Genomic DNA, 57,671 nt, shown 5'->3' with positions numbered 1-57,671 from the left:
CGTCGAGCGCACTGTCAAGAACGAGAAGCTCGGTCTTTCGGCATCCTATCCGATCTTGCTGAACAACCAGCGCAGCCTGCTCGGTACGGTGTCGGGCTACGCAGCGCACAACGAAGACCGTTACCAGAGCAAGCTCAATGGCAACAGCATCGATACGCGTTCGCAAGTCCGCGTGCTGCAGATGCAGCTCGACTACACGAGCGTCCAGCCGAAACAGGTACAGAAGCTGAGCGTCAACGTCGCGAAGGGCTTCAACATCCTCGGCGCGTCGAAAGCGCAGGACATCACCGTCGGCACGACGACGACGTCGGTGGACAGCCCGATCTCGCTGACCTTCGTTCGCACCGGCGCGACCTTCACGCAGACGAACGAATGGCCGTTCCGGATCGGCACGTCGGTGTCGCTGACAGGGCAATACAGTCCCGACTCGCTGCCGACGTCCGAACAGATCTCGTTCGGCTCGACCCGTTACGCGCTCGGCTACCAACCGGGCGAAACGTCGGGCGACTCGGGCTGGGGGATGTCCCTCGAAGTGAACCGCAGCTTCACGCCGGGCTGGACGTATCTGAAATCGATCACGCCGTACATCGCATACGACATGGCGCGCGTGTACCTGCACGCGGGCACGCCATCGCCGAACCGCATGTCGTCGGTCGGCATCGGCGTACGGCTCACCGACAGCCGCTTCTACAGCCTCGACCTGAACGTCGCGAAACCGGTGGGTGACGCACCCGTCGAAAGCGCGTCACGCAGCCCGCGCATCAACGCCGCATTCTCATATCAGCTCAACTGATCGGTCACCAAACAGCCCGCGCCACGCGGGCTGTTTCGATTAGAGTCCCCTCTATCAAACGTGGCGCACGGTTTCACGTATTCTGGCGAAGCTCGCAACATGCCCGCCCCATGCAGACGGTCGTGCGAGCGAATCGAACAGACATGCAAAACAAGGAGGAAGACAATGATTCAACTGACCCGCCCGTTGCGTGCTATCGCCATCGCCGGTGCCCTGCTCGCATGCGCAGCTCCCACGTTCGCACAAGCTGACAGCCCCATCGGCATGTGGCAGACGATCGACGACAACACGCATCAGCCGAAGGCACTCGTGCAGATCGCCGAGGACGGTGACGGTGCGCTGACCGGCAAGGTCGTGAAAGGCCTCGGCGCGAACGATACGCCTGATCGCCGCTGCACCGCCTGCACGGACGAGCGCAAGGATCAGCTCATCAAGGGCATGACGATCATCAAGGCCATGAAAAAGGAAGGCGACCACTGGGACGGCGGCAACATTCTCGACCCGGAGAACGGCAAGGTCTACAAGTGCAAGATGACGCTTGAAGACGGCGGCCAGAAACTCGTCGTGCGCGGTTACATCGGCGTGTCGCTGCTCGGCCGTTCGCAGACCTGGGTTCGCCAGCAATAACGCGGCTCGCGCTTGAATGCGCGGCTCTATGAAAAATCGGCCTGCGACGAAGTCGTCAGGCCGATTTTGTTTTGGTGCGTGCGTGGGTGGAACTGACGAACATCACGCTGCGTGCTTCAGCGCGTCCGACGCATAGCTGCCAGGTGCACGATACGCGGGCGTCGCATTGCTGCGTGCTTCCGCCGCCTTCGATTGCGTGTGCTTGCGCATGCGCGTGGACAACTCGTTGCACAGATTCACGCCTGCGTCGCCATAGAGTTCACGCATGACACTCATCAACGTGCCCGTCTCATGCCAGACCTTGAAGCGACGATGGCAGGTTTGATACGACGGGTAACGACGCGGCATGGCCGACCACGTTGCGCCGCTGTAGATTACCCAAAGCACGCCGTTCAGGACGGCACGCGTATTGGCCAACGGCCGGCCGCGCAACTCGGTGCGCGGCTGCATTTCGGGCAGAAGCGACGCAACGCAGCGCCACTGTTGGTCGGTGAGATCGCGATACGGTGTCATGGACATCTCCAGCCTTAGTAACCATGACACAACGATATCGGCTCACCTCAACCATGAATATAAGACAAATCCGAAAATACCCTGAGATTGCGTTAATTTGACCGGAATTGACGTTTGAATCCCGTCAATTGCCGGAAATCGCACTCAGGTGAGCGACGTATCGACGATGCGGCGCGGCGTTTCGATGTATTCCTTCGACTGCATCTCGACGATTCGCGAGACCGTACGCGCAAACTCGTTGGCCATCGGGCCTTCGATATACAACTGCTCCGCCGGCACTGCCGCGGACATCAGCAGCTTGACCTTGTGGTCGTACAGCACGTCGATGAGCCACGTGAAGCGCCGCGCCTCGGACGCCATCCGCGGCGACATCTGCGGCACCTCGGACAGCACGATCGCGTGGAAGCGGCTCGCCAGCTCGAGGTAGTCGTTCTGCGAACGCGGGCCGCCGCACAGTGTCGCGAAATCGAACCATACGACGCCGTCCGCCTTGCGCAGCGCCTTCAGCTCGCGCTTCTCGATATGCAGGAGCGGGCTTTCGTCGGGCACGGCAGCGAGCTTCTGGAAGGCATGCCGCAATTCGCGATCGGCATCCGCGCCGAGCGGCGTGTGATACATCTTCACCTGCGCGAGCGTGCGCTGGCGATAATCGACGCCCGCGTCGACGTTGAGCACGTCGAGCTTGGACTTGATCAGCGCGATCGCCGGCAGCATGCGGTCGCGATGCAGGCCGTCCGGATACAGGTCGTCGGGATCGTAGTTGGACGTCATCACGAACTGCACGCCGTTGTTGAACAGGCGGTCGAGCAGACGGTACAGGATCATCGCATCGGCAATGTCCGACACATGGAACTCGTCGAAGCAGATCAACCGGTAGCGCTTCGCGATGCGCCGTGCGAGTTCGTCGAGCGGATCGGCCTGCCCTTTCAGCTCCTCGAGCTCACGATGCACTTCACGCATGAATTCATGGAAATGCAGGCGCGTCTTGCGCTGCACGGGCACGACCGCGAAGAAGCTGTCCATCAGGAAGCTCTTGCCGCGACCGACGCCGCCCCACATGTAGACGCCGCGCGGGAGGTCGGGATGATTGATGAGCTTCTTGAATGCGTTCGAGCGGCGCGCCTTGTACTCGACCCACTCGTCGAAACATTGCTGCAGGCGATCGACGGCCGCGCGCTGTGCGGGATCGGACTGATAGCCGCGCGTGGTCAGTTCGCGCGTGTAGTATTCGGTGACGTTCATCGGGCAAACCGGAAAAAACGAAGGCGGACGGGAAAACCCGCCCGCCCTCGTCATGAGACGGCTGCGCCGGCCGATGGCCGGCCGGCGCTACACCGCGCTCAGCTGTTCAGCGAGCGCTTGTCGACGGCGAGCGCCGCTTCGCGCATCACTTCCGACATCGACGGGTGCGGATGGCAGATACGGGCGATGTCTTCCGACGCCGCCTTGAATTCCATCGCCACCACGGCTTCCGCGATCAGGTCCGACGCGTTCGCCGCGATCACGTGCACGCCGAGCAGTTCGTCGGTCTTCGCGTCAGCGATCATCTTCACGAAGCCGTCCGGCGCGTTCATGCCGAGCGCGCGGCCGTTGATCGAGAACGGGAACTTGCCCGACTTGATCTCGCGGCCTTCCGCCTTCAGCTGCTGCTCCGTCTTGCCGACCCATGCGATTTCCGGGTACGTGTAGATCACCCACGGAATGCAGTTGTAGTCGATGTGCGGCTTCTGGCCGTCGATCACTTCCGCGACCAGCACGCCTTCGTCTTCCGCCTTGTGCGCGAGCATCGGGCCACGCACCACGTCGCCGATCGCGTACACGTTCGGCACCGCCGTGCGGCAGTGGTCGTCCACGTCGATGAAGCCGCGCTCGTTCGCCTTCAGGCCGATTGCCTCGAGCCCGAGGTTGTCGGTGTTCGGCACGCGGCCGACCGACACGATCAGGCGGTCGGCGTCGAGCGTCTGCGCGTTGCCGTCCTTGTCCGTGTAGGCGATCGACACGCCGTTCGCGGTCGTCTTCACTTCGCCGATCTTCACGCCGAGATGGATGTCGAGGCCCTGCTTCTTGAACAGCTTGGCTGCTTCCTTCGCGAGCGCTTCGTCAGCTGCGCCGAGGAAGGCCGGCAGCGCTTCGAGCACCGTCACTTCGGCACCCAGGCGACGCCACACCGAGCCGAGCTCGAGGCCGATCACGCCTGCGCCGATCACGGCAAGCTTCTTCGGCACCGAGTCGAACGTCAGCGCACCTTCGTTGTCCGACACGATCTTGTTGTCGACCGGAATGCCCGGCAGGTGACGCGCCTTCGAGCCCGTCGCGATGATCACGTTCTTCGCGGTGACGACTTCGGTTTCACCCTCGCCGCTCACTTCGATCTGCACGCCGGCGTCGGTCTTGCCGGTGAACTTGCCATGGCCCTTCAGCCAGGTGATCTTGTTCTTCTTGAACAGGAACTCGATCCCGCTCGTCATCTTCTCGACGATCGCGTCCTTGCGGCCGAGCATCTTCGCGACATCGATCTTCACGCCGTCGACCGTGATGCCGTGGTCGGCCAGATGGTGCGACGTGTTCTCGAACTCTTCCGACGATGCGAGCAGCGCCTTCGACGGGATGCAGCCGACGTTCAGGCACGTGCCGCCGAGCTTCAGCGCGCCGGCCGGATTCTTCCACTTCTCGATACACGCAACCGTCTTGCCGAGCTGCGCAGCGCGGATCGCGGCGATATAACCGCCGGGGCCGGCGCCGATCACGACGACGTCAAATTCCTTGGACATGACAATCCTTTCTTCTTGTGCAACCGCACGGGCCGCGCGTGTCGCGCGCCCGTGCGGTGCGGGTCAATGCGGTGAAACTCGGCTTACAGGTCGAGCAGCAGGCGTGCCGGATCTTCCAGCGCATCCTTCATCGCGACGAGCGACAGCACGGCTTCGCGGCCGTCGATGATGCGGTGGTCGTAAGACAGCGCGAGGTAGTTGATCGGACGGATCACGATCTGGCCGTTTTCGACGACCGGGCGCTCCTTCGTCGCGTGCACGCCGAGGATTGCCGACTGCGGCGGGTTGATGATCGGGGTCGACAACATCGAACCGAACACGCCGCCGTTCGAGATCGAGAACGTACCGCCCGTCATTTCCTCGATCGACAGCTTGCCGTCCTTCGCCTTCTGGCCGAATTCGGCGATCTTCTTTTCGATCTCGGCGAGGCTCAGCTGATCCGCGTTGCGCAGGATCGGCACGACGAGGCCGCGCGGCGAACCGACCGCGATACCGATGTCGAAGTAGCCGTGGTAGACGATGTCGTTACCGTCGATCGACGCGTTCACGAGCGGGAATTTCTTCAGCGCGTGCACGGCCGCCTTCACGAAGAACGACATGAAGCCGAGCTTCACGCCATGTTCCTTCTCGAACTTGTCCTTGTACTTGTTGCGCAGTTCCATGACCGGAGCCATGTTCACTTCGTTGAACGTCGTCAGGATCGCGTTGGTCTGCTGCGACTCGAGCAGACGCTCGGCGATACGCGCACGCAGGCGCGACATCGGCACGCGCTGTTCCGGACGGTCGTTCAGCCAGGTCGCGGCCGATGCCGGCACCTTCACTTCCGGCAGCGACGGCTTCGCAGCGGCCGTCTTGGCCGGTGCGGCGGCCGGAGCGGCCTTCGGTGCGCTGCCTGCTGCCAGCGCGTCGCCCTTCGTGACGCGGCCGTCGCGGCCCGAACCTGCGACGTCGCCTGCCGACAGGCCCTTCTCGGCCAGCAGCTTCGATGCGGCCGGCGATGCGGTGGTCGACGATGCAGCTGCGGCTGCGGCGACCGGCTGTGCTGCCGGTGCGGCTGCAGCAGGCGCGGCTGCCGGCTTGACTTCGGCGGCGCCTGCCGCGGCTTCGGCTGCACCTGCCTTCGCTTCGGTGTCGATCGTTGCGATCAGCTGATCGGCAACGACGGTGTCACCGTCGTTCTGCAGCACTTGCGCGAGCACGCCCGCGGCCGGTGCCGGCACTTCGAGCACGACCTTGTCGGTCTCGAGTTCGATCAGGATTTCGTCTTGAGCAACTGCTTCGCCCGGCTTCTTCTTCCACTGCAGCATGGTGGCTTCCGAAACCGACTCCGAAAGCTGGGGGACTTTGACTTCTACGATAGCCATGTGATTTTCCTGGATGCTTAATCTGGGTAATGACGAGGTTCGTGCGATTCCTTCGGCCGGTGCGGCGCGCAACGCGCCCGGCGGCCCAAAAGAGACGGGAAAGCGCATGGCGCCTTCCCGTTTCGCTTCCGTCGGTTATTTCGCGATCGACGTGCTCTTCAGGCGGCCGAAAGCACCTTCGATGAGGGCCTTCTGCTGCTCGTAGTGCTTCGCGTAGTAGCCAACCGCCGGCGAGGCCGAAGCCGGACGGCCGCTGTATGCCAGCTTCTGCCCTTCCTTCATGCCTTCCTTCAGATGGTGCTCGACGTAGAACCAGGGGCCCTGATTCTGCGGCTCGTCCTGCACCCAGACCACTTCAGTCGCGTTCTCGTACTTCTTCATTTCGGCTTCGAACTGCTTGTGCGCGAACGGGTACAGCTGCTCGATACGGATGATCGCGACGTCGTTCGCCTTCGCTTCGCGGCGATGTGCGACGAGGTCGTAATACACGCGGCCCGAGCATGCCAGCACGCGCTTGACCTTCTTCGCGTCGATGCCGCCGTCGGTTTCGCCCAGCACCGGCTGGAACGAACCCTTCGCGAGTTCCGACAGATCCGACACCGCTTCCTTGTGACGCAGCAGCGACTTCGGCGTAGCGACGATCAGCGGCTTGCGGAACAGGCGGATCATCTGGCGACGCAGCAGGTGGAAAATCTGTGCCGGCGTCGTCGGTTGAACGACCTGCATGTTGTGATCGGCACACAGCTGCAGGAAACGCTCGATACGCGTCGACGAGTGTTCCGGGCCTTGGCCTTCGTAGCCGTGCGGCAGCAGCATCGTCAGACCCGACACGCGGCCCCACTTCACTTCGCCCGACGAGATGAACTGGTCGATCACCACCTGCGCGCCGTTGACGAAGTCGCCGAACTGCGCTTCCCACAGCACGAGCGTGTTCGGCTCGGCGGTCGAGTAACCGTATTCGAAGCCCAGCACCGCCTCTTCCGACAGCACCGAGTCGATCACCGTGAACTTCGCCTGGCCTTCGGCGATGTTCTGCAGCGGCACGTACGTGCCGTCGTTCCAGCGCTCGCGGTTCTGGTCGTGCAGCACCGCATGACGGTGCGTGAACGTGCCGCGGCCCGAGTCCTGGCCCGTCAGGCGCACCGAGTAACCCGATGCGACGAGCGACGCGAACGCGAGGTGTTCGCCCATGCCCCAGTCGAGCGGCTGGTCGCCACGCGCCATGTTGCGGCGGTCGTTGATCACGCGCTCGACGAGCGGGTGGACCTTGAAGTTTTCCGGGACCGTCGTGATGCGTTCGCCGAGGCGCTTCAGTTCTGCGAGCGGCACGGCCGTGTCGGCTGCATCCGTCCACTTGCGGTTCAGGAACGGAACCCAGTCGACCGCGTACTTGCTCTTGTAGTTCGACAGGACCGGGTCGACCGTGTGGTGACCGTCATCCATCGCCTTGCGGTACGCCTTGACGAAGTTGTCGGCGTCTTCCGCGGTGATCACGCCCTGCTGCACGAGCTTCTCGGCGTACAGCGCACGGGTGCCCGGGTGCTGCGCGATCTTCTTGTACATCAGCGGCTGCGTCACCGCCGGCGTGTCCTGCTCGTTGTGGCCCAACTTGCGGAAGCAGACGATGTCGATCACGACATCCTTGTGGAACTGCATCCGGTAGTCGATCGCGATCTGGATCGCGAGCACGACAGCTTCCGGATCGTCGCCGTTCACGTGCAGCACCGGCGCTTCGATCATCTTGACGACATCGGTACAGTACAGCGTCGAGCGCGCATCGCGCGGGTCGGACGTCGTGAAGCCGATCTGGTTGTTGATGACGATGTGCAGCGTGCCGTGCGTGCCGTAGCCGCGCGTCTGCGCGAGGTTCAGCGTTTCCATCACGACGCCCTGGCCAGCGAAGGCCGCGTCACCGTGGATCTGCACCGGCAGCACTTGCAGGCCGTCTTCGTCGCCGCGACGGTCCATCCGCGCCTTCGCGGAACCTTCGACCACCGGGTTCACGATCTCGAGGTGCGACGGGTTGAACGCGAGCGACAGGTGGACCGGGCCGCCTTCCGTCGACACGTCCGATGAGAAGCCCTTGTGGTACTTCACGTCACCGGCCGGCAGGTCGTCGACGTGCTTGCCTTCGAATTCGGCGAACAGGTCGGCCGGCATCTTGCCCAGCGTGTTGACCAGCACGTTCAGACGGCCACGGTGAGCCATGCCGATGATGATTTCCTGCACGCCGCGCTTGCCCGCGTGCTGGACGACTTCGTCCATTGCCGCGATGAAGCTTTCGCCGCCTTCGAGCGAGAAGCGCTTCTGGCCGACGTACTTGGTATGCAGGTAGCGCTCGAGGCCTTCAGCAGCCGTCAGGCGATTCAGGATGTGCTTCTTCTCGTCTGCCGAGAAGTTCGGCGTCGCGCGGGTCGACTCCAGGCGCTCCTGCCACCAGCGCTTCTGTTCCGGGTCGCTGATGTACATGTATTCGGCGCCGATCGTGCCGCAATACGTGTCGCGCAGGCCCTTGACGATGTCACGCAGCGAAGCCTGGTCGAAACCGAAGTACAGGTTGCTTGCGCTGTACGTCTGGTCGAGGTCGCCTTCGGAGAAATCGTAGAACGCGGGTTCGAGCTCGGGAATGGCGGGACGTTCGCGACGCTTCAGCGGATCCAGATTGGCCCATTGCGAGCCGAGGAAGCGGTAGGCGCTGATGAGGGACTGGACGTGCACTTGCTTGCGTGCCGCAGCCAGATTGGTGGTGCTTTCGCGCGGGATAAAGGCATTGGCCTTCGCGCGCTCGGCGAACGATTCGACGATCGGAAAATGGGCGACGTCATTGGCATTCGAACCGTCCGTTGCAGGCACATTCTGCAGCGCGTCGAAATACTCTCGCCAGTTCTCCGGCACCGATGCCGGATTGTTGAGGTATGCATCGTACAGTTCTTCAACGTACGAAGCATTGCCGCCGAACAGATAGGAGTTCAGCTGAAACTGCTTCATTACATCTGACATTTTACGCTCACCTTTCTTCGAGCTTCTCGAGAAATAGCGGGTTACTCAACCTTCCGCGACACGGCCTGACCGTTTAGCGGATTGCGAATCAAGTCTTGCTTGGAAGGACCTAAAACTTGCGTGCGCGCAGCATATCACAGAACCGATACCGGAGTTCACGGCGAAATGTGCCTGAAAGCACCGCGCGACGGGGTTTTGCCGGATTGCCACGACCCGCGGGAACAGTGTTTTGCAGGCAACCCGATTGCATATCGCGCAGATGCAAAAAAGGCTGCCCGCAGGCAGCCTTTTCCGTGATGCAGCAAACGGCCGGAACGCTTAGTCGACCGCGCCTTCGCGGCTCGCGCGGCGACGCTCGTGCTCCTTCAGGAAGCGCTTGCGCAGGCGGATCGATTGCGGCGTCACTTCGACGAGTTCGTCGTCGTCGATGAATTCGACCGCGTATTCCAGCGACATCTGGACCGGCGGCACGAGGCGCACCGCTTCGTCGGTACCCGACGCACGCACGTTGGTCAGCTGCTTGCCCTTGATCGGGTTCACGACGAGGTCGTTGTCGCGGCTGTGGATACCGATGATCATGCCCTCGTAGAGCGCATCACCCGGCTTCACGAACATGCGGCCGCGATCCTGCAGCTTCCACAGTGCGTAGGCCACGGCCGCGCCGTCGTCCTGCGAGATCAGCACGCCGTTGCGGCGCTCGAACACCGAGCCGTCCTTGACCGGTGCGTACGAGTCGAAGATGTGGCTCATCAGGCCCGTGCCGCGCGTGAGCGTCAGGAATTCGCTCTGGAAGCCGATCAGGCCCCGCGCCGAGATCTTGTACTCCAGACGCGTGCGGCCGCGGCCGTCCGACGCCATGTCGAGCATCTCGCCCTTGCGGCGGCCGAGCTCTTCCATCACGCCACCCTGATGCTCGTCCTCGACGTCGACGGTCAGCAGCTCGTACGGCTCGTGACGCACGCCGTCGATTTCCTGCATCACGACGCGCGGACGCGACACGGCCAGCTCGTAGCCTTCACGACGCATGTTCTCGACGAGAATCGTCAGGTGCAGCTCACCACGACCCGACACTTCGAACACCGTTTCGTCGCCGGTGTCCTTCACGCGCAGCGCGACGTTGTGGTTCAGCTCCTTCATCAGACGGTCGCGGATCTGGCGGCTCGTGACGAACTTGCCTTCGCGGCCGGCTAGCGGCGACGAGTTGACGAGGAAGTTCATCGTCAGCGTCGGCTCGTCGACGGTGATCATCGGCAGCGCTTCCGGCGTATCCACCGCGCAGATCGTTGCGCCGATGCCGACGTCTTCAATACCGTTGATCAGCACGATGTCACCCGCTTCGGCCGACTCGACCTGAACGCGCTCGAGACCCGTGAACGACAGCACCTGGTTGATCTTGCGGTTCAGCACGTCGCCTTCCGGCCCGAAGCGCATCGCGACCGGCTGGCCCGGCTTGATGCGACCGCGCGTGATGCGGCCGACGCCGATCCGGCCGACGTACGTCGAATAGTCGAGCGACGTGATCTGAAGTTGCAGCGGCGCGTCCGGATCCGCCGGGCGGACCGGCACGTGCTCGAGGACTGCCTCGAACAGCGGGCGCATGTCGCCTTCGCGCGCGGCCGGGTCGAGCGACGCATAGCCGTTCAGGCCCGATGCATAGACGATCGGGAAGTCGAGCTGCTCTTCGGTTGCGCCGAGCTTGTCGAACAGGTCGAAGGTCTGGTTGATGACCCAGTCGATCCGCGCGCCCGGACGGTCGATCTTGTTGACGATGACGATCGGCTTCAGGCCGAGTGCGAGCGCCTTCTTCGTGACGAAGCGCGTCTGCGGCATCGGGCCCTCGACCGCATCGACGAGCAGCAGCACCGAGTCGACCATCGACAGCACGCGCTCCACCTCGCCACCGAAGTCCGCGTGCCCCGGCGTGTCGACGATGTTGATGTGCGTGCCTTCGTATTCGACCGCGCAGTTCTTCGCGAGAATCGTGATCCCGCGCTCTTTTTCGATGTCGTTCGAGTCCATCACCCGCTCCGCAATCTGCTGGTTCTCGCGGAAGGTGCCGGACTGGCGAAGCAGTTGGTCGACGAGCGTAGTCTTGCCGTGGTCGACGTGGGCGATGATGGCGATATTGCGAAGGGCGCGGGTCATAGAAACCTGGAAATCGTTTGAACGCGCAAAAGCGCCCGCTCGTTTTTCACGGGCGCGCGCATTGCAGCTTGGAAAGCCACAAATTATAGCACGTGCGGATGTCGGGAGCCGACGGGCACGTTGCGACGCAACACTGGACGGCCGGCGCGCCCTCCCCTCGAACCCGCCAGTCGGCTGAAGCCCGCATCATCGGCAATCCCCAAAAACCTTATTGGGATAGTGGATTTGTGGGACACAAAGCGCGCCCTTTGCCGTTCGATTAACATTTGCCGCGGCAAGCAACTGTGCCTATACTGCTGCCTAGTCAACTATTGCAGCTTCAGGGTTTTATGTCGGATTCTTCTACCCAACCACCCGTCTCGCCGCTGTCCTCGTATCAGATGAACGACAGCGTCGGTTATCTGATGTCGCGCGTGAAGTCGGTGATGACCAACCTCGTCACGCAACGCACGCAGGAAGAGCTCGGCATCACGGGCACGCAGGCGAGCATGCTGTTCATGATCGCGGTCGGCAAATGCTCGACGGCCGCCGAGCTCGCGCGCGAGTACGGCATCGACGCGAGCGCGGTCACGCGCCTGCTCGACCGGGTCGAGAAACGCGGCCTGCTGTCCCGCGTGCGCAGCATCGAGGATCGGCGTGTCGTGCGCCTCGAGTTGACCGACGAAGGCCGTGCGCTCGCCGAACGGCTGCCGCCGATTTTCCGGAGCGTGCTCGACCAGGTGCTGGACGGGTTCACGCCGGAAGAAGTCGGGTTCCTGAAGAGCATGCTGCGCCGCATTCTCAGCAACTACTGCGAGACCGCCGGCGGCAGCATCACGTAATAGTTGCCATAACAATTACTTTTGACAGATTAATGTAAGGAAATCCTTGCAGTGTCCATCATTCATTCCGAGTCAGGGATCAGCGCGATGAAATCCTCCCCGTTGTCCGTGCGCGCCGGGTCGTGCCGCGCCGCCGTCGCTGCCGCGGTCGCCGCACTGGCGCTGGCGGGTTGCGCAAACTACATCGGCATCAAGAGCGACAAGCAGATCGCCCCCGTGTCGCAATTCGAGTCCGCCCAGAGCCTGCCGGCCCAGGGCGGCCAGTGGCCGGCGCTCGACTGGGCCAGCCAGTTCGGCGACCCGCAGTTGCCGAAGCTGATCGACGAAGCCCTGCAGGGCAATCCGTCGATCGCACAGGCGCAGGCGCGCATCGCTAAGGCGTCGTCATACATCGAATCGTCGCGCTCGAACCTGATGCCGAAGGCGGAAGCCAGCTATTCGTGGACGCGCGAGCTGTATTCGTCGAATGCGCTGTTCCCGCCCCCGTACGGCGGCCAGTGGTACAGCGAGAACAACGCGCTCGCGAGTGCGTCGTGGGAACTCGACCTGTGGGGCAAGAATCGCGAACGCCTGCACACCGCCGTGTCGCAGGAAAAGGCGGCCGAAGCCGACATGCAGCAGGCGCGCATCACGCTCGCGTCGTCGGTCGCACGCACCTACAACTCGCTCGCGCAGCTCTATGCGCTGCGCGACATCGCCCAACGCGAGATCACCAACCGCGAGACGGTCGGCAAGATCACCGACGGCCGCGTATCGGCCGGCCTCGACACCAACGTCGAACGCCAGACGGCCCGCGGCAACATCGCGACGACCCAGGCTTCGCTGTCCGATCTCGATGGCCAGATCACGACGGCGCGCTACCAGCTCGCCGCACTGCTCGGCAAGGGCCCGGATCGCGGGTTGCAGATCGCGGCGCCCGTGCTGAACCCGAGCGGCGAAGTCGCGCTGCCCGGCAACCTGCCGGCCGATCTCGTCTCGCGCCGCCCCGACATCGTCGCCGCGCGCTGGCAGGTCGAAGCCGCGATGCACGACGTGAAGGAAGCGAAGGCCGAGTTCTATCCCGACGTGAACCTCGCGGCCGGCTTCGGCTTCGATGCGTTCGGCTGGGGCAAATTCCTCAACTTCGCGAGCCGTCAGGCGCAGTTCGGCCCGGCGATCCACCTGCCGATTTTCGACGCCGGCGCGCTGCGCGCGCAGCTCAAGGGCCGCTACGCGGACTTCGACCTGTCGGTGGCGAACTACAACCAGACACTGATCAGCGCGTTGAACGACGTCGCGACCCAGGTCGCGTCGATCCGCGCCGTAGATCGCCAGATGGGCGATGCGCAACGCGCGCTCGACGCGTCGACGCGCGCCTACGACCTCGCGGTTATCCGCTACAAGGCCGGCCTGTCGCCGCAGCTGCAAGTGCTGACCGCGGACAGCAACCGCCTCGCATCGGAACAGACGGTGACCAACCTGAAGATGCGCCGCCGCGACATGCAGCTCGCGCTGATCAAGGCGCTGGGTGGCGGGTTCGACGCGACCGGCACGCCGCTCGCCGCCCCCGATGCCGACAAGCCGACAAAACAGGCCGCCAACTGAACCGGCGCCACCACTACGCAGACACTCGAAATAACGGACGGAGAAAATCGCCATGAGCGACCAACAAAACGCCGCCGGCGCGCAGCCGCAGAACAACGGCAAGCGCAAACGGATGATGACGCTGCTCGTCGCGGTCATCGTGATCGCGGCCATCGCGTATGGCCTGTACTACTTCCTCGTCGCCCGGTTCCATGAAGGGACCGACGACGCGTACGTGAACGGCAACGTCGTGCAGATCACGCCGCAGGTCACCGGTACCGTGATCGCGGTGAAGGCCGACGACACGCAGACGGTCAAGGCCGGCGACCCGCTCGTCGTGCTCGACCCGGCCGACTCGCAGGTCGCGCTGCAGCAGGCCGAAGCCAATCTCGCGCAAACGGTGCGCCAGGTGCGTGGCCTGTTCGTCAACGACGACCAGTACCGCGCGCAAGTCGCGCTGCGCCAGTCCGACCTGTCGAAGGCGCAGGACGACCTGCGTCGCCGCCTCGCCGTCGCGCAGACGGGCGCCGTGTCGCAGGAAGAGATCTCGCATGCCCGCGACGCGGTGAAGGCCGCGCAGGCGTCGGTCGACGCCGCGCAGCAGCAGCTCGCATCGAATCGCGCATTGACCGCGAACACGACGATCGCATCGCACCCGAACGTGATGGCCGCCGCCGCGAAGGTGCGCGACGCGTATCTCGCGAACGCGCGTAACGTGCTGCCCGCGCCGGTTACCGGCTACGTCGCGAAGCGCTCGGTGCAGGTCGGCCAGCGCGTGTCGCCGGGCAACCCGCTGATGTCGGTGGTGCCGCTCAATGCCGTGTGGGTCGACGCGAACTTCAAGGAAGTCCAGTTGAAGCACATGCGCATCGGCCAGCCGGTCGAGATGACGGCCGACATCTACGGCTCGTCGGTCACGTACCACGGCAAGGTCGTCGGCTTCTCGGCCGGCACGGGCTCGGCGTTCTCGCTGCTGCCGGCGCAGAACGCGACGGGTAACTGGATCAAGGTCGTGCAACGCCTGCCGGTGCGTATCGAACTCGATCCGAAGGATCTCGACAAGCACCCGCTGCGCATCGGTTTGTCGATGCAGGTCGACGTGGACATCAAGGACGAACGCGGCGACCAGCTCGTGAACGCGCCGAACACCGTCTACGAGACCAACGTGTTCGCGAAGTACGGCGACGAAGCCGATGCCGAAATCGCCCGCATCGTCGCCGAGAACGCAGGCGGCAACGCATCGGCGCCGGCCGCGTCGAAGTCGAATGCCGTCGCGAAGATGATGTAACCGTTCCGACTCCGGAAAAACAACCGACATGGCACAGGCTCCTGTCTCTCACCCGCCCTTGCAGGGCGGGCAACTCGTGATCGGGACGATCGCGGTATCGCTCGCGGTGTTCATGAACGTGCTCGACACGTCCATCGCGAACGTCGCGATCCCGACCATCTCGGGCGACCTCGGCGTGTCGTCCGACCAGGGCACGTGGGTCATCACGTCGTTCGCGGTCGCGAACGCGATCTCGGTGCCGCTGACCGGCTGGCTGACCGACCGCTTCGGGCAGGTGCGCCTGTTCCTCGCATCGATCATCCTGTTCGTGATTTCGTCGTGGATGTGCGGTCTTTCGCCCAACCTGCCGTTCCTGCTTGGATCGCGCGTGCTGCAAGGCGCGGTGGCCGGCCCGATGATTCCGCTGTCGCAGGCGCTCCTGCTGTCGAGCTATCCGCGCGCCAAGGCACCGATGGCGCTCGCGCTATGGGCGATGACGACGCTGATCGCGCCCGTTGCCGGCCCGATTCTCGGCGGCTGGATCTCGGACAACTACTCGTGGCCGTGGATCTTCTACGTCAACATCCCGGTCGGCATCGCCGCCGCCGCCGCGACGTGGGCGATCTACCGCAACCGAGAGTCGGCCGTGCGCCGCGCGCCGATCGACGGCGTAGGCCTCGCGCTGCTGGTCGTCTGGGTCGGGTCGCTGCAGATCATGCTCGACAAGGGCAAGGATCTCGACTGGTTCGCGTCGACGACCATCATCGTGCTCGCGCTGACCGCCGTCATTGCGTTCGCGTTCTTCGTCATCTGGGAGCTGACCGCAGAGCACCCGGTTGTCGACCTGTCGCTGTTCCGCATGCGGAACTTCACCGGTGGCACGGTTGCGCTGTCGATCGGCTACGGCCTGTACTTCGGCAACCTCGTGCTGTTGCCGCTGTGGCTGCAGACGCAGATCGGCTACACCGCGACCGACGCCGGTCTCGTGATGGCGCCGGTCGGCCTGTTCGCGATCCTGCTGTCTCCGCTCACCGGGAAGTATCTGCCGCGCACCGATCCGCGCTTCATCTCGACGGCGTCGTTCCTGACGTTTGCGCTGTGCTTCTGGATGCGGTCGCGCTACACGACGGGCGTCGACGAATGGTCGCTGACGCTGCCGACGCTCGTGCAGGGCATCGCGATGGCCGGCTTCTTCATCCCGCTGGTGTCGATCACGCTGTCCGGCCTGCCCGGCCACCGCATCCCCGCGGCATCGGGCCTGTCGAACTTCGTGCGGATCATGTGCGGCGGTATCGGCACGTCGATCTTCCAGACGGCCTGGGACCATCGCAACAACTTCCATCACGCGCAACTGGTCGAGCAGGCGAACGTCTACAACCCGACGTTCAACCAGGCCGTCACGCAGATGGGCAACCTCGGGCTGACGCAGGACCAGGCGCACGGGCTGATCAACAACATGGCTACACAGCAGGCCGCGCAGCTCGGCGTGAACGACCTGTTCTACATCTCGGCGGCGATCTTCGTGCTGCTGATCGGGCTGATCTGGATCACGAAGCCCGAACGCTCGGGTGGCGGCGATGCAGGTGCCGCGGCATCGGCTGCACACTGAACACGCAGCCTGAACGCAAACAAAAAGCCCGGTCGACATCGACCGGGCTTTTTTATTCGAACGGGGCGTTCGCGCGGTTGCATCAGGCCGCCGTGACGACGAGCCGATCCGGCGCGAGTACGCCGTTCGCCTTGCGCGCCACACCGAGCAGCCGAGTGGCGTCATAGACGCGCACACGCTCACCTTCGGCCGCATCGATCGGATCGAGCGCCGACAGTGGCAGACGCTGGCCGTGCAGGAACCGTTTCGCGCTGGTTTCATCGAGACGAACCAGCGGAAACGTCGACAGCAACGCGTCGACCGGCTGGAGCCACGAATCGCGCGACGCTTCGTCCGCATCGGACAGCGCATCGAGCGTCACCGCATGCTCGAGCGTCAGCGCACCGACGCCCGTGCGGCGCAGCATCGTCAGATGCGCACCGCAACCGAGTGCCTCGCCGATATCCTCCGCCAGCGTGCGCACGTACGTGCCCTTGCTGCAGGTCACGCGAAACGTCACGTCGGGCAGGTCGCACGCGAGCAGCTCGAGTGCGAGAATCGTCACGTTGCGGCCCTCGCGCTCGACGGTTTGCCCCGCGCGCGCATATTCGTACAGCGGCTTGCCATCTCGCTTGAGCGCCGAATACATCGGCGGCACCTGCACGATCTCGCCGGTGAAGCGCACGAGCGCGGCCTCCACCGCCGCGCGATCGCACTCGACCGGCCGCGTGTCGATCACTTCGCCTTCCGCGTCGCCGGTGGCCGTACGCTGGCCGAGACGCATCGTTGCTTCGTAGGTCTTGTCCGCTTCGAGCAGATCCTGCGAGAACTTCGTCGCCTCGCCGAAGCACAGCGGCAGCAGGCCCGAAGCCAGCGGATCGAGCGTGCCGGTGTGACCGGCTTTCTTCGCGAGCAGCAGGCGCTTCGCGCGAATCAGTGCGTCGTTGCTCGACAGGCCGACGGGCTTGTCGAGCAGGAGGACGCCATCCAGCACGCGCCGGGGCACGCGCGGACGTTGGGATGCTGCAGTCGTCATAGGTCGAACTCAGTCGTCCTTGGCGGCCGCGTCGGCCTCGTCGTCATCCTTCGCGCGCGTCGAGTTCGCCTCCTTGATCAGGCGCGACATTTCCACGGCCTTCTCGATCGTCTGGTCGTAGTGGAAATGCAGCATCGGCACCGTATGGATGTGCAGGCGCTTGAACAACAGGTTGTGCAGGTGACCCGACGCGTGGTTCAGCGCTTCCTGCGTCTTGTCCGGATCGCCGGTCAACGCAGTGAAGTAGACCTTCGCATGTGCGTAATCCGGCGTGAGCTCCACGCTCTGGATGGTCACGATGCCGATGCGCGGGTCTTTGACCTCGCGCATGATGAGTTCGGACAGATCGCGCTGAATCTGGTCAGCGATCTGCACGTTGCGATTGGGGGAAGTACGTTTCCTGGACATGATCGATCCGTGATCCGTTTATCAGGATAAAGCGGCGGCCAGTGTTGGCACGCCACCATGAAAATGGGCGGGACAGGCCCAAGCCTGCCCCGCCCATGAGCCGATGCGCGAGGGTTACAGCGTACGCGCGACTTCGGTCACTTCGAAGACTTCGAACTGGTCGCCTTCGACGATATCGTTGAAGTTCTTCACCGACATACCGCACTCGAAGCCTTGCTTCACTTCCTTCACGTCGTCCTTGAAGCGCTTCAGCGATTCGAGTTCGCCCGTGAAGATCACGACGTTGTTGCGCAGCACGCGCACCGACGACGAGCGCTTGACGACACCGTCCGTCACCATACAGCCGGCGACTGCACCGATCTTCGGTACCTTGAAGACCTGGCGCACCTCGACCATGCCGGTGATGACTTCGCGCTTCTCCGGCGCCAGCATGCCCGACATCGCCGCCTTCACCTCATCCACTGCGTCATAGATGATGTTGTAGTAACGGATGTCGATGCCATTCGATTCGGCCAGCTTGCGCGCCTGTGCATCCGCACGCGTGTTGAAGCCGATGATGACAGCCTTCGATGCCGTTGCGAGGTTGACGTCGTTTTCGCTGATGCCGCCCACCGCGCTGTGCACGATCTGCACGCGCACTTCGTCGGTCGACAGCTTGAGCAGCGATTGAACGAGTGCTTCCTGCGAGCCCTGCACGTCCGCCTTGATGATGAGCGGCAGGTTCTGCACTTCGCCTTCGCCCATCTGCTCGAGCATGCTTTCCAGCTTCGCGGCCTGCTGCTTCGCAAGCTTGACGTCGCGGAACTTGCCCTGACGGAACAGTGCGATTTCTCGCGCCTTGCGCTCGTCCGGCAGCACGATCACTTCTTCGCCCGCGCCCGGCACTTCCGACAGACCCTGGATTTCGACCGGGATCGACGGGCCAGCTTCCTTCGTCGGCTTGCCGTTCTCGTCGAGCATCGCGCGCACGCGGCCGTAGGCCGTACCCGCCAGCACGACGTCGCCTCGGTTCAGCGTACCGGACTGCACCAGGATCGTCGCGACCGGGCCCTTGCCCTTGTCGAGCTTCGCTTCGATCACGATGCCCTTGGCCGGCGCCTCGACCGGCGCCTTCAGTTCCAGCACTTCGGCTTGCAGCAGCACGTTCTCGAGCAGATCGTCGATACCCGCGCCCGTCTTCGCCGAAACCGGCACGAACGGCGAATCGCCGCCGTACTCTTCCGGCACGACGCCTTCCGCGACCAGTTCCTGCTTGACGCGATCGAGATTCGCGTCCGGCTTGTCGATCTTGTTGATCGCGACGACGATCGGCACGCCGCCTGCCTTCGCGTGGGCGATGGCTTCCTTCGTCTGCGGCATCACACCGTCGTCGGCTGCCACCACCAGCACCACGATGTCGGTCGCCTTCGCGCCGCGTGCACGCATTGCCGTGAACGCTTCGTGACCCGGCGTATCGAGGAACGTGATGACGCCGCGCGGCGTTTCGACGTGGTATGCGCCGATGTGCTGCGTAATGCCGCCCGCTTCGCCAGCGGCAACCTTCGCGCGGCGGATGTGGTCGAGCAGCGAGGTCTTGCCATGGTCGACGTGACCCATGACCGTGACGACCGGCGGACGCGGCAGTTGCTCCGCATCGGTACCCGTTTCGCCTTCGACGAGCAGCGCTTCCGGATCGTCCAGCTTCGCGGCAACCGCGCGGTGGCCCAGTTCCTCGACGATGATCATCGCCGTTTCCTGGTCCAGCACCTGGTTGATCGTGACCATCTGGCCCATCTTCATCATCACCTTGATGACTTCGGAGGCCTTGACCGACATCTTGTGCGCGAGATCGGCAACCGACACGGTTTCCGGCACGTGCACTTCACGGACGATCGGCTCGGTCGGCGCCTGGAACGTGGAGCTGTCCTGGTGACGGCCGCGACCCTTCGGGCCGCCGCGCCAGCCGCGGTCGACGCCGCCGCTCGAATCGCCGCGCGTCTTGATGCCGCGACGCTTCGACGCGTCGTCCTGCCAGCCGCCCTTGCCTGCGCCCGGCTTCTTGTTGCGGTCGCCCGCGCCTGCCGGCGCAGTCGTAGCCGGCGCTGCAGCACCGGCCGGCTTCTTCACGGCCGGACGCGCCTGCGCACCTTCCGGCTTCGCCGGCTTGTGCAGCGTGCCCTTCGCTTCGGCCGGCTTCGGCGGCTCGACCGGCTTCGGCGGCTCGACTGCCTTGACCACGGCCTTGCGCGGCGTGTTCATCATTTCGCGAATCGCACGTGCTTCGGCTTCTGCCGCCGCACGACGCTTGCTGATCTCTTCCTGCTCGGCGCGCGCCTTGTCCGCCGCCTCGCGGGCAGCATCTTCAGCCTTCTTCGCCGCTTCACGCTGAGCCGCACGTTCGGCGGCTGCGCGTGCTTCGTCCTGCGCGGACTGCGTGCTCGCCGCTTCCTGCTGCTCGGCTGCGGCAGCCTGCTGTGCGGCTGCCTGCTGCTGTGCGGCCGCAGCTTCGGCCGCAGCACGCTTCGCCGCTGCCTCTTCCTCGGCGCGACGACGCTCGGCTTCGGCCGCTTCCTCGCGGGCGCGGCGCTCTGCTTCCTCGCGCTCGAGACGTTCCTGACGCTCGCGAAGCTCCTGCGCCTGCTTCTCGAGCAGCTCGGCCTCGCGGCGCGCTTCTTCTTCGCGACGCTTCAGATCCGCATCGTCGTCCGCTTCGGCGACCTGCGCCTGACCCTGTTCCGCACCCTCGCTCACGTCGTCGCGCTTGACGAACGTACGCTTCTTGCGGACCTCGACCTGAATGGTGCGAGCCTTGCCCGTCGCGTCAGATTGCTTGATCTCCGACGTATGCTTGCGGGTCAGCGTGATCTTGCGCTTGTCGCCGTCGGTTGCGCCGTGCGACTTGCGCAAATGATCGAGCAGACGCGCCTTGTCCGTTTCGGACAGCGCATCGTCTTCACTCGCTTTCTGGACGCCCGCCGCCTGCAGCTGTTCGAGCAGCACACCAGCAGGCATTTTCAGTTCCGCGGCAAATTGGGCTACGTTGTTACTCGCCATTCATTCCTCTTAGTGCAAGGACCGATTCCTTGCGGTTAGCATCGGGTCAGGCCATACGGCCGCCATCAAATCAGTGCGCCATGGTCATTTCTCACTGGAACCAGTGTTCACGTGCTTTCATGATCAACGCCTTAGCGGCATCCTCTTCCATCCCGGTCATGTCGACCAGTTCATCTACAGCCAGCTCGGCGAGATCGTCGCGCGTCTGCACGCCGTGTTCGGCCAGCTTCGCGAGCAGCTCCGGCGTGATGCCGTCGAGGCTCTTGAGATCCAGCGCTGCGTTCTCGACCTTTTCTTCGTTCGCGATGGCCATCGTCAACAGCGCGTCGCGTGCGCGGTTGCGCAGTTCGTGCACGGTGTCCTCGTCGAACGCCTCGATTTCGAGCATTTCGTTGAGCGGCACGTACGCGATCTCTTCCAGGCTCGTGAAGCCTTCGTCGATCAGGATGTCGGCAACTTCTTCGTCGACGTCGAGACGCGCCATGAACAGTGCACGCAGCCGGTCGCGCTCTTCACCCTGCTTCAGGGCGGATTCGTCCGGCGTCATGATGTTGATCTGCCAGCCGGTCAGTTCGCCTGCAAGACGAACGTTCTGACCGCTGCGGCCAATCGCGACAGCCAGCTCGTTCTCGTCGACGACGACGTCCATCGAGTGCTTTTCTTCATCGACGACAATCGACTGGACAGCTGCCGGCGCGAGCGCGCCGATCACGAACTGGGCGGGATCCTCCGACCATAGCACGATGTCGATGTTTTCGCCACCGAGCTCGTTGCGTACGGCCTGCACGCGGGAACCGCGGATGCCGACGCAGGTGCCGATCGGATCGATCCGCTTGTCGTATGCGATGACGCCGATCTTCGCGCGCACGCCCGGGTCGCGGGCAGCCGCCTTGATCTCGAGCAGGCCCTGCTCGATTTCCGGCACTTCCATCTCGAACAGCTTCATCAGGAATTCGGGCGCCGTACGCGACAGCTCGATCTGCGGGCCGCGCGCGGTGCGGTCGACCTTAGCGATGTAAGCGCGCACGCGGTCGCCCACGCGCAGGTTTTCCTTCGGGATCAGCTGATCGCGGCGCAGCAGCGCCTCGACACGGCCCGATTCGACGATGAAGTTGCCCTTGTCGAGGCGCTTCACCGTACCCGTCATGATCTTTTCACCACGCTCGAGGTAGTCGTTCAGGATCTGTTCGCGCTCGGCGTCGCGCACCTTCTGCAGGATCACCTGCTTGGCGGCCTGCGCGCCGATGCGACCGAATTCGATCGACGGAACGGGCTCCTCGACATACTCGCCGACTTCGACGTCGGGCTTCTGCTCACGTGCTTCGAACAGCAGGATCTCGCGATCCGGCTCCTGCAAGCCTGCCTCGTCGGGCACGACGAGCCAGCGACGGAAGGTTTCGTGCTCGCCGCTTTCGCGATCGATATGGACGCGGATTTCGGCGCCTTCGTCGAACAGCTTCTTGGAAGCGGACGCGAGCGCAGCCTCGAGGGCGCCCAGCACCACATCCTTGTCGACGTTTTTCTCGCGCGCCAGCGCATCCACCAGCATCAACACTTCGCGACTCATTATTTGCGGCTCCTAAAGTCAACTTGCGGAATCAGGCGGGCTTTGTCGATATCGGCCAGCGTGAAATCCAGCATGGCTGCCTCGCCCTTCTTCCCCTCAAATTCCAAACCGATCGTTTCGCCATTCGGCGCGTGCAGAATGCCCCGGTACGTCTTGCGCCCGTCCAGCGGCTTTTTCAAGGTCACGGAAACTTCGCTGCCGGCGAAGCGCTCGAAGTCGGCCAGCTTCTTCAACGGGCGGTCGAGCCCCGGGGACGAGACTTCGAGCCGTTCGTAATCGATATTTTCGACCGTCAAGACGTGCTGGAGCTGACGCGTAACCTTTTCGCAATCTTCGAGCGAGATGCCGGCAGGCTGATCGATGTAGATGCAAAGCATGCCGCGCCCGGTGCGCTCGAGTTCCACCAGCTCGTAGCCGAGCCCGGTGACCGTGGTTTCTATCAGTTCCGTCAGTTGCACAGTGTCCTCTCAGGTGTTCGCGCCCGCCGCTCGCGATTACACCCGCGGGCGCGCGCCTTAGCCGGCGCAGGAAGCGCTACCCGAGATGCCTAACCGTTTCAGCAAAAAAAAATGGGCGGAACGCCCATCTTCTTACTGGTGGTCGCACCTGAGCCGCACATTGAATCCGTACGCCCAGCGACTCCGCGATTATAGCGATTTTTGGCGCAAACGCCAAGCCAGCCGGTAAAAGCAGCGCGTCGGCTGCCTTTACGGGCCCAAAAATGCGAAATCGGGCTGCATGATCAACCGGCGCCATCGTGGCATGCCGGTGATCCGTTATGCCGGCGGCCATCCCGCACCGCGTGACATATATACAGTCGAAGGCACCAAACGCAATGCCTCGCGCCGACAAGACCGGCCGGATGCCGATCCGGCCGGCACACCGGCGGCCTTGCGCCGCATGCCCGAATGCTCAGCGGCTGCGCGTGCGGCTGCGCTGCGGACGCTGACCGCCACGCGGGCCGCCGCCGTTGCCGGCACCCTCGGCGCGATTGCCGTTCGGGTTGCGGTTACCGCCCTTGCTGCCGCCACGCTTGGGGCCCGCGCCGTCGCGCTTGGGGCCCGCGCCATACGACGCGCGGTTGCCGTCGACATCGCGACCACCACCGGCGCGGTTGCCGTCACGGCCGCCACCCGCTCGGTTGCCATCGCGGCCACCGCCCGTGCGGTTGCCGTAGCCCGACGGCGCAACCGGCAGGCTGCCGTAGCCGCTCAGGCCCGGCAGACCCGGCCCGCCGCGCCGACCACCGCCGCGACGCGGCTGGTCGAGTTGCCCATGCGTCGTCAACACGGGCTCGCGATTGATGAAGCCCATCGACGTCTGCATCGGATCGGGCTGGCGACGCTCGGCCGGAGCGGCACTGCCGCGCTTGCCCTTCTCCTCGGACGGCGCCTTCAGGCCGACAGTCGCCATCAGCTTGCGCACCTGCGCGTCGTCGAGCTCTTCCCAACGGCCGCGCTTCAGGCCGCGCGGCAGCGGAATCGGGCCGTGACGCGTACGGATCAGCCGGCTCACCATCAGGCCGACCGCCTCGAACATCCGGCGCACTTCGCGGTTGCGGCCTTCGGCCAGCGCGACGTGATACCAGTGGTTCGTGCCCTCGCCGCCGCCATCACGGATGCGCAGGAAATTCGCCGGACCGTCGTCGAGCTCGACGCCGTGCAGCAGCTTCTGCCGCATGCCTTCAGCCAGTTCGCCGACGACGCGCACCGCATACTCGCGCTCGACGCTGTAACGCGGATGCATGAAGCGGTTTGCGAGGTCGCCGGAGGTCGTCAGCATCAGCAGACCTTCGGTATTGAAGTCGAGGCGGCCCACCGCGAGCCATTTCGCCGTCTTCATCGGCGGCAGGCGGTCGAACACCGACGGACGGCCTTCCGGATCCGCGTGGCTGACGATCTCGCCCGTGGGCTTGTGGTACAGCAGCACGCGCGGCGGTTTGTTCGGCAGCTTGCGCTTGACCGGCTTGCCATTGATCCGCACCTGGTCGGTCGGCATGATGCGCTGGCCAATGTGCGCGGGCTCGCCGTTCACCGACACGCGGCCGGCGACGATCAGCTCTTCCATTTCGCGGCGCGAGCCCATGCCCGCTTCCGCCAGCACCTTGTGAAGCTTCGGCGCGTCGTCGTCCGGCGACAGCACGCGCTTGTTCGCCGGCTGGCTACGGCCGCGACGCAGCATCGGCGCACGCACGCCGCTACCGCCCGCGGAGTTGTCCGCGTCGAACGCCGGCGACGTCACGTAGGCGAACAGCTCATCCTGGGACGCATCGCCTTCCACCTTTGCCGTGCCGCCTTCAGCCTTCGGTGCGCTGCCGCGACGCCCCTGGCCGCCCTGAGCCTTGGCTGCGCCTTCGCGCTTGGCCGCCGGTTTGCGAGCACCCTTGGCCGCACCTTCCTTGCGCGGCGCACGCGTCGGCTGCTGCACTTCGGTGGCCTCGGCCGGCTGCGCGTCGGCGCCTTCGCCGCCCTGCGGCTCGCCTTCGGCGCCCTTCGACTTGGCTGCCGCGCGACGCCGCGCGATCAGGCTGCGCGGGCCTCGCCGCAGACCGCGGCGGGGACGCTCGTCGCCGCCCTCGGCCGAAGCGCCCTGCTCCGGTGCATCGTCGGCACGCGCTGCCTGCACGGCAGGCGCGGACGATTCAATATCGTGGATATCTGTCAAAACAACCTCAAAATGTCAGGTCTCGCGCCCGGCGCGGGCGCGGCAAGAAGTTGGCCGCGATCAGGCGCGACGCTGTTCAGGTTCTGCTTCGTCGTCCGGCAGCGCATCGGCACCGATGGGTGCACTGGCGCTTCGTACGGCATCGGCGAGACTGTCGGACGTGTCGTCCAGCATCTCGTCGTCCGCAGGACGGGAACGGGGGGCGCCGGCCTGGCCAGCCTCGCCGGGCATGTCGCCGGCCGCTTCCGCTCCGTCTCCGGCAACCGCATCGGCAGCCGGCTTGCGATCTTCCTCGTTCCAATCCGCATGCAGCGGCTCGGGCTGCACACCGGCTGGCACCGCTTCGGCGCCAGCCTGTTCCATTTGTTCCGTTTGCCCGCGAACAACATCGAGCGTATCGCGGCTCGCGATTTCGTGCGTCGACGCGACATCCGCCGCGGGATCATCCGGCAATCCGGCCGATTGACCGGCGGACGCCTCATCCGTTTGCGGGAGGTCGCCGCCAGTTGCGCCATCGGCAAGCGGCGTACCCTCGTCGAAATCCATCGCCTGCTGCGCCAGCAGCGCGGCCTCGATGTTCGCGGCCGGCTCTTCGAGCGCGGGCAGATCATCGAGCGCTTTCAGCCCGAGGTCGTCAAGGAACTGCTTGGTTGTCGCATACAGCGCCGGGCGCCCCGGCACGTCGCGATGACCGATCACTTCGATCCAGCCGCGATCCTCGAGTTGCTTCACGACCTGCGTATTGACCGTCACGCCGCGAATCTCTTCGATGTCGCCGCGTGTGACAGGTTGCCGGTACGCGATGATCGCGAGCGTTTCGAGCACCGCACGCGAATATTTCGGCGGCTTCTCGGGATGCAGGCGATCCAGATAGTGACGCATCGCCGGCTTGCTCTGGAAGCGCCATCCGGTTGCCAGCGCCACCAGTTCGACGCCGCGGCCGGACCAATCCTGTTTCAGATCTTCGAGCAACGTGCGGACCGTGTCAGCCGACACGCCGTCGGCAAAGAGCTTGCGCAAATCGCCGAGTTTCAGCGGTTCCTGCGCGCAGATCAAAGCAGTCTCGAGGACGATCTTCGCCTCTTGGGTATTCATGCAGCTAGGCCAGACCCTGTGGTCAAACGAACCGGATCAACAAACAGACGAAAGGAACGGAAGACGCGCTCGCCCGATTCTGATCGGTCATATTGATGGGAGCACGAACCGGGGGCGGCGAACCAACTTCAGGCCAGGCCCAAACCGGACGGAACAGCACGGCTCAACGACGGAACCGCGTGACTGAACGCCATATTACGCAAAATTGCCCGGTGCGTAAAGATGAGCCGAACGGGATGCCGCCAGCACGCCGTCCCCGCTCCGGCCCCGCTTCATCGGCCGGCCGCAAAGCGCGCGAGGAACCGCCGCAACCGCTCGACACCCGCGTCGAGGCGCGCCGGATCGCACGCGTAGCACCAGCGCACGAACCCTTCCCCCTCCGGGCCGAATGCACTCCCGGGCGCGAGGCCGAGCCCCGCTTCGCGCACCAGCGTCTTGCAGAACGCAAGGCTGTCTGACGCGCCCGGCAGGCGCAGAAACAGGTACATCGCGCCCGGCGGAGGCGGCACCTCGACACCCGGCAGGGTGCGCAGCGCGGCGACCAGGTGATCGCGCGCATCGCGCAGCGCCGCGACGAACGACCGCACGAACGGCTCGCCATCGCGCAGCGCGACCTCACCCGCGGCCTGCACGAAGCCCGGCGCGCACGACGTGTTGTATTCGACGAGCTTCGACAGGTCAGCCATTACCGCTGCCGGCGCGACAAGCCACCCCAGACGCCAGCCCGTCATCGCCCATGCCTTGGAAAACGAATTCACGACGACGACCCGCTCGTCGCGCGATGCGATGTCGAGGAACGATGGCGCGCCGTGCACGTCGTCGGCGTCGAACGCGAGCCGCTCGTACACCTCGTCGGCAACCAGCCAGATGCCGTGGCGGCGGCAATGGGCGAGCACGGCTTGCTGATCGTCGCGCGACATCGTCCAGCCGGTCGGATTGTTCGGCGAGTTGATGAGCAGCATCCGCGTACCGGGCGTCAGCGCCGCAAGCAGCCGCCCGACATCGAGCTGCCAGCCCGCATCGCCATAGCCGAGCGGGACGCATTCGACCTGCGCCCCAAGGATCTTCGGAATCTCGACGAGATTCGGCCACAGCGGCGTGATCGCGACGACGCGCTCGCCCGGACCGACCAGCATCTGCGCGACCAGCATCAGCGCGCTCACGCCCGAACTCGTCACGGCCACGGTGTCGGCCGCCGTCGCACCGTGCCGGGCGCTGACGTAGGACGCGATCGCGTCGCGCAGCGGCGCGGTGCCGAGGTTGTGCGTGTAGAAGGTTGCGCCATCGCGCAGTGCCGCCGCCGCGGCGTCGCGGATGAAATCCGGCGTCACGCGATCGGATTCGCCGAACCAGAACGGCAACATGTCCGGCACGCCAAAGCCGGCGTTTGCCACTTCCCGGATCAGCGACGGACGCAACGCGTGCACTGCGTCGCGGGCCGCCGGCGAGCCGGCCACCGGAAGAGAATCTGCGGGATGCACCATCGAGAGCCACCGTCGAGGAACACGATCCGCGTAGTGTACCGGCCCGCAAGCAGGGCCGGCGCAGGTCGATCCGCGTCAGTCGAGGTCCTCTGCCCTCGCCGGCATCTGCCGCACGAGTTCCCAGATCGCCTGCGCAGCGGGCGACAACGACCGGTCGCGGCGGCGCACGAGTTCGACCGTGCGCTCGGTGCGTGGCGTGAGAGGCCGCGCGACGAGCGTCGAGCCGGCAGGTAGCGGCAGCGACAGCCACGGCTGCACACTCACACCGACACCGGCCTCGACGAGCCCGAACACGGTTGCCGAGTGCCCGAGCTCCTGCATGACCGTCGCGTTGACACGATGGGCGGCCAGTGCGGCATCGATCAGCGGCCGGCTTCCCGACGCATGATCGAGGAGGACGAGGCGCTCGCCGTCCAGCGCCGTCCAGGGCACCTCGGCACGCGCCGCAAGCGGATGGTCGGCGCGCGCGACCAGGCAGAACGAATCGGTCATCAAGGATTCGCAGACGAGGTCGGCCACCGTGAGCGGACCGATCACGACGCCGAAATCGACCTCGCTCGACTTCACCTTGCGCAACACGTCGCTCTGCACGTCATCGCGCAAACCCAGCGTCACGAACGGAAACTGGCGCTCGCACGACGCAACCACGCGCGGCATCAGCCGGCACGCGATCGTCGGACTGGCCGCAACGATCACGCGCCCACGGCGCTGCTCGCCGATCTCGCGAATCTCGCGCAGCGTATCGTCGAGATCGTCGAGCAGACGGGACACGCTCGCGATCAGGTTTGCACCGACATCGGTCAGCTGCACGTCGCGCGTCGTGCGGTCGATCAGCTTCAATCCGAGCTCGGCCTCGAGTTCGCGCACGCAGCGACTGACCGCGGACTGCGTGAGCCCGATCTCGTCGCCCGCGCGACTGAAGCTCTTGAGCCGCGCCACCTCGATGAAGACGCGAAGCTGGCGCAGCGTAACGTTCATTTCCTCACCTCATCAATCGTCGATATCGATGCACGATTTTAATGCGCGAATCCGGCTCCGATGTGCGAATCAGGCACCTCCTCCACATGTTTCGCTGCGGTGCAATACATCCGCGAACGCACGTGGTGCGGGCGAACTGCACAAGATTGGTGATTGTCCCGATTTGCTGGCGGGTTATTTTGGCGTCTTATACGCCCCTAGCTGACTTAGCCGTTAGCTCGCTGCCAAGCGGCTCTCAAGGGGATTACCTCCGACATGGCACGCTTCGTGCATTACCTGACGCACAGGGCGCAGGTTTCGTCGGACGGAAGAGCAGAAACGCCGCTGCCGGCCAACCGGACGCCCCCACCCGGCACTCGACGATCGAGTGCTTGAAGAGTGCGCGGCGCAGGGCAGCGCACCGGAGTTAGCTTCGCTGAGGTGAGGACATGATGCTGTTCGACGATTTGAGAGATAACGAGTGGGCGCTGGTCGAGGGTCTGTTTTGCTCGGAACCCGCACGGAGTGAGCGGCGCGGCCGCCCCCGCGTGGAAGCCCGCTCGGTAGTGAACGCCGTGCTGTGGGTGCTGTCGACGGGTGAAGGCTGGTCGAAGCTGCCGGGCCGCTATCCGTCCCCGCCGACTTGCCGCCGTCGCTTCGACGAATGGCAGGCGGACGGCACGCTCGCCGAAATCGTGAAGCGACTCGGCACGAGCGGCCGGCAGATCTCCTTGCGCGGGCGCATCGGCGCAAGCGCTGCGAAGCCGCCCGCACCGCCGAGCCGCGACCGGCTGCGCGGCGCCTTCTGGACCAATCCGGAATCCTGGCGCGCACCTGTCAAGATGGCGTAACGAATGCTCGATCGGGCGGCTTCGGCCGCCCGGTTTCTTTCAGCGGCGCGACCTGATCGCGACGCCCGCGTTGCCGTCGATTACCGCTGTCGTGCCGCGATACATCTATTTACCAATATTTACAGCAAGCCTGCACTCCCACGCTTACCTTAGCGAATTATCAACAGGCCGCATCGACGGCTTGAAGGGAGCCCCCGCCATGAAACCAATGTCACTGCTCGTTGCATGCGGCATTGTCATTTCCGTGGCGCTGTCCGCTCCAGCCCACGCCGACGATCGCGCGAAGCCGCCTCATCGCCAGCAGGATCATCGGAACACCCTCCGCCAGCCGCCGTCCGCCAACCCGCCCAGCCGGCAAACCGTGCCGCGTGGCGACCTGCGTGGCGACATCGCCAGCAACGCGCGAGCGCGCATCGGCTCGCAGCCGACCGACGTACCGCGTCATCCGTAGTCCTGCCAATTTCGGGAGTTCGCCAAAGAAAATGCCCGCGGTCGGGAACTGCGCCGCACGCGACGAGTCACAACGTTGCCATGAGCACAGCGTGGCAACAGCAAAAGTATCCGGTACGCCCGTATCCTCGCGATACGGGCTTTTTTTTGGCATCGCCAGCCGCACGGCGATGCGCGTGACGGATGAGCAGCCGCTACAGGCGGCTTTCGAGAATCGCCACGGCACTCGCTTCGCTCAATGCGTAGTCGGCCATGCGGCGGTCGGTCCAGGAAAGTAATTTTTCGTCGCGCTCGAGGCGCGAGAATTCGGCTCGGCCGCTTTCGGTCAGCACGGCAATGTCGACCGGCGCATGGAAGCCTGGTGCGGGGGCAACGGTTTTCTGCCTGACCGTGTCCATCAGCCCGAGCGAACGGAGATACTCGAACACGCCCGGGCGGCGCGCCCACGGTACCTGGCGGTACTGCACTCGTCTCAATGCGTCGAGCACCGCTTCGTTGGAATACGTGGCCATCTCGATTCTTTCTTAAAGTGCAGCGACAATGCGAAGCAGCGTGTCGGGCGGCGTCACCGCCCGCCTGTACCGCCACCGATTCTGGACGCCGACGTTCGGCGTCGCGTCAGGGCCGGATCGTCAGCCGTCCATAAAAAGACACCATACCCCAATCAAATTGATTCTGTTCGATTCATTTGTACTTCTCTTCATCTGTTTCATGCTCTTCCGCAAGCGGCGACGAATCATCTCGTTCGCCGCCGTTGCGCTGTCCTGGCTGCTCGCGACAGGCTGGCTCGCCGCGCCGCTGATCGCCTGGACCGAGGCGGGCGTCACACCCGTCGAGCACCCGGACATGCATGGACGGACCACACTGATTCTCATCGGCGCCGGTACGAAGCGCACCGATTCCGGGCTGCGGCCGCCACCTGACGGAACCGCTCGCATCCACAAGGTCGCAGCGCTCTACCGCACCTGCCGGCAGCAAGCCGAGCACTGCACCGTGGTGATGTCGGGCGGCGACCCGCAGCATCACGGCGAATCCGAGGCTGCCGTATACGGGCGCCAACTCGTCGCCGAAGGTGTCGCGCCCGCGGACCTCGTTCTGGAACCGGATAGCCGCACAACCTACGAAAACGCGAAATTCACTGCATCTATACTACGCCCACAGTATGACGACGCACGCATTCTCGTCACTTCGTCATATCAGATGCGCCGCGCGTTGCTCGATTTCCAGCGGTTCGGGATCGATCCGCAGCCCGTTTATGCGAATCGCCGGCGCGCGCAAACAGGTTGGCTGCCGCGCTGGCGCAATGTAGTCAATGCCGAGCAGGCATTGCACGAACTGGTCGGCATCGCGCAGTTCCATGTCTATCGATGGCTCGGGTGGTTCTGACGGCTCCGGGGAAACCGGAGCGGAAATGCCTGCAGCGACGACGATGGCAGGCGCGTGACGAGGTGTGCGAAGTGTTGCGCGACTTCAACGGGGCCTTGCGTAGCGCCACGATCCGGTGCACATTGATCCGTCACTTTTGTTACACTCGACACGCACTCGATTGCAGTCGCCAGACAAAACGGCAACACTCGGGTTCATCACCACTTAGCGGAGGTAAAGCAATGAAGAAGACGTCCCTGGCTATCCTGGTAGCGATGTCGGCGCTGACTGGCGCAGCGTATGCGCAAGAGAGCACGGAAATCAAGACGATTACCGATCCGGCCAAGATCTCCGAGATCGAGCAACGCGCACAGGCGCTGCAGCAGCAGCAAGCGGCTGAAGCCGCTCAGCCGGCGGTGCAGGAAGAGCATCACCACGGCAAGAAGGCTGCTCACCACAAGGCAGCTGCGAAGAAGGCCGGCAAGAAGGCTGCCAAGGCTGCAGACGCTGCCAGCCAGTAAGTTCGGCGGCACCGCACAAGCGAAAAGCCGAATCCGGGCAACCGGGTTCGGCTTTTTTGGTTGCGGTGCCCGTGCGCTGTGCTAAAGTCGCGCACCGAAATTATCCACCCGTGCGCACCCCGGTGCGGAGGACAGCATGAGCAACATTCAACTCGACATCGAGTGGACCGAAGCCGCCACTCGCCAGATCAAGCAACTGATGCCCCGCGGCTCGGCTGACGCGTTCCTCGCGCTGCCGCCGATCGAGTGCCTGCCGATGGAGGGCGACGTGCTTTTCCTCGGCCCGCAAGGCAAGCAGCAGCCGTTCATCGTCGCCGAGCGCCAGTACCATCACGACGGCGACGCCGACTGGACGATCATCCTGATCCTCGACGTACCCAACACGTCGCACTGACGCACCCCGCGACCGGACGTGTCCGGTCGCCCCACCCGGCTCAGACGAGCTTCGACAGCACGCGGATTTCGGAACGCTCGATCCAGTCCGCGGCCGCTTCCCGGTAAGCGAGAATGTGCGCGGAACGCGCATGAGCAGCCAGCGCCTCCTCGCTTTCCCAGCGCTCGACGAATACGAATCGCGCCGGTTCCTTCAGGTCCCGATGCAGGTCGTACTGCAACGCTCCCGCTTCGTTGCGGGTCGGTTCGACGATCCCTTCGAGCTGGGCCCGCAACTTCTCCTCGGCGCCCGGCTTTGCCACGATCAGCGCCACGACTGCAATTTCCGCCATTCCCGCCTCCCCCTCATCCGGAAAAGTCCGAGAATACGCGAATCGCGCATTGGCTGCGCCGGCACGGTATCGCACGACGGCCCCAAAAAAAATAGCCCGCGCTTCAGAGAAGCGCGGGCGAAACCGTCGCCCTACGAGGATAGGCGACGGGGCCATCGAGATCCGCACGCTGGCGCGGATCGTCATCAGTTGCGCCGACGCTTGTCGCGTCGACATTCGAAGACATCGATACCGTTGATCGAGCGCTCGCGGCGCACCTCCGATATCTGACGTCACCCTCCCTGTTCAACAATTCCAACATATAAAGCAGGTTGCGTGCCAACCACCACGAATCAACCAGCCCATTGATTTATAAAGACAAATTTTTGACCACCGACAATGCGACACGGGTTTTTCCGCCGTAACGCGCGGATGTTACGTAACGTCACGAAGAGTGACTGAACGTCCAGCACACGTGTGCGCCGGCGAGTGGCCAAGAAAAAAGCCCGCCATGTGGCGGGCTTTTCATCGATGCGGAGAAACGTCGAAATCAGCGGAGCTGATTCACGAGCAACCCCATGATCTGGCGAGCCGGCGACGACGTGTCGATCGCACCCGAATCGTCGACTACCGCCACGCGCGTCTGGTCGGCCGTGAGTGCCTTCACGTTGACACGGTACTGCTTCGCCTGCTTTTCCTTCTTGCCATGGAACAACTGGCTCCAGAAGCCCTGCTCGGCCGAAGTCAGATCCTTCGGATCGACATAACGCACGAAATACAGGCCCTTCGAGCGATCACGATCGTCCACCGTGAAGTTCGCACGATCTAGCGCGAGACCGACGTGCAGCCATGACCGGTCGTACGGCTCGCCGAGCGTGACTTCCGACGGGACGGCAGCGTCGGCCGCATCGTTGCCTTGCGCCGACGTGCGGGAGACGTTTTGCGCGGCAATCGCTGCAGCAGCCTTCGACGATGCGTCGTCGGCCTTCTTGTCCTTGGCCGCCGGCACCGTGTTGTCCTTGATGTTCGCGATCGGCGGCTCGCCGTTCTTCGCGCGCTGCTCGTTCTGTGCGAGCACGGCCATCAATCGCTTCAGGTATTCGGTCTCGAGCGCCGGATCGTTCGGCTTCGCTTCCCACTTGCTCGAATCGTTGTTCGAGCCCGTGATCGCTTCGCGCATCCCCTTCTGGCTGATGAACACGTAAGTGCCGCCATTCGGCGCCGAATCGAGACGCGTACGGTACTTGTTGCGCTCGGCCGTCACGTACGAGTTGCCCATCGCCTTCGAGATCACGCTACGGATCAGGCCGTCGTTGATCTGCGGATGGGTTTCGTTCCAGTCGGTTTCCATCACGCCCTTGTCGCGCTGGTCGACGACGAGCAGGAAGCCCTGTTCCTGCCAGAAGCGGCGAACCTGCGGCCAGACGTCGGCGGGCTGCTTGCCGTCGATCACGAGCCAGCTCTCGGTGCCGTCGCGCTGGATATGCATGCCGGCGACAGCCGGAGCAACGGTGTCCAGCGCAGGCGCTGCCTGCTGGACCTGCTGAAGCGCGGACAGGGAAGTCGCGCCGCCCTGGGGCGGCAGCGAGCGCTGATCGGCCGTCTCGTCGAGCATGTTGGGCGGCACTGCGAGCGACGCTTCCTTCGATTTCGAATCGCTCTTGTAGTCCACTTTCGTGGGCGACGACGTACCGCAACCGGCGACGAGCGCGCCGGTGGCGAGCACTGCAGCGAACCGCATGGTAAGACGAAGATCAGTCATGTTCGGGGAATCCTCTTCCGCTAAATCACGGCGCTTTCCGTGGATCAACCTTGCATTTTACCGGGGCCGCGCCGCGATGTGCAAAAAAGCGACCGGCAAGAAAAAACCCGCGTCAGCCTGAACTGACGCGGGTTCTTTGTCTGGTCGGGGCGAGAGGATTTGAACCTCCGACCACCTGCACCCCATGCAGGTACGCTACCAGGCTGCGCTACGCCCCGAAAGAAAAAAATTATAACAGACAGTTTTCCGATTTAGAACGGGTCGCATGCATTTTGGGAACATTCTTGTGAAATTTTTTGGCGTGAGGACGCCGAGGCGAGCAACGACGGGGCGATTTGCGCACCGATTACACGCCCGCACCTCGCATTCACCGCTTGCGCGCAACACAGATGACCGTCAGCCCGGCGACGCGGTTGAAACGGAATATCGGTAACTCGATCCGGCAGATCGACTTGAGCAGGCCGTTGACGAACGGATGATGACGACGCAATTGCGACGCCGGCTCGCTCGGCTGCCGACGCACCCGCTCGCCGAGCCGCAACGCTGCCGCAAGCGGAAACGTGAGACCGAAATAATAGGCGCCGTGTTCGACCTCGAGCCCCGAGCGACGCACCACGTCCTCGAGACTGCCGAGCGTATATCGGCGCTTGTGCTCGAGAAAATCGTCATGACCGCTCCAGAGAAACTGGAACGCGGGAACCGTGATCAGAAAGCGGCTGCCCGAAGGCGCGCCCTTTACGTACTGCGTGAGCAGACCGACATCGTCGTCGACATGCTCGAGCACGTCCATCAGCAACACGAGATCGGCATCGAATCGGTCAACGGATCGCCGAAAGTGGATGGGCTTGCCGGACGCCTCGCCGTCGGTATCGTCGGCGTAGCTCGTATCGACACACCACGCCTCCGTCGCCTGCGTACGCTCCAGCAAATGCTTCGAAAAGAAGCCTGAGCCAGCACCGACATCGAGTATCCGGTTCGCGCCCGGCGCCCCCAGGAACCGACGGATCGCACTCGCCTTCGACGCGTAGTACCAGTGATCGCCCACGCCCGCACCCAATACGTCGACTTCCTTGAGATCCATGACGTTTCCCCGTGATGGCTACTGTGCTTTGGTCGATACAGCCACTGATGCCGATCTTACCTCGCTGTTGCCGCCGATCCCACCTGTCGACAACGCGCATTCGACACCGCTGCTCCACATTGCGACCTAATCGAAAAGGACGATGGCCGGTTCGCCGTATATCGCTACCGTGCGGTTACCCGGTGCGAGATCGATGCGCACGGGCGGACCGTCCGACTGCATGTCGATCGATCCGGCTGCCCCGGGCTCTGCGGCATCGCGTAATACGGGGGGCGGCTTCGGAGACCACCGCAGTCGCGACCTCTTGTAACCGTCTCCGACACAGGGCATTGAATGCATCAGAAAAACGAAATTACCCGTCGACATTTTCTCCGGCTGGGCACCGGTACGATAGGCATGGCGCTGGGAAGCGCATCGCTTCTGACGGGCTGCGGAGGCGACTCGATTTCGGTCGCGCCGGTCACGACACCACGGTTGCGTTCCGCATCGAATTTTCGCGACACGGCCGGGCCGGACGGAACCGGCTACGTGACAACGAGCGGCGCGAAGATGAAAAAAGGCGTGATCTATCGTTCATCCGCGCTCGCGCTGTCGGCCGCGGACATCGCCATCGTCGGCACGCTCGGCATCAGGCAGGTCCGCGACCTGCGCACGCCCGCCGAGATCAAGACGCAACCGGATGTGCCGCTGGCCGGCGCCGCCTGGCAAAACCTCAACGTGCTCGGGGCTGCCGGCATCGATCCGATCCCGACCACCGGCGCCACCGCGACGGCATTCATGTCGAGCATGTACCGCGCGTTCGTCACGTCGGACACCGCGCATGCCAGCTACCACGCGCTCTTCACCGGCTTCGCTGGCTCAGGCGAAAACCTGGTGTTCCACTGCACAGCAGGCAAGGATCGCACGGGCTGGGCAACCGCGATCCTGCACACGATCCTGGGCGCGTCCGAACAGACGATACTCGCAGACTATCTGCTGACGAACGTCTATAGTGCATCGGAAATCGCAGCGTCGGTCGTCCAGGCCAAAAAAGCCGGCGGGCAAAATGCGGCAGACATGATGGCCGTGCTTCAAGGCGCGCACACCGACTATCTGCAGGCAGCGTTCGACCAGGTCACCGCCTCGTACGGCTCGATGGCGTCGTATATCTCGAACGGGTTGCAGCTCGACCAGGCGACGCTGGACGCAATCCGGCAGCACATGCTGGTTTGATCAAGGGCTGCTGCGACGGGGCCTGTTCGCCCCATCGCCTCGACCGCCGCGGCCGCTACTCGTCGCATCCGGCGAAACCCGCATCGGCCAACGCTGCAGCGGATTTTCCCGGTCGCAGAAACATTCGCCGACGACGGGCCGCGCAAACCAAACGACCGTTTGATTCAGCCGCCCAACCACCCCGAATCCATTGTCCCGAAGCCCGCCGGACCGCCGCACCCCGGCGCCCGTTGTTTGGTAACGCCGCTCTAGGGCGCTATGCCACACTGCACGGCATCGACGCTCGCGCCGTGCAGTGGTGCGCGCCGCCGTCGATCACGACAAGACATGGAGACAGACGATGCGGAATGCGGTCCGGCGCGGCCATCGCTCGCCTTTGGCAATTTTCGACTGGATTTCCGGCCCGCCACGCACGGGCCGCCCGATCTCGCCCACGAGGTCCCGCGTGTTCGGCTGCGGCGTGCTGGCGCTCGCGCTGCTGTGCGCCGGTTGCGCGGAATCATCCGCGCAGCGTGACGGCAACACGTCGGTCGCGTCGACGAGGATCGAACGCACCAAGGCCGAACGTCTCGCCCGCGAGCAGCAGATCGCACGCACCGTGCCGTCGCTCGCATCGATCAACCTCACGCAACCGCGCCCGTTCACGCTGCGCGACTCGGGCCAGAACGGCGCGATGACGTTCTTGCGTGACGTCGATTTCCGCATCGTCAACAACCTCGGCTTCTTCATCCATCAGTTGTCGGCCACGCTGGTACCGACGCAAGCCGGCGCGCCGATCGTGTTCGACGATCCGACCAGTTTCCAGATCGACGTGCACGAAGGTACGGTCACGCTCGACGACGCGAAGCTCACCGCCCTCTTCAACACGTACATCTTCGGCTACCGCAACGCGCCGTTGCGCAAGCTCGCCGTTTCGGCCGGCGACGGCGTGATTCACCTGCAAGGCGAGATGCAACGTGACGGCTGGGTGCCGTTCTCGCTGACCGGTACGCTCGCGATCCGTGACGGCAGCCAGCTCGTGTTCCATCCGACGGGCGTGCGCGTATCGGGCATCAACGCGCAGCCGGTGATGCGCGCGGCCAACGTGAAGATGGCCGACCTGCTGAAAGTCCAGACGCCGATCGCGCAGCTCGCCGGCGACGACCTCGTGATGTCGGTCGACAAGCTGATGCCGCCGCCGCGCCTGAAGCTCACGATCACCGCGCTGCGCGTGACGCCGGCCGGCCTCGACCTGAAGCTCGACGACGGCACGCATGCCGGCTTCGCAATGCCCGCGAACGCACCGCAACAAGCGATGTACATTCGCGGCGGCGACGTGAAGTTCATGCGCTCGATGCCGATGAATGCGGACATCCTGATCGGCCCGGTCGATTCCACAAAGCGTGACCAGACTTTCGTGTTCGACCTGTATCACTATCGCGACCAGGTGTCGGCCGGCTACTTCAATTTCGACGAAAGCGGCGCGATGGCGATCCGGATGCCTTCGTATGCGGGCCCGGCCAGCGGCGCGTTGCTCGGCAACGCGGCCGCGCGCCTGAACGACAGCTTCCTCGCCGCGCAACAGAATGCGCTGCGCGACATCCGCCAGCACTGGGAAGCCTACGCACTCGCGGCGAACCCCGCCCACCCCGGCATGCAGAAGGTCGCGATGCGGCGCACGTCGACCACGCCGTTCAACGAGCGGCACGTGTCGAACCGCAACCCGACGATCCATCTGCGCAACGTCGACTTCAACCTGTCCGGGGATATCGGCTTTCACGTCGAGGACCTCGACGTGGAACTCGTATCGAAGCGGCCCGGCGAACCCGTCGATCTCGACGATCCGAACCAGTACGACATCCGCATTCTCGGCGGCACCGTCGTGGAGTCGTGGAAGGCGATGTCCGCGCTCTTCAACGACTATCTGCTCGACTACTCACCCCGCTCGCTCAACGACCTGCAACTGAGCGCGGACGGCACTAACCTGCGCGTCCAGGGTGGCATCAAACTGTGGAACCATGTGCCGGGCGTCTGGCTGCCGACCGACATGAAGGGCACGCTGTCCGTGCTCGACGACCGGCATCTCGCGTTCAAACCGTCGCAGGTGTCGGTGCTCGGCATCCCGCAGGCGAAACTGCTGCGTTCGCTCGGCATCGAGCTCGCTTCGCTGACACCGTTGCAGCGCCGCGGCGCGGAACTGCGTGGCGACACGCTCGTGCTCGACCAGTACACCGTGTTCCCGCCACCCGTGCTGAACGGCAAGCTCGGACAGGCGACGGTCGAGCGCGACGGGCTGCGCCTCACGTTCAGGCGCGTGGCAGGCGCGCCCGCGCCGCAGCGGCCGCAGATCGATGCACCGAGCTACATGTGGATGGAAGGCGGCGACATGAAGATGTTCAACGTGCTCGAACTGAACGTGCGTGCGCTGATCCGGAATTCGGCCGAGGCCGGCCCGATGCGTTTCGACCTGTACGACTACCGCAACCAGGTCGCGCAAGGCTCGGTGCGGATGCTGCCGGACGGCACGCTGGTCGTCGACATGGGGCAGAAGAATCCGCTCGCGTCGCGCTGAAACGCGCGCGACACGCATGAAAAAAGCCCGGTGGCGCGCCGCCAACCGGGCTTTTCATTTCATCCTTCGCGCTTCGCGCTCAGTCGTGCTTCAGTCCGTCGATCACGTCGAGCAGCGCCTGTCGCAATGCGATGACGTCGACGGTCGAGCCCGCCCTGCCTGGCACGCGCGCATCGGTGGCCTGCATCTCCGGCTCGACGGGTGCCGCCGCGGCCCGCTCGCCGGCCGGCGAATCGAGCCGGTTGCGCGCGCCGTTGATCGTGAATCCCTGCTCGTACAGCAACTCGCGAATCCGCCGGATCAGCAGCACTTCGTGGTGCTGGTAATACCGGCGATTGCCACGCCGCTTCACCGGCCGCAGTTGAGTAAATTCCTGTTCCCAATAACGCAGCACATGCGGCTTGACCCCGCAAAGTTCGCTGACTTCACCGATCGTGAAGTAGCGCTTCGCGGGAATCGGAGGCAAGACGACTTTCTCAACCGTAGTGGTCATCGTCGGTTAACCGTCGGTAAAGGGTGCGCGGCGGCCGCGCGGGTGCGTCAGCGGGGGGCTTACTCCGCGCCGTTTTCGACCAGCGCCTTCAGCTTCTGGCTCGCGTGGAAGGTTACCACCCGGCGGGCCGCGATCGGAATCGCCTCGCCCGTCTTCGGATTGCGGCCCGGACGCTGCGGCTTGTCGCGCAATTGGAAATTGCCGAACCCCGACAGCTTGACGCTCTCGCCGTTTTCGAGCGCGTCACGGATCACCTCGAAAAACGCCTCGACCATGTCCTTCGCTTCACGCTTGTTCAGCCCGACGCTGTCGAACAGCAGCTCCGCCAGCTCCGCCTTCGTCAGCGTGGGCGTCTCGGTGGACGCCGGCGCCGAAGCGTCGCGGTTCATGGCGCTGCGTTGCGCCGTCAGGAGGGCTTCGAATTCACTCGAGGTCATGTCGTTCATATCTGCCATACAGCGCGTTAAATCAAAACTTACGATCGGAACAGGCCGCCCGCGAGCGGGCGGACCTCTTCCTTAGCCGCGCAGGCGCGCACCGGTACGAGCCATCCGCTCGACCAGCGTCTGGATAGCCTGATCGACGACCTCGTCCTGTAGCGTGCCAGCCGCGTCCTGCAGCGTCACGCGGAAGGCAAGGCTCTTCTCGTGCGCGGCAAGACCACCGGAAGTATTTGATTTTGCACGAAATTCGTCGAAGAGTACAACCTTCTGAACGAATCGGCAGGCCTCTTCGGCAAGCGCCTTCTTCATTTCGTCGAAAAGTGCCTGAACCTCGACCGCCTGATCGACGACAACGGCGATATCGCGACGAACCGGCGGGAATTTCGATACGTCGGTCGGCGCGGGCAACGCACGTGCAATCAGCGCGTCCGTGTCGACCTCGAACATCACTGGCGCGTGCGGCAGTTCGTACTTCTGCATCAGGCGCGGGTGCAGTTCGCCGATCCAGCCGACCGCACGGCCGTCGACTTCGATGCGCGCGCTGCGGCCCGGATGAAGGGCCGGATGCTCTGCCTTCACGAAGCGTGCGGTCGCGGGTGCGAGCAGTGCCTCGAGATCACCCTTCACGTCGAAGAAATCGACCGCGCGGGTCGCCGTGCCCCATTGCTCGTCGAGCGCCGGACCGTAGGCAAGCGCACCGACACGCTTCGGCTGCACGTAGCCCTCGACCGTCAGCTCGCCGGCCTTCGCCGCCGTATCGGTGAGGAACACGCGGCCAGCCTCGAACACGCGCACGCGATCCGCGCGGCGGTTCAGGTTGTGGCGCAGCACGGAAATCAGGCTGCCGAACAGCGTCGTGCGCATCACCGACAACTGGCTCGCGATCGGGTTCAGCAGGCGAATCGGGTGGTCGTTGCCCGCGAAATCCTGCTCCCACTCCGCATCGACGAAGCTGAAGTTGACGGTTTCCGCGTAGTCGCGCGCGGCCAGCGCGTGACGAATGTCGTGGATCGAGCGCCGCGTCTCGTTGGTCGCGCGCATTTCGCTCGTCGCGACCGGCGGACGCGCCGGGATCTTTTCAAAGCCGTAGATGCGCGCCACTTCCTCGATCAGGTCTTCCTCGATCTCGATGTCGAAGCGATGCGACGGCGGCGTGACGAGGAACGCGTCGTCTTCACGTTCGAACGGCAGGCCGAGGCGCGTGAAGATGCTGGCGATCTCGTCGGCCCCGATCTGCACGCCGATGATGCGGTTCGCGCGCGATACGCGCATCTTCACCGGCGCGCGCTGCGGCAGGTTCACCGCCTGATCGTCGACCGGGCCGGCCTTGCCGCCGCAGATCTCGAGAATCAGTTGCGTGATGCGCTCGACGTGCTCGACGGTCGTCGCGTAGTCGACGCCGCGCTCGAAGCGATGCGCCGCATCGGTCGAGAAGTTGTACTTGCGCGCACGGCCGCGGATGCTGTCCGGCCACCAGAACGCGGCTTCCAGGTAGATGTTGGTCGTGTCGAGCGTGACGGCCGTGCTGTCACCGCCCATGATGCCGGCCAGGCTTTCGACCTGCCGGTCGTCGGAAATCACGCCGACCGTTTCGTCGAGTTCGACCGTGTTGCCATTGAGCAGCTTCAGCGATTCGCCGCGCTTGCCCCAGCGCACTTCGATGCCGCCGTGGATCTTGTCGAGATCGAACACGTGCGACGGGCGGCCAAGCTCGAACATCACATAGTTCGAGATGTCGACGAGCGCCGATACGCTGCGCTGGCCGGAACGCTCGAGGCGTTCGACCATCCACTGCGGGGTCTTCGCACGCGCGTTCACGCCGCGGATCACACGCCCCGAGAAGCGGCCGCACAGATCGGGCGCGGCAATGCGCACCGGCAGCGTTTCGTCGAGCTCGACGCGCACCGGGCGGATGTCGACCGGCGTCAGCGGTGCGCCGGTGATCGCGGCCGTCTCGCGGGCGATGCCGAACACGGACAGGCAGTCGGCCTTGTTCGGCGTCAGCTTGATTTCGAAGATCGTGTCGTCGAGGTTCAGCGTCTCGCGGATGTCCTGGCCGACCGGCGTGTCTTCCGGCAGCACCAGCAGGCCGCTGTGATCCTCGGACAGCTTCAGCTCGCGCGCCGAGCACAGCATCCCCTGGCTCTCCACGCCGCGCAGCTTCGACAGCTTGATCGCGAACGGCTTGCCGCCCTCTTCCGCCGGCGGCAGTTCCGCGCCGACCAGCGCGACCGGTACCTTGATGCCGGGCGCGACGTTCGGTGCGCCGCAAACGATATTCAGCGTCGCGCCGGTGCCGGCGTCGACCTGGCAGACATTGAGCTTGTCCGCATCCGGATGCTTGACGACTTCGAGCACGCGGCCGACGACGATCTTCGACGTCGGCGGCGCAGCCTTGCTCAGCGATTCGACTTCGAGCCCCGCCATCGTCAGCGCGTGCGACAGCTCGTCGGTCGTCAGCTGCGGGTCGACAAAGGTTCTCAACCAGGATTCAGGGAATTGCATGGATGTCTACGTTCGAAACAGGTTAGATCGACGCCCGGGCCCCTCGGAAACGTCCGTCGGGGCGTGCACGGGCACAGGTCGGCGCGGCGCGCGGCGTTACGCGAACTGGCGCAGGAAACGCAGGTCGTTCTCGAAGAACAGCCGGAGATCCTGGACGCCGTAGCGCAGCATCGTCAGGCGCTCGAGGCCGCTGCCGAACGCAAAGCCGATGTAGCGCTCGGGATCGAGGCCCATGTTGCGAATCACGGTCGGATGCACCTGCCCCGAACCGGAGATCTCGAGCCACTTGCCGGCGTTCTTGCCTTGCTCGAACATCATGTCGATCTCGGCCGACGGTTCCGTGAACGGGAAATACGACGGACGGAAGCGCACGAGGATGTCGTCGCGCTCGAAGAATTTTTTCAGGAAGTCGGTATAGACGCCCTTGAGGTCGGCGAAGCTGATGTTTTCGTCGATCCACAGCCCCTCCACCTGATTGAACATCGGCGAGTGGGTCGCATCGCTGTCGACGCGATACGTGCGGCCCGGCGCGATCACCTTGATCGGCGGACGGTTCATGCGCGCGTAACGCACCTGCATCGGGCTCGTGTGCGTGCGCAGCAGCAGCTGGCGGCCGTCGGCATCCTTGCCTTCGACGTAGAAGGTGTCCTGCATCGAACGCGCCGGATGGTTCTCCGGGCTGTTCAGCGACGTGAAGTTGTACCAGTCGGTCTCGATTTCGGGGCCGTCGGCCACATCGAAGCCGATCGAGCCGAAAATCTGTTCGACACGCTCCCACGTGCGCATCACGGGGTGCAGGCTGCCTGCACCGGCGCCGCGGCCCGGCAACGTCACGTCGATCGCTTCGGCAGTGAGTCGCTGATTCAGCAGCGCGTCGGCCAGTGCCTGGCGACGGGCGGTCAGCGCGGCTTCAACCTGCTGCTTCGCGACGTTGATGCGTGCACCTTCGGTCTTGCGTGCTTCGGGATCGAGCTTGCCGAGGCCCTTCAGCAACTCGGTCAGCGCACCCGACTTGCCGAGAAATCGTGCTTTCTCGTTTTCGAGCGTGGTGATGTCGGCAGCCTGTTCGAAGGACTGCTGCGCGTCGGCGACAATCTGGTCCAGATCCATAGATCCCATCATTTCCAACGTCATTCGGTCTTGGCGAGCGAAATCGCCCACCAAACAAAAAAGGGGCTCGGAAGAGCCCCGTTTTCGCTGCAGCGGCCGAGACTACCGGAACCTCGCTGCAACTAACCACGCAGTGCTAATTTCGCAATTAGGCTGCAACGGCGGCTTTCACCTGCTTGACGATCGCAGCAAAAGCAGCCTTGTCGAACACCGCCATGTCGGCCAGCACCTTACGGTCGAGTTCGATCGACGCCTTCTTCAGGCCGTTGATGAACACGCTGTAGGTCATGTCGTGCTGGCGAACTGCCGCGTTGATACGCGTGATCCACAGTGCGCGGAACACACGCTTCTTGTTGCGGCGATCGCGGTACGCGTACTGACCAGCGCGCATCACCGCCTGCTTGGCGATGCGGTAGACGTTATTGCGACGGCCGCGATAACCCTTGGCCAGGTTGATGATCTTCTTGTGGCGGGCCCGTGCGGTTACCCCACGTTTGACTCGAGGCATGTTTCTCTCCTTAGAGTATCAGTTAGGGGTTACGCGAACGGCAGCATCGCGCGGACGGAGTTCAGATCGGAATCATGAACTGCCGTTGCGCCGCGCAGGTGACGCTTGTTCTTCGTGGTTTTCTTGGTCAGGATGTGACGCTTGAAGGCTTGACCGCGCTTGACGGTACCGCCCGGACGCACCACGAAGCGCTTTGCAGCACTCTTCTTGGTCTTCATCTTAGGCATGACGAACAACTCCAGTTTATTAGATGGCGATGGGTGTGCGGTTGGCTTGCGCCCTTGACCCGCCCTTCGAAACCCAGTCCACTTGTGTACGGCAGACCGCTTGCGCAGCCGCCGTCATTGTTGGCACGCCGCCCTGACCGGGCAACGCGCCGAACCACTGCGAACCTGCGCGCGATGCGCGCGGGCTCGTTACTTCTTTTTCTTCGGCGAGAGCACCATGATCATCTGGCGCCCTTCCATCTTCGGCATCTGCTCGACCTGGCCGACTTCCTCGAGATCCGTGCGCAGACGCTCAAGCATCCGCATACCGATTTCCTGGTGAGCCATTTCACGGCCGCGGAAACGCAACGTGATCTTCGTCTTGTCGCCTTCTTCGAGGAAGCGCACGAGATTGCGGAGCTTGACGTTGTAATCCCCGTCATCGGTACCCGGCCGGAACTTGACTTCCTTGACCTGGATGACCTTCTGCTTCAGCTTCGCTTCGTGCTGCTTCTTCGATTCCTGGTACTTGAACTTGCCGTAATCCATCAGACGGCAAACCGGGGGAACCGCTTGCGGCGCGATTTCCACCAGGTCAACATCCAGTTCTTCCGATTTACGGAAAGCATCAGCGAGTTTTACGATACCGAGCGGTTCGTTCTCGATCCCGACCAGACGCACTTCCGGCGCAGTGATTTCACCGTTGATGCGGTGCGACGACTTATCAGTAGCGATGTTACGTTTCCTCTAAAAATTAAAAAAACGAGCCGCGCTGCCAGGGCGGTTACTTGAACGAGCGCAGGTCTTCCTGCAGACGCTCAACGAAGGCTTCGACCGGCATCACGCCAAGATCGACGCCGCCACGGGCACGCACGGCTACCGTTTGCGCATCACGCTCCTTGTCCCCCACGACGAGGAGATAAGGCACCTTTTCCAGCGTGTGCTCGCGTATTTTATAGCTAATCTTCTCATTGCGCAAATCTGCCGCCACCCTAACCCCTTGTTTTTGCAACGATTGGGCCAGAGATTGCGCATATTCGGCCTGACTTTCGGCGATATTGAGCACAACTGCCTGGAACGGCGCGAGCCAGGCCGGCATCGCACCAGCATGGTGCTCGATCAAAATGCCGAGGAAACGCTCCATCGAACCGACGATCGCCCGGTGCAGCATCACCGGACGGCGACGGCTGCTGTCATCCGCGACATACTCGGCGCCGAGGCGCTCCGGCAGGACCATATCAAGCTGCAGCGTGCCGCACTGCCACGAACGGCCGAGCGCATCCTTGATGTGGTACTCGATCTTCGGACCGTAGAACGCGCCTTCACCCGGCAGCTCTTCCCACGTGAGGCCGCAGGCCGTCAGCGCGTCGCGCAGGCCCTGCTCGGCGCGATCCCACGTCTCGTCCGTACCCGCACGCTGGTCGGGGCGCAGCGACAGCTTGATGTCGATGTGATCGAAACCGAAGTCCTTGTACACGCTCATCGCCAGCGTGTTGAACGCGATCGATTCCGAGATGAACTGGTCTTCCGTGCAGAAGATGTGCGCATCGTCCTGCACGAAGCCGCGCACACGCATCAGGCCGTGCAGCGCGCCCGACGCCTCGTTGCGGTGGCACGAACCGAATTCCGCGTAACGCAGCGGCAGGTCGCGATACGAGCGCAGGCCGTGCTTGAACACCTGGACGTGGCCCGGGCAGTTCATCGGCTTGATCGCGTAGTCGCGCTTCTCCGACTCCGTCGTGAACATGTTCTCGCGGTAGTTCTGCCAGTGACCCGACGCCTCCCACAGCGAGCGGTCCATGATCATCGGCGTCTTGATCTCGAGGTAGCCGGCTTCGTTCACGCGGCGGCGCATGTACTGCTCGACCTGCTGCCACAGCGCCCAGCCCTTCGGATGCCAGAACACCATGCCCGGCGACTCTTCCTGCATGTGGAACAGGTCGAGCTGCTTGCCGAGCTTGCGGTGGTCGCGCTTTTCCGCTTCCTCGAGCATGTGCAGGTACTGGTCCTGGTCTTCCTTCTTCGTCCAGGCCGTGCCGTAGATGCGCTGCAGCTGCTCGTTCTTCGAATCGCCGCGCCAGTACGCGCCCGCGACCTTCATCAGCTTGAAGACCTTCAGCTTGCCGGTGGACGGCACGTGCGGGCCGCGGCACAGATCGGTAAAGCCGCCGTGCGAATACAGCTTGATTTCGTCGCTTTGCGGAATCGATTCGATGATCTCGGCCTTGTACTTCTCGCCGATGCTGCGGAAGTAGCCCGCCGCTTCGTCACGCGACACGACACGGCGCGTCACGGGCTCGTCCTTCTTCACGAGCTCCTGCATGCGCTTTTCGATCTTCTCCAGATCTTCGGGCGTAAACGGGCGGTTGTACGAGAAGTCGTAATAGAAACCGTTGTCGATCACCGGGCCGATCGTCACCTGCGCGTCCGGATACAGCTCCTTCACCGCATACGCGAGCAAGTGCGCCGTCGAGTGACGGATGATGTCGAGGCCATCGGCATCCTTGTCGGTCACGATCGCGAGCGACGCATCGCGGTCGATCACGGTCGACGTATCGACGAGCTCGCCATCGAGCTTGCCACCAAGCGCAGCCTTCGCAAGGCCGGGACCGATCGAGGCTGCAACCTCGGCAACTGTCACCGGATGCTCGTATTGTCGAACTGAGCCGTCAGGCAAGCGTATCGAAACCATAGCAATCTCCGTGATGCCGACAGTGGGCGGCAGACCAGGTGCGCGACGTAAAAATCACGCAGGAAAATTTCGCGACAAAAAAAATGCGGCCCCGCTTTCGAGGGGCCGCATTCGATACTTCACTCAAACTGAAAGGGCGAAAGGGTTCCTCGACTAGCGTCGCTCCGAAAAAGTTTCGGTCAACGTTCGCGGTGTCATAACCGTATTCGCCTTGTTCGCGTTGAGTTATTTGCTGCATCGAACACCCGAAGACCGGGCATTCTCAATTCGTTGGTAGGCTCGATTGGACTCGAACCAACGACCCCCACCATGTCAAGGTGGTGCTCTAACCAGCTGAGCTACGAGCCTAGTGAAGCTAAGATTATATGGAGCCGATACCCGCTTGGCAAGGATTTTTATGCGATCGCAGCAAAATAACGGTGTTCGAACCCCACATCACGCCTTCCGCCCCGCCCGCACGACGCCCTGCACCTCACCAAGCAACGTACACGCGCGCTGCACCTGCGCCGAGTTCGACACCTCGACCGTGAACTGCATGAATGCCGCATTGCGGCGGCTCTGCGTCTTCACGCCGACCACATTCATCTTCTCGCGCGCGAACACTTCGGAGATGTCGCGCAGCAATCCTTGCCGGTCGCTCGCTTCGATCATCAGGTCGACCGGATAGACGGACGCACCGCGCCCACCGAGCACGTCGGCCGACCAGGTCGTCTGCAGCACGCGCTCCGGCGCACGCTCGACCATCCGGCGGAACGTCGGGCAATCGGTGCGGTGGATCGACATCCCCTTGCCGCGCGTGACGAATCCACTGATCGGGTCGGGCGGCGCCGGACGACAGCAGCGTGCGAGCTGGGTCAGCAGCGCGTCGACGCCCACGACCAGCACGCCGGTCGACGCGCCATGCGCCACGCTCGCGCCACTGCTGCGCTTCTCGAAATCGGCAGGCGCCTCGGGCACCGGTTCGGGCGGCGGCGCATCGGACAGCGCGTGCTCGACATTGCGCAGGCTGAACTCTTCCTTGCCGACGACCGAGAACAGCTCCTCAGGCGACTTGAAGCCGAGCTTCGCAGCGAGATTGTCCAGGCTGACCGACGTCTTGCCTTCGCGCTGCAGCGTCTTTTCGACGAGCGCGCGGCCATGCGCGACGTTTTCTTCCTGCTCGATCGAGTTGAACCACGCCCGCACCTTCTGACGGGCGCGCGGGCTCTTCATATAGCCGAGCTGCAGGTTCAACCAGTCGCGCGACGGCCCGCCCTCCTTCACTGCGACGATCTCGACCGTCTGGCCGTTTGCAAGCGGCGTATTGAGCGGCACCATCGCGCCGTCGACGCGTGCGCCACGGCAGCGATGCCCAAGCTCGCTGTGCAGGTGGTACGCGAAATCGACCGGCGTCGCGCCCTGCGGCAACGCGATCACGCGCGCCTGCGGCGTCAGCACGTAGATGTGATCGTCGTCGAGCGACGTCTCGCGCAATTGCGCCCACGCCTTGTCGCCCGACTTTTCCGCGCCGTCCTCGACGTCGTCCTTCCACGCGAGCAGCTGGCGCAGCCATGCAATCTTCTCGTCGTACTTGTCGCTTGCCGAGAACTGGCCGCCGTAGCCGCGCGCGCCGGCTTCCTTGTAACGCCAGTGGGCGGCGACGCCGTACTCGGCGAAACGGTGCATCTCCTGCGTGCGGATCTGCACTTCGAACGCGCGGCCGTCGTCGCCGATCACGACCGTGTGCAGCGACTTGTAGCCGTTCGGCTTCGGCCGCGAGATGTAGTCGTCGAATTCCTTCGGCACCGGCTGCCACAGGTGATGCACGATGCCGAGCACCGCGTAGCAATCCTTGATGTCCGGCACGATCACGCGAAACGCGCGCACGTCGTACAGCTCGGAGAAGTCGAGTTCCTTGCCGCGCATCTTGCGCCAGATGCTGTAGATATGCTTCGGCCGGCCGCTCACGTCGGCCTGGATGTGCGCGTCCGCCAGCTCCTGCTGCAACCGGTCGATCGCCTGCGTGACGTACGCTTCGCGCTCGATGCGTTTCTCGTCGAGCAGCTTCGCGATCCGCTTGTAGGTGACGGGGTCTTCGAAGCGGAACGCGAGATCCTCGAGTTCCCACTTCAGTTGCCAGATACCCAACCGGTTCGCGAGCGGCGCATAGATCTCGAGCGTCTCGCGCGCGACGTCGGGCGGCGGGTCGATCTTCGCGGCCGCGTAGTAGCGCAGCGACTGCAAGCGCGACGCGAGCCGGATCAGCACCACGCGGATGTCTTGCGCGAACGCAAGCAGCATCTTGCGCAGCGCCTCGATCTGCGTGCGCCGCTCTTCGGCCGCATCGCGCCCGGCATCGGCCCCCGCGTTCTGCGCGGCACGCAGGCTGACGGTGCCGAGCCGCAACAGCTTGCGCACGTCGGACACGAGCCGCGCCACTTCGTCGCCGAAACGCTCGGTGAGCTCGCGCTCGGGGTCGCTCAGGTGCGGCGTCAGCACGAACAGCGCGGCCGCCTGCATCGCGGACGGATCGACGTTCAGCGTGCGCATGATCGACGCCGTGCCCGCCGAGTGATCGGCGAGCAGCTCGCCCGACGACAGGCGCACGTCGCCGGCCCGCTCGCGCACGAACGCGAGCACGTCGTCGAACGACGGCGCCGCGACGGGAGAAGCGGAAACGGGTTCGGTCATTGCACGGCCTGCCGGAATGCGATCATCGTCGGGTTACGTTTAGCTCCGCTGCGCAGCGACGACCACGATCTCGACGAGCAGCGCCGGATCCGCGAGCTTCGCCTCGACGGTGGCACGCGGCGGCGTGTTGCCCTGCGCGACCCATGCGTCCCACTCCGCATTCATGCCTTCGAAGTTCGCGAGATCCGAGATGTAGATCTGCACCGACAGCAGATGCGCCTTGTCGCTGTTCGCTTCGGCCAGCAGGCGATCGATGTGGCCGAGCACTTCGCGCGTCTGGCCGCGGATGTCCTGCGTGGTGTCTTCGGCGATCTGGCCGGCCAGATACACGGTACCGTTATGGATCGCGGTTTCGGAGAGACGGGCCCCGACGTGATGACGAATGACTGCCATGGAATGTTCCGGTCGTGAGTAGAGGGAGATTCGGGCGGCGGCACGGCCCGCGTGCCGCCGAACCACATATTATGACGCGTTTATGCGTCGCCTTCGACGAAAAACCGCCGCGCGAGCGCGATCTGGTCGGCGCTGACGAACGCCGGCGCGTGGCCCGCGCCCGGAATCTCGACCTGCGTCACATGCCGGCCGCGGCGGACCATTTCGGCCGCCGTCTCGCGCGACAGCAAGTCGGATGTCTCGCCGCGTACGACGAGCACCGATGCGTCCGTCGTCTCGATCGCTCGCCACAGCGCGGCCTCGCCGAGCGCGGCCAGTTCGGGCGTCGTCGCCTTGAACGGCTCGGCGATACGCGGGTCGTAGCGCATCGTCCAGCCGCCTTCGGGCAGTTCGTGCAGCAACGGCCCGTTGATCTCGCGCCACTCATCGGCGCTCAGTGCACCGAACGGCAGCGACAGCGACGTCAGATAGTCGATCCCCTCCTGTTCGGTCGCAAAGCGCGGCTGCACGCCGAGGTATTCGCCGATGCGCGTCAGCGAATCGGGCTCGATGCGCGGGCCGACGTCGTTGACGATCATCCGGCGCAGCGGCGACCCGGGCAGCCCGGCGAGCGCCATGCCGATCAGGCCGCCCATCGACGTGCCGAACCAGTCGACCGATTCGACGTCGAGCCGTGCAATCAGCGTCACCATGTCGGCCACGTACTGCGGAATCGCATAGAGCCGCGGATCGGCCAGCCGGTCGGACCGGCCACGCCCGGCGACATCGGGACAGACGACGCGATACGTATCGGACAGCGCGGCGGCAAGCCGGTCGAAATCGCGCCCGGAGCGAGTCAGCCCGTGCACACAGACCAGCACGCGCGGATTCGCGGGATTCCCCCATTCGGTATAGGCGACGTGGTGAAGGCCGGCCGCGCTCGCGCATTGCACGCGCCGCTGGCGGGGGATCGGGGAATTCACGGAAGAAGTGGGCATCGGAGGCATCCTGTCGAACGGTGCGGTGCGACGCGATGACGTGCGCCGGCCCGGCCCGAACGGTGGGCGGGGACGCAATCGATTGTAAACCCGTTCCGGATCACGAGTCGGTTCGTCGCGCCCGCAGGCGCCCGATTCGCGCGCGGCACCGGTGAATCGGGAGCCCGCGGGCGCGACCGGGGAGACAGAAACCGGCGGACGGCAACAGACTGCGCCTCTCACCGCTCGCCTGCCTCGCCCATGCCGTCGCGAGCGGCGCTGCCGCCCAACGGTCGCGCGGTCGGCCCCGACGACTCGGCACCGCAGCGTCGGCCAGTGTGTAACGGCAGCCGCGCAGCGTCGCACCGGTCGCCTGCGCGATCTCGCTCCCCGACGTACCGCAACAACGGAACCTTGCGAAAGCCGCGTCGAAGATCCGATCACGCTTCGGCACGACGGTGTCGCACGACGTGGGCCCCGACAAACCGGTTGTCGGCCGGCTCGGGCAGCACCAGGACGCCACCGCGCCGGGGCGATGCCGACGCGACGCACACGCTCTCACGCGCTGAAGCGCGCCACCTCGTCGTTCAGATCGCACAACTGACGGCGAAAAGATGGCGCGGCTGCCGGCACGACGTCGCAAACACAACTTCCTTGCGCTGGTTTGTCATGGCCAGAACGTCCTGGCGACTTCATCTTCACTTCTGCACGACCGCGCCGATGCTCGCGCCGACCACGCACAGCGTGCCGGCAATCTGCAGCGCCCCCATCGGCTGGGCCAGCACGACGAAGCCGATCGCCGCCGCGATCGCGGGCTCGGCGCTCATCAGGATACCGAATGCCGACGCGCTCATCCGCCGCAGCGCAATCAGTTCGAGCACGTAGGGAAACAGCGGGACCAGCACCGCCAGATACGCGGCATCGATCAGTTGCAGGGCCGGCAGATGGCCGCCGCTTTGCGCGAGCCCGAACGGCGTGGTCACGAGCGCGGCCACGATCAGCGATGTCGCGAGCCCCTGCAACCCGTCGAACAGCGTGCCGACGCGTTTCATCAGCAGGATGTACGCGGCCCAGCCGAGCGCTGAACCGACCGGAAAGATCAGCGCGGCCGGCGTCGCCACCCACATGCCGTCCTGCCGCGCCAACAGCAGCACGCCCGTCAGCGCGAGCACCGGCCATACCAGCATCGCCGGCTTGCGCACGCCGAACGTGGCGACCGCCAGCGGCCCGAGAAAGTTGATCGCAACGGCCAGCCCGAGCGGCACACGCCTGACCGCCGCAAAAAAGCACAGCGTCATCGCAACCATCGCACCGCCGAGCGCGATCGCCGCGATCCAGCGCTGCCGGGAATACGTATGGAGCGGCGGCCGCACGACGATCGCCAGCACGAGTGCTGCGAAGCAAAGCCGCAACCAGGTCGTGCTGAGCGTACCGTACTCGATCGTCGCCGGCCGCGACAGCGCGGCGCCGAGTTGCACGCTGCACATCGACGCAACGGCAAGCAACGGCGCGACCGCATGCGCAAACGACGGGGCCGCGCGCTCGGCGTCTTTCGGTCGTGCAGTGCTCATTTCGTCGCTCATTCAGGCGCTCCAGATCGATGACACGACGATGCTAACCGCGCTCGCGCGCTTGATATAAGCTGCTAATTTTTATGCCCGCATCAGGAAAATTGATGACCCGCGATCTCGACACCACGCTGCTGCGCACGTTCGTGACGGTGGTCGAAACAGGCAGCGTCAGCGATGCGGCAACGGTACTACATCGCACGCAGGCGGCCGTCAGCATGGCGCTGCGCCGACTCGAGGACGAAGTCGGACAGCGCCTGCTCGAACGCTCGCCGCGCGGCGTGAAGCCGACGGCTGCCGGCAGCGTACTGCTGCCCTATGCGCACCGGTTGCTCGACGTCGGGCTCGCCGCGCGTGCCGCGCTCAACGCCGGCGACATCTCGGGCACTGTCCGGCTCGGCATCCTCGAGGACATCGCCGTGGGCCATCTGCCGCATGCGTTACGGCAGTTCGCAGCCTCGTTTCCGCGCGTCGCGCTCGAGATCGTCGTCGATACGAGCCCCGCGCTGTCGCAGCGGCTCGCAACCCGCACGCTCGACTTCGTCATCGGCGACCCCGCACTGATCCGGGCCGAACCGCTCGCCACCTGGCGGCATCCACTTCGCTGGGCCGCCGCGCGTGCTCAGGACGCACTGCCGCGCGACGAACCCTTGCCGATCGTCGCATTCGGCGGCGCGTGCCCGTGGCAGGAGAAGCTGTTCACGGCGCTGCGTGAAGCCGGGCTCGCGTGGCGCGTCGTCTGCACGAGCACGAGCCTGTCGGCCATCCAGTCGGCGGTCGAAGCCGGCCTCGGCGTCGCGGTGCTGCTCGACCGGAACGTGCGCGGCAACACGATGCGCGTGCTCGACCCTCAGGCCGCCGGGCTCCCCACGCCGCCTGCCGCGGACTTCGGCCTGTTCAGCCATGCGGATGCCGGCGACCGCACGTCCGCGGCCGCAACGCTGCAACGCTTCCTGTTTCATGCGTTGCAACTCGATTCGCCCGACGCTGATGACGACACGCCGGCAACCGGGCGCAGCGTCGCGTCGTTGCAGGCTGCCGTCTGACGCGTCCGCCGCAACCTCCGGAGAACTGCTGCTGCAGCCCGGAAACGAAAACGCCCCGCATGCCTGCCGGCATGCGGGGCGAATCGCTTCGAGCCGAAAGACTCAGCCCACCGCGCTCACGTCGAGCGGTGCGCCCGTCTTCGCCTTGATTTCGTCGACGCTCACGCCATCGGCGAGTTCGAGGACCTTCAGGCCGTTCGGCGTCACCTCGATCACGCCGAGATCGGTGATGATCAGGTCGACCACGCCGACACCCGTCAACGGCAGGTTGCACTCCTCGAGGATCTTGTGCTGGTCGCCCTTCGCGACATGCTCCATCAACACGACCACGCGCTTCACGCCGGCGACGAGATCCATTGCGCCGCCCATCCCCTTGATCATCTTGCCGGGGATCATCCAGTTCGCGAGGTCGCCCTGCTTGCTGACCTGCATCGCGCCGAGGATCGCGAGGTTGATGTGGCCGCCGCGGATCATCGCGAACGAATCGGCCGACGAGAAGATCGACGAGCCCGGCAGCGTCGTGACGGTCTGCTTGCCGGCGTTGATGAGATCGGCGTCGACTTCGTCTTCGGTCGGCGACGGGCCGATGCCGAGCAGGCCGTTCTCCGACTGCAGCCACACCTCGACGCCTTCCGGCACGTGGTTCGCTACGAGCGTCGGCAGGCCGATGCCGAGGTTCACGTAGAAGCCGTCCTGCAGTTCCTTCGCCGCGCGCGCGGCCATCTGGTCACGATTCCAGGCCATGTCAGTCTCCTTTCGCGCGTACGACGCGTTGTTCGATGCGTTTTTCGGGCGTCGCGTTCAGCACGATGCGCTGCACGAAAATCCCCGGCGTGTGGATGTGGTCCGGGTCGAGTTCGCCGTTCTCGACGATCTCCTCGACTTCGGCGACGGTGATCTTGCCGGCCATCGCGCACATCGGGTTGAAGTTGCGCGCGGTGCGGCGAAAGACCAGGTTGCCGGACTTGTCGGCCTTCCAGGCCTTCACGAGTGCGACGTCGGCCGTCAGCGACGGCTCGAGCACGTAGTGGCGATCGCCGAACTGGCGCGTTTCCTTGCCTTCCGCGATCACGGTGCCATAGCCGGTATTCGTGAAGAACGCCGGGATGCCCGCGCCGCCCGCACGCAGCTTTTCGGCGAGCGTGCCCTGCGGCGTGAACTCGAGCTCGAGTTCGCCGGCCAGGTACTGGCGCTCGAACTCCTTGTTCTCGCCGACGTACGACGAGATCATCTTCTTGATCTGGCGCGTTTCCAGCAGCAGGCCGAGGCCGAAACCGTCGACGCCCGCGTTGTTGCTGATGCAGGTGATGCCCTTGACGGCCGAATCGCGCAACGCCGCGATCAGTGCCTCCGGAATCCCGCACAGGCCGAAGCCGCCCACCGCGAAGGTCTGTCCGTCGCGGACGATCCCTTCCAGCGCGGCAGCCGCGCTTGGATAGACTTTGTTCATCAGTTGTCCCTTCCTCTATGGAAACCAGCGAAACCGGTTCACGCGCCCACGTGGCCCGCAAGCCCGCCGCATCATTCTATGCATGCACGGCGATGCCTGCGTCGAGGCGCGCTGTTTTTATGTCGCGGCCAACCGCCACGAGATGCCTGAAAGGGTACGATGCGGCGCGGATGCGGCACAATACGCAAAAATACATAAGCGTTTGCCTCCGCTTGCCCGCGCCATGCCCGCTCTCGATTACCAGACTGCCTTCCACCTCGCGCCGCTCGGCCTCGTCCTGTCGCGCGACCGCGTGATCGAGGACTGCAACGACGCGCTCGCGTCGATCTTCCGCTGCGCGCGGGCCGACCTGATCGGGAAATCGTACGAGGTGCTGTACCCGTCGACGGACGAATTCCAGCGCATCGGCGAACGGATCGCGCGCTTGATGGCTGCGAACGGCATCTACTCGGATGACAGAATCATGAAGCGGGCGGACGGCGAGCTGTTCTGGTGCCACGTCACCGGCCGCGCACTCGACCGCACCGCGCCGCTGGCGGCGGGCGTGTGGACTTTCGAGGATTTGAGTGCGACGCGCCGGGTCGCCGTGGAACTGACCCCACGCGAGCGCGAGATCGCCGCGCAGCTCGCGACCGGCAAGACCAGCAAGCAGATCGGGCGGGTGCTCGACATCAGCTCGCGCACGGTCGACATCTACCGCGCACGGCTGATGCGCAAGTACGGGACCAACAATACGCCGGAACTGCTGCAGCGCCTGCTCGGGCAGTGACTGACGGCGCCCGAATGGCAATCGGCCGCACTGGGCGGCCGATTCGGGAAACGACGGGCATGACATACCCCGGCGAGCTGGTGCCGGCCTCGCCGTATCGGCGCTCAGCCGATCTTCGCCGCGAGCGCGCGCTCGATCGTGTCGCGCAGCAACTGGGGCAGCGGCACCGACTTGCCGAGCGCGTAGTCGACCCACACGCAGCGCGCTTTGCCGCGCGCATAGAGGTGCTGCGGATCGTCGGCGCGCGTCAGCTCGAAACCGGTGTCGAAGCTGCTGCGGCCAGGTTTTGCAACAGACATCCTCGCGATCACGTCACCCGGATAGTGCAGCTGCTTGAGAAACTCCATCGACGCGGTGACGATGACGGGCCCCTGCCCCTCGCCGTTGCCGCCGGCGATGCCGAGTTCCTCGAACCACGAGATCCGCGCCTGCTCCATGTAGCGGAAATAGACCGTGTTGTTCACATGGCCGAACGCGTCCATGTCGCCCCAGCGGATCGGCATCGACATCTCAAAAACGGGTGAATAATCGCTCATTGCAGTCTTCTTTGTTGCTGAATGTCATCCGCTCAGGCGAGGCCGAAGCCGTCGTCGGCGGAGATAATCGAGCCATTGATGAACTGCGACTCGTCGGCCGCGAGCAGCAACAACAGCCCGTCGAGATCCTGCGGCTTGCCGACGCGCCGGCGCGGCAGCATCGACTGCAGCTTCTGGCCCTGCTCGGTTTCCCACAGGTAATGATTGATTTCGGTATCGATATAGCCCGGACAGATCGCGTTGACGTTGATCCCGTGGCGCCCCCATTCGAGCGCCATCGCGCGCGTCATCTGCACGACCGCGGCCTTGCTCATCGCGTACAGCCCGATCTGCGGAAACACGCGCAGGCCGGCCACCGACGCAATGTTGATGATCCGGCACGGCGGCTTGCCGTTGCCGCTTCCGTTCGCGCGCATGATCATCCGCTTCGCGACTTCCTGCGCGACGAAAAATGCGCCGCGCGTATTGGTATCGAACACGAACTCGAAATCCGCCGGCGTCACGTCGACGAGCTTCTGCATCGTCGACACGCCCGAATTGTTCACGAGGATGTCGATCGTGCCGGCTTCCGTCTCCGCGTGCGCGACCGCCGCCTTGATGCTCTGGACGTCGGTGACGTCGAGCGACACGACGTGCGCGGCGCCGCCCGCCGCCTCGATCTCGGCACGCAGCTCCTTCAGGCGCTCGACGCGACGGCTCGCGAGCACGACCTTCGCACCGGCCTGCGACAGCACCTGCGCAAAGCGCTGCCCGAGGCCGCTCGACGCGCCCGTGACCAGCGCAACCTTGCCTTCCAGATTGATCGACCGACCCATTTGCACTTCCCCTTTCGATGTCGTTTCGCCGCCACGGGCAGCACAGCCCGAGCGGCATTACCCTAGCACGAAAATAGAACGATCGTGCTAATCTAGCCGCATGCTGTTGCGGCAAGCGTTTCGTTTCGCAGACAATACGCTCCCGAATAAAAGCATTCTAACGGTTAGAGGAACGCCAATGACCCCCGCAAGCCTCATCGAGCAATACGGCCCGCGCGAATCGATGGAATACGACGTCGTGATCGTCGGCGGCGGCCCCGCCGGGCTGTCGGCGGCGATCCGGCTCAAGCAGCTGGCCGCCGAAAAAGGCACCGAGAT

The 57,671-nt window shown here is 64.4% G+C and carries 50 protein-coding genes, 2 tRNA genes and 1 pseudogene (1 of these 53 running past the window's edge); 16 read left to right on the top strand and 37 right to left on the bottom strand.

Annotated elements, in window-relative coordinates:
• Window positions 1–793, top strand: partial view of a ShlB/FhaC/HecB family hemolysin secretion/activation protein gene (locus tag FFS49_RS08080; protein ID WP_105816323.1) — the end only. The gene continues 893 nt to the left of window position 1, outside the view; 793 of the gene's 1,686 nt are visible here — the last part of the coding sequence; the start codon falls outside the window, past its left edge; it ends in the stop codon at window positions 791–793.
• A gap of 165 nt (window positions 794–958) precedes the next feature.
• On the top strand, window positions 959–1,420 hold the full coding sequence (locus FFS49_RS08075; protein ID WP_039358973.1) for a DUF2147 domain-containing protein: 462 nt from the start codon (window positions 959–961) through the stop codon (window positions 1,418–1,420).
• Window positions 1,421–1,522: 102 nt separating this feature from the next.
• Here FFS49_RS08075 and FFS49_RS08070 read toward each other — a convergent pair whose 3' ends face one another.
• The 6 genes from FFS49_RS08070 to typA all read right to left on the bottom strand — a co-directional run bounded on the left by FFS49_RS08070 (window position 1,523) and on the right by typA (window position 11,213).
• The gene (locus tag FFS49_RS08070; RefSeq protein ID WP_171026738.1) at window positions 1,523–1,933 is read right to left on the bottom strand and encodes a transposase; all 411 of its coding nucleotides are present in this window, start codon (window positions 1,931–1,933) and stop codon (window positions 1,523–1,525) included.
• A gap of 144 nt (window positions 1,934–2,077) precedes the next feature.
• Entirely contained in the window at window positions 2,078–3,175 is a 1,098-nt protein-coding gene (gene zapE / locus FFS49_RS08065) for a cell division protein ZapE (protein WP_039358978.1), read from the bottom strand.
• A gap of 98 nt (window positions 3,176–3,273) precedes the next feature.
• Window positions 3,274–4,704, bottom strand: coding sequence for a dihydrolipoyl dehydrogenase (gene lpdA, locus FFS49_RS08060; protein ID WP_039358980.1), 1,431 nt, complete (start codon window positions 4,702–4,704; stop codon window positions 3,274–3,276).
• An 83-nt stretch (window positions 4,705–4,787) separates the two neighbouring features.
• Window positions 4,788–6,068 (bottom strand): 2-oxoglutarate dehydrogenase complex dihydrolipoyllysine-residue succinyltransferase, encoded by a 1,281-nt coding sequence (gene odhB, locus FFS49_RS08055; RefSeq protein ID WP_047849437.1) that lies wholly within the window; start codon window positions 6,066–6,068, stop codon window positions 4,788–4,790.
• 135 nt (window positions 6,069–6,203) lie between these two features.
• On the bottom strand, window positions 6,204–9,068 hold the full coding sequence (locus tag FFS49_RS08050) for a 2-oxoglutarate dehydrogenase E1 component (RefSeq protein ID WP_071334376.1): 2,865 nt from the start codon (window positions 9,066–9,068) through the stop codon (window positions 6,204–6,206).
• A gap of 318 nt (window positions 9,069–9,386) precedes the next feature.
• A complete protein-coding gene (typA, locus tag FFS49_RS08045; RefSeq protein ID WP_039358989.1) occupies window positions 9,387–11,213 on the bottom strand; it encodes a translational GTPase TypA in 1,827 nt (608 codons plus the stop codon).
• 329 nt (window positions 11,214–11,542) lie between these two features.
• Between typA and FFS49_RS08035 the strand changes: the two genes are divergently transcribed.
• The 4 genes from FFS49_RS08035 (at window position 11,543) to FFS49_RS08020 (ending at window position 16,473) form a co-directional block, all read left to right on the top strand.
• The gene (locus FFS49_RS08035) at window positions 11,543–12,034 is read left to right on the top strand and encodes a MarR family transcriptional regulator (protein WP_011351804.1); all 492 of its coding nucleotides are present in this window, start codon (window positions 11,543–11,545) and stop codon (window positions 12,032–12,034) included.
• Between the two features lie 87 nt (window positions 12,035–12,121).
• Window positions 12,122–13,618, top strand: coding sequence for an efflux transporter outer membrane subunit (locus FFS49_RS08030; RefSeq protein ID WP_039359052.1), 1,497 nt, complete (start codon window positions 12,122–12,124; stop codon window positions 13,616–13,618).
• Window positions 13,619–13,670: 52 nt separating this feature from the next.
• Window positions 13,671–14,885 carry an HlyD family secretion protein gene (locus tag FFS49_RS08025; RefSeq protein WP_039358992.1) on the top strand — a complete coding sequence of 405 codons (1,215 nt, stop codon included), beginning with the start codon at window positions 13,671–13,673 and terminating at the stop codon, window positions 14,883–14,885.
• Window positions 14,886–14,913: 28 nt separating this feature from the next.
• Window positions 14,914–16,473 carry a DHA2 family efflux MFS transporter permease subunit gene (locus FFS49_RS08020; RefSeq protein ID WP_071334374.1) on the top strand — a complete coding sequence of 520 codons (1,560 nt, stop codon included), beginning with the start codon at window positions 14,914–14,916 and terminating at the stop codon, window positions 16,471–16,473.
• Window positions 16,474–16,555: 82 nt separating this feature from the next.
• Here the strand turns inward: FFS49_RS08020 and truB are convergent, their stop codons facing one another.
• From truB to FFS49_RS07975, 9 genes are all read right to left on the bottom strand, one after another.
• Window positions 16,556–17,488, bottom strand: a complete 933-nt coding sequence (gene truB / locus FFS49_RS08015; RefSeq protein ID WP_105816696.1) for a tRNA pseudouridine(55) synthase TruB — start codon at window positions 17,486–17,488, stop codon at window positions 16,556–16,558.
• Window positions 17,489–17,497: 9 nt separating this feature from the next.
• Complete coding sequence (rbfA, locus tag FFS49_RS08010; protein WP_105816697.1) at window positions 17,498–17,896, bottom strand: 30S ribosome-binding factor RbfA; 399 nt, start codon at window positions 17,894–17,896, stop codon at window positions 17,498–17,500.
• Window positions 17,897–18,010: 114 nt separating this feature from the next.
• Entirely contained in the window at window positions 18,011–20,929 is a 2,919-nt protein-coding gene (gene infB, locus FFS49_RS08005) for a translation initiation factor IF-2 (protein ID WP_039339299.1), read from the bottom strand.
• Window positions 20,930–21,020: 91 nt separating this feature from the next.
• Window positions 21,021–22,496: a transcription termination factor NusA gene (gene nusA / locus FFS49_RS08000; RefSeq protein ID WP_006476166.1), complete on the bottom strand. Its 1,476-nt coding sequence runs from the start codon at window positions 22,494–22,496 to the stop codon at window positions 21,021–21,023.
• Window positions 22,496–22,954 carry a ribosome maturation factor RimP gene (gene rimP / locus FFS49_RS07995; protein WP_006476167.1) on the bottom strand — a complete coding sequence of 153 codons (459 nt, stop codon included), beginning with the start codon at window positions 22,952–22,954 and terminating at the stop codon, window positions 22,496–22,498. The genes nusA and rimP overlap by 1 nt, the downstream gene beginning before the upstream one ends.
• 454 nt (window positions 22,955–23,408) lie before the next feature.
• On the bottom strand, window positions 23,409–25,160 hold the full coding sequence (rluB, locus tag FFS49_RS07990) for a 23S rRNA pseudouridine(2605) synthase RluB (protein ID WP_105816698.1): 1,752 nt from the start codon (window positions 25,158–25,160) through the stop codon (window positions 23,409–23,411).
• A 60-nt stretch (window positions 25,161–25,220) separates the two neighbouring features.
• Window positions 25,221–26,255 carry an SMC-Scp complex subunit ScpB gene (gene scpB / locus FFS49_RS07985; protein ID WP_105816699.1) on the bottom strand — a complete coding sequence of 345 codons (1,035 nt, stop codon included), beginning with the start codon at window positions 26,253–26,255 and terminating at the stop codon, window positions 25,221–25,223.
• A 272-nt stretch (window positions 26,256–26,527) separates the two neighbouring features.
• Window positions 26,528–27,739, bottom strand: coding sequence for a pyridoxal phosphate-dependent aminotransferase (locus FFS49_RS07980; protein WP_105816700.1), 1,212 nt, complete (start codon window positions 27,737–27,739; stop codon window positions 26,528–26,530).
• A 75-nt stretch (window positions 27,740–27,814) separates the two neighbouring features.
• A complete protein-coding gene (locus tag FFS49_RS07975) occupies window positions 27,815–28,717 on the bottom strand; it encodes a LysR family transcriptional regulator (protein ID WP_046545490.1) in 903 nt (300 codons plus the stop codon).
• A 431-nt stretch (window positions 28,718–29,148) separates the two neighbouring features.
• On the opposite strand from FFS49_RS07975, the pseudogene FFS49_RS07970 reads away from it, so the two are divergent.
• Window positions 29,149–29,535: pseudogene (locus FFS49_RS07970) on the top strand (transposase); the annotation flags it as partial.
• A gap of 211 nt (window positions 29,536–29,746) precedes the next feature.
• Entirely contained in the window at window positions 29,747–29,998 is a 252-nt protein-coding gene (locus tag FFS49_RS42535) for a hypothetical protein (RefSeq protein WP_071334367.1), read from the top strand.
• A gap of 193 nt (window positions 29,999–30,191) precedes the next feature.
• Here FFS49_RS42535 and FFS49_RS07960 read toward each other — a convergent pair whose 3' ends face one another.
• Entirely contained in the window at window positions 30,192–30,509 is a 318-nt protein-coding gene (locus FFS49_RS07960; protein WP_011351791.1) for a hypothetical protein, read from the bottom strand.
• Window positions 30,510–30,666: 157 nt separating this feature from the next.
• Here FFS49_RS07960 and FFS49_RS07955 point away from each other — a divergent pair, with 157 nt between their 5' ends.
• From FFS49_RS07955 to FFS49_RS07945, 3 genes are all read left to right on the top strand, one after another.
• On the top strand, window positions 30,667–31,383 hold the full coding sequence (locus FFS49_RS07955; protein WP_105816701.1) for a YdcF family protein: 717 nt from the start codon (window positions 30,667–30,669) through the stop codon (window positions 31,381–31,383).
• A gap of 221 nt (window positions 31,384–31,604) precedes the next feature.
• Entirely contained in the window at window positions 31,605–31,883 is a 279-nt protein-coding gene (locus FFS49_RS07950; RefSeq protein WP_039339310.1) for a hypothetical protein, read from the top strand.
• A gap of 136 nt (window positions 31,884–32,019) precedes the next feature.
• Window positions 32,020–32,277 carry a hypothetical protein gene (locus FFS49_RS07945; RefSeq protein WP_021162409.1) on the top strand — a complete coding sequence of 86 codons (258 nt, stop codon included), beginning with the start codon at window positions 32,020–32,022 and terminating at the stop codon, window positions 32,275–32,277.
• A 40-nt stretch (window positions 32,278–32,317) separates the two neighbouring features.
• Here FFS49_RS07945 and FFS49_RS07940 read toward each other — a convergent pair whose 3' ends face one another.
• The 4 genes from FFS49_RS07940 to FFS49_RS07925 form a co-directional block, all read right to left on the bottom strand.
• Window positions 32,318–32,608 carry a putative quinol monooxygenase gene (locus FFS49_RS07940; protein ID WP_039339313.1) on the bottom strand — a complete coding sequence of 97 codons (291 nt, stop codon included), beginning with the start codon at window positions 32,606–32,608 and terminating at the stop codon, window positions 32,318–32,320.
• 529 nt (window positions 32,609–33,137) lie between these two features.
• Window positions 33,138–34,349 (bottom strand): outer membrane protein assembly factor BamC, encoded by a 1,212-nt coding sequence (gene bamC / locus FFS49_RS07935; protein ID WP_039371451.1) that lies wholly within the window; start codon window positions 34,347–34,349, stop codon window positions 33,138–33,140.
• A gap of 141 nt (window positions 34,350–34,490) precedes the next feature.
• Window positions 34,491–34,567 (bottom strand) — tRNA-Pro (locus FFS49_RS07930).
• Window positions 34,568–34,716: 149 nt separating this feature from the next.
• Window positions 34,717–35,430: a methyltransferase domain-containing protein gene (locus FFS49_RS07925; protein ID WP_105816702.1), complete on the bottom strand. Its 714-nt coding sequence runs from the start codon at window positions 35,428–35,430 to the stop codon at window positions 34,717–34,719.
• A 396-nt stretch (window positions 35,431–35,826) separates the two neighbouring features.
• On the opposite strand from FFS49_RS07925, the gene FFS49_RS07920 reads away from it, so the two are divergent.
• Together FFS49_RS07920 and FFS49_RS07915 are read left to right on the top strand one after the other, a co-directional pair.
• Window positions 35,827–36,642, top strand: a complete 816-nt coding sequence (locus tag FFS49_RS07920; protein WP_224755931.1) for a tyrosine-protein phosphatase — start codon at window positions 35,827–35,829, stop codon at window positions 36,640–36,642.
• Window positions 36,643–36,982: 340 nt separating this feature from the next.
• Complete coding sequence (locus tag FFS49_RS07915) at window positions 36,983–39,193, top strand: hypothetical protein (RefSeq protein ID WP_105816711.1); 2,211 nt, start codon at window positions 36,983–36,985, stop codon at window positions 39,191–39,193.
• Between the two features lie 79 nt (window positions 39,194–39,272).
• On the opposite strand, the gene FFS49_RS07910 is transcribed toward FFS49_RS07915, so the two are convergent.
• The 13 genes from FFS49_RS07910 to FFS49_RS07845 all read right to left on the bottom strand — a co-directional run bounded on the left by FFS49_RS07910 (window position 39,273) and on the right by FFS49_RS07845 (window position 52,752).
• A complete protein-coding gene (locus FFS49_RS07910) occupies window positions 39,273–39,686 on the bottom strand; it encodes a MerR family transcriptional regulator (RefSeq protein ID WP_039371439.1) in 414 nt (137 codons plus the stop codon).
• A gap of 59 nt (window positions 39,687–39,745) precedes the next feature.
• Window positions 39,746–40,132: an integration host factor subunit alpha gene (locus tag FFS49_RS07905; protein ID WP_006486093.1), complete on the bottom strand. Its 387-nt coding sequence runs from the start codon at window positions 40,130–40,132 to the stop codon at window positions 39,746–39,748.
• A 72-nt stretch (window positions 40,133–40,204) separates the two neighbouring features.
• The gene (gene pheT, locus FFS49_RS07900; protein WP_105816704.1) at window positions 40,205–42,634 is read right to left on the bottom strand and encodes a phenylalanine--tRNA ligase subunit beta; all 2,430 of its coding nucleotides are present in this window, start codon (window positions 42,632–42,634) and stop codon (window positions 40,205–40,207) included.
• Window positions 42,635–42,730: 96 nt separating this feature from the next.
• Window positions 42,731–43,744 (bottom strand): phenylalanine--tRNA ligase subunit alpha, encoded by a 1,014-nt coding sequence (pheS, locus tag FFS49_RS07895; protein ID WP_006486107.1) that lies wholly within the window; start codon window positions 43,742–43,744, stop codon window positions 42,731–42,733.
• A 148-nt stretch (window positions 43,745–43,892) separates the two neighbouring features.
• On the bottom strand, window positions 43,893–44,252 hold the full coding sequence (gene rplT, locus FFS49_RS07890; RefSeq protein WP_004192938.1) for a 50S ribosomal protein L20: 360 nt from the start codon (window positions 44,250–44,252) through the stop codon (window positions 43,893–43,895).
• A 29-nt stretch (window positions 44,253–44,281) separates the two neighbouring features.
• Window positions 44,282–44,479 (bottom strand): 50S ribosomal protein L35, encoded by a 198-nt coding sequence (gene rpmI / locus FFS49_RS07885; RefSeq protein WP_004191477.1) that lies wholly within the window; start codon window positions 44,477–44,479, stop codon window positions 44,282–44,284.
• Window positions 44,480–44,668: 189 nt separating this feature from the next.
• Complete coding sequence (gene infC, locus FFS49_RS07880) at window positions 44,669–45,193, bottom strand: translation initiation factor IF-3 (protein ID WP_071734130.1); 525 nt, start codon at window positions 45,191–45,193, stop codon at window positions 44,669–44,671.
• 49 nt (window positions 45,194–45,242) lie between these two features.
• Window positions 45,243–47,150 carry a threonine--tRNA ligase gene (gene thrS / locus FFS49_RS07875; protein ID WP_105816705.1) on the bottom strand — a complete coding sequence of 636 codons (1,908 nt, stop codon included), beginning with the start codon at window positions 47,148–47,150 and terminating at the stop codon, window positions 45,243–45,245.
• 271 nt (window positions 47,151–47,421) lie between these two features.
• Window positions 47,422–47,498: transfer RNA gene (locus tag FFS49_RS07865), tRNA-Val, on the bottom strand.
• 87 nt (window positions 47,499–47,585) lie between these two features.
• A complete protein-coding gene (locus FFS49_RS07860; protein ID WP_105816706.1) occupies window positions 47,586–49,820 on the bottom strand; it encodes a bifunctional (p)ppGpp synthetase/guanosine-3',5'-bis(diphosphate) 3'-pyrophosphohydrolase in 2,235 nt (744 codons plus the stop codon).
• Window positions 49,821–49,859: 39 nt separating this feature from the next.
• The gene (locus tag FFS49_RS07855; protein ID WP_027784253.1) at window positions 49,860–50,213 is read right to left on the bottom strand and encodes a RidA family protein; all 354 of its coding nucleotides are present in this window, start codon (window positions 50,211–50,213) and stop codon (window positions 49,860–49,862) included.
• Between the two features lie 80 nt (window positions 50,214–50,293).
• Window positions 50,294–51,190: an alpha/beta hydrolase gene (locus tag FFS49_RS07850; protein ID WP_105816707.1), complete on the bottom strand. Its 897-nt coding sequence runs from the start codon at window positions 51,188–51,190 to the stop codon at window positions 50,294–50,296.
• Window positions 51,191–51,867: 677 nt separating this feature from the next.
• Window positions 51,868–52,752 carry an EamA family transporter gene (locus tag FFS49_RS07845; protein ID WP_105816708.1) on the bottom strand — a complete coding sequence of 295 codons (885 nt, stop codon included), beginning with the start codon at window positions 52,750–52,752 and terminating at the stop codon, window positions 51,868–51,870.
• Window positions 52,753–52,844: 92 nt separating this feature from the next.
• On the opposite strand from FFS49_RS07845, the gene FFS49_RS07840 reads away from it, so the two are divergent.
• On the top strand, window positions 52,845–53,783 hold the full coding sequence (locus tag FFS49_RS07840) for a LysR substrate-binding domain-containing protein (protein ID WP_137910193.1): 939 nt from the start codon (window positions 52,845–52,847) through the stop codon (window positions 53,781–53,783).
• A 102-nt stretch (window positions 53,784–53,885) separates the two neighbouring features.
• Here FFS49_RS07840 and FFS49_RS07835 read toward each other — a convergent pair whose 3' ends face one another.
• Together FFS49_RS07835 and FFS49_RS07830 are read right to left on the bottom strand one after the other, a co-directional pair.
• On the bottom strand, window positions 53,886–54,527 hold the full coding sequence (locus FFS49_RS07835; protein ID WP_039371406.1) for a CoA transferase subunit B: 642 nt from the start codon (window positions 54,525–54,527) through the stop codon (window positions 53,886–53,888).
• A 1-nt stretch (window position 54,528) separates the two neighbouring features.
• The gene (locus FFS49_RS07830) at window positions 54,529–55,233 is read right to left on the bottom strand and encodes a CoA transferase subunit A (protein ID WP_039371404.1); all 705 of its coding nucleotides are present in this window, start codon (window positions 55,231–55,233) and stop codon (window positions 54,529–54,531) included.
• 223 nt (window positions 55,234–55,456) lie between these two features.
• Here FFS49_RS07830 and FFS49_RS07825 point away from each other — a divergent pair, with 223 nt between their 5' ends.
• Window positions 55,457–56,002 (top strand): LuxR C-terminal-related transcriptional regulator, encoded by a 546-nt coding sequence (locus FFS49_RS07825; protein ID WP_105816710.1) that lies wholly within the window; start codon window positions 55,457–55,459, stop codon window positions 56,000–56,002.
• A 104-nt stretch (window positions 56,003–56,106) separates the two neighbouring features.
• Here FFS49_RS07825 and FFS49_RS07820 read toward each other — a convergent pair whose 3' ends face one another.
• Both FFS49_RS07820 and FFS49_RS07815 read right to left on the bottom strand, forming a co-directional pair.
• Window positions 56,107–56,538 (bottom strand): thioesterase family protein, encoded by a 432-nt coding sequence (locus FFS49_RS07820; RefSeq protein ID WP_039371398.1) that lies wholly within the window; start codon window positions 56,536–56,538, stop codon window positions 56,107–56,109.
• Between the two features lie 32 nt (window positions 56,539–56,570).
• Complete coding sequence (locus tag FFS49_RS07815) at window positions 56,571–57,353, bottom strand: SDR family oxidoreductase (RefSeq protein WP_011351770.1); 783 nt, start codon at window positions 57,351–57,353, stop codon at window positions 56,571–56,573.
• A gap of 106 nt (window positions 57,354–57,459) precedes the next feature.
• Here FFS49_RS07815 and FFS49_RS07810 point away from each other — a divergent pair.
• Window positions 57,460–57,671: FAD-binding protein (locus FFS49_RS07810; protein ID WP_249362210.1), on the top strand; the 212-nt coding region annotated here is incomplete at its 3' end.

The organism is Burkholderia sp. 4NA327C6 (genome assembly GCF_005502655.1).
GTDB lineage: Bacteria > Pseudomonadota > Gammaproteobacteria > Burkholderiales > Burkholderiaceae > Burkholderia > Burkholderia contaminans.
Note: the sequence above shows the minus strand (reverse complement) of the source record. Positions and strands in the feature narration are given on the sequence as shown.

Coding starts and splice junctions, on each gene's coding strand:
- lpdA (WP_039358980.1), bottom strand. CDS start 4,704: ATGTCCAAGGAATTTGACGTCGTCGTGATCGGCGCCGGCCCCGGCGGT.
- rbfA (WP_105816697.1), bottom strand. CDS start 17,896: ATGTCCAGGAAACGTACTTCCCCCAATCGCAACGTGCAGATCGCTGAC.
- typA (WP_039358989.1), bottom strand. CDS start 11,213: ATGACCCGCGCCCTTCGCAATATCGCCATCATCGCCCACGTCGACCAC.
- nusA (WP_006476166.1), bottom strand. CDS start 22,496: ATGAGTCGCGAAGTGTTGATGCTGGTGGATGCGCTGGCGCGCGAGAAA.
- FFS49_RS07940 (WP_039339313.1), bottom strand. CDS start 32,608: ATGGCGGAAATTGCAGTCGTGGCGCTGATCGTGGCAAAGCCGGGCGCC.
- FFS49_RS07850 (WP_105816707.1), bottom strand. CDS start 51,190: ATGCCCACTTCTTCCGTGAATTCCCCGATCCCCCGCCAGCGGCGCGTG.
- FFS49_RS07830 (WP_039371404.1), bottom strand. CDS start 55,233: ATGAACAAAGTCTATCCAAGCGCGGCTGCCGCGCTGGAAGGGATCGTC.
- pheT (WP_105816704.1), bottom strand. CDS start 42,634: ATGCAATTCCCTGAATCCTGGTTGAGAACCTTTGTCGACCCGCAGCTG.
- truB (WP_105816696.1), bottom strand. CDS start 17,488: ATGACGACTGCAGCATCCCAACGTCCGCGCGTGCCCCGGCGCGTGCTG.
- FFS49_RS07860 (WP_105816706.1), bottom strand. CDS start 49,820: ATGACCGAACCCGTTTCCGCTTCTCCCGTCGCGGCGCCGTCGTTCGAC.
- FFS49_RS07815 (WP_011351770.1), bottom strand. CDS start 57,353: ATGGGTCGGTCGATCAATCTGGAAGGCAAGGTTGCGCTGGTCACGGGC.
- FFS49_RS08070 (WP_171026738.1), bottom strand. CDS start 1,933: ATGACACCGTATCGCGATCTCACCGACCAACAGTGGCGCTGCGTTGCG.
- rplT (WP_004192938.1), bottom strand. CDS start 44,252: ATGCCTCGAGTCAAACGTGGGGTAACCGCACGGGCCCGCCACAAGAAG.
- FFS49_RS07825 (WP_105816710.1), top strand. CDS start 55,457: ATGCCCGCTCTCGATTACCAGACTGCCTTCCACCTCGCGCCGCTCGGC.
- odhB (WP_047849437.1), bottom strand. CDS start 6,068: ATGGCTATCGTAGAAGTCAAAGTCCCCCAGCTTTCGGAGTCGGTTTCG.
- FFS49_RS07950 (WP_039339310.1), top strand. CDS start 31,605: ATGAAGAAGACGTCCCTGGCTATCCTGGTAGCGATGTCGGCGCTGACT.
- FFS49_RS07910 (WP_039371439.1), bottom strand. CDS start 39,686: ATGACCACTACGGTTGAGAAAGTCGTCTTGCCTCCGATTCCCGCGAAG.
- bamC (WP_039371451.1), bottom strand. CDS start 34,349: ATGACTGATCTTCGTCTTACCATGCGGTTCGCTGCAGTGCTCGCCACC.
- FFS49_RS07845 (WP_105816708.1), bottom strand. CDS start 52,752: ATGAGCGACGAAATGAGCACTGCACGACCGAAAGACGCCGAGCGCGCG.
- FFS49_RS07855 (WP_027784253.1), bottom strand. CDS start 50,213: ATGGCAGTCATTCGTCATCACGTCGGGGCCCGTCTCTCCGAAACCGCG.
- zapE (WP_039358978.1), bottom strand. CDS start 3,175: ATGAACGTCACCGAATACTACACGCGCGAACTGACCACGCGCGGCTAT.
- FFS49_RS07835 (WP_039371406.1), bottom strand. CDS start 54,527: ATGGCCTGGAATCGTGACCAGATGGCCGCGCGCGCGGCGAAGGAACTG.
- FFS49_RS07905 (WP_006486093.1), bottom strand. CDS start 40,132: ATGAACGACATGACCTCGAGTGAATTCGAAGCCCTCCTGACGGCGCAA.
- FFS49_RS07960 (WP_011351791.1), bottom strand. CDS start 30,509: ATGGCCACGTATTCCAACGAAGCGGTGCTCGACGCATTGAGACGAGTG.
- FFS49_RS08050 (WP_071334376.1), bottom strand. CDS start 9,068: ATGTCAGATGTAATGAAGCAGTTTCAGCTGAACTCCTATCTGTTCGGC.
- FFS49_RS07920 (WP_224755931.1), top strand. CDS start 35,827: ATGGCGCTGGGAAGCGCATCGCTTCTGACGGGCTGCGGAGGCGACTCG.
- FFS49_RS42535 (WP_071334367.1), top strand. CDS start 29,747: ATGAAACCAATGTCACTGCTCGTTGCATGCGGCATTGTCATTTCCGTG.
- FFS49_RS07980 (WP_105816700.1), bottom strand. CDS start 27,739: ATGGTGCATCCCGCAGATTCTCTTCCGGTGGCCGGCTCGCCGGCGGCC.
- FFS49_RS07945 (WP_021162409.1), top strand. CDS start 32,020: ATGAGCAACATTCAACTCGACATCGAGTGGACCGAAGCCGCCACTCGC.
- FFS49_RS07915 (WP_105816711.1), top strand. CDS start 36,983: ATGCGGAATGCGGTCCGGCGCGGCCATCGCTCGCCTTTGGCAATTTTC.
- FFS49_RS07840 (WP_137910193.1), top strand. CDS start 52,845: ATGACCCGCGATCTCGACACCACGCTGCTGCGCACGTTCGTGACGGTG.
- pheS (WP_006486107.1), bottom strand. CDS start 43,744: ATGGATCTGGACCAGATTGTCGCCGACGCGCAGCAGTCCTTCGAACAG.
- scpB (WP_105816699.1), bottom strand. CDS start 26,255: ATGAATACCCAAGAGGCGAAGATCGTCCTCGAGACTGCTTTGATCTGC.
- FFS49_RS08035 (WP_011351804.1), top strand. CDS start 11,543: ATGTCGGATTCTTCTACCCAACCACCCGTCTCGCCGCTGTCCTCGTAT.
- thrS (WP_105816705.1), bottom strand. CDS start 47,150: ATGGTTTCGATACGCTTGCCTGACGGCTCAGTTCGACAATACGAGCAT.
- FFS49_RS07925 (WP_105816702.1), bottom strand. CDS start 35,430: ATGGATCTCAAGGAAGTCGACGTATTGGGTGCGGGCGTGGGCGATCAC.
- rpmI (WP_004191477.1), bottom strand. CDS start 44,479: ATGCCTAAGATGAAGACCAAGAAGAGTGCTGCAAAGCGCTTCGTGGTG.
- FFS49_RS08020 (WP_071334374.1), top strand. CDS start 14,914: ATGGCACAGGCTCCTGTCTCTCACCCGCCCTTGCAGGGCGGGCAACTC.
- FFS49_RS07975 (WP_046545490.1), bottom strand. CDS start 28,717: ATGAACGTTACGCTGCGCCAGCTTCGCGTCTTCATCGAGGTGGCGCGG.
- FFS49_RS08025 (WP_039358992.1), top strand. CDS start 13,671: ATGAGCGACCAACAAAACGCCGCCGGCGCGCAGCCGCAGAACAACGGC.
- FFS49_RS08030 (WP_039359052.1), top strand. CDS start 12,122: ATGAAATCCTCCCCGTTGTCCGTGCGCGCCGGGTCGTGCCGCGCCGCC.
- infB (WP_039339299.1), bottom strand. CDS start 20,929: ATGGCGAGTAACAACGTAGCCCAATTTGCCGCGGAACTGAAAATGCCT.
- FFS49_RS08075 (WP_039358973.1), top strand. CDS start 959: ATGATTCAACTGACCCGCCCGTTGCGTGCTATCGCCATCGCCGGTGCC.
- FFS49_RS07820 (WP_039371398.1), bottom strand. CDS start 56,538: ATGAGCGATTATTCACCCGTTTTTGAGATGTCGATGCCGATCCGCTGG.